The sequence below is a fragment of the Pseudoalteromonas lipolytica genome (assembly GCF_900116435.1).
Lineage (GTDB): Bacteria > Pseudomonadota > Gammaproteobacteria > Enterobacterales > Alteromonadaceae > Pseudoalteromonas > Pseudoalteromonas lipolytica.
The window spans coordinates 1-53,915 of record NZ_FPAZ01000023.1 but is presented as its reverse complement, the minus strand read 5'-3'; the positions used below and the strand labels follow the sequence as shown (position 1 = coordinate 53,915).

At 42.1% G+C, this 53,915-nt stretch carries 45 protein-coding genes, 1 tRNA gene and 1 pseudogene; 14 read left to right on the top strand and 33 right to left on the bottom strand.

The window, feature by feature from the left end; translation table 11 throughout:
* Positions 1 to 35: 35 nt before the first annotated feature.
* The 5 genes from BM378_RS18820 to BM378_RS18800 all read right to left on the bottom strand — a co-directional run bounded on the left by BM378_RS18820 (position 36) and on the right by BM378_RS18800 (position 4,883).
* Positions 36 to 983, bottom strand: a complete 948-nt coding sequence (locus BM378_RS18820; RefSeq protein ID WP_074989424.1) for an IS30 family transposase — start codon at positions 981 to 983, stop codon at positions 36 to 38.
* Positions 984 to 1,072: 89 nt separating this feature from the next.
* A complete protein-coding gene (locus BM378_RS18815; RefSeq protein ID WP_074989778.1) occupies positions 1,073 to 2,143 on the bottom strand; it encodes a site-specific DNA-methyltransferase in 1,071 nt (356 codons plus the stop codon).
* Between the two features lie 80 nt (positions 2,144 to 2,223).
* On the bottom strand, positions 2,224 to 3,147 hold the full coding sequence (locus BM378_RS18810) for a WYL domain-containing protein (protein ID WP_074989777.1): 924 nt from the start codon (positions 3,145 to 3,147) through the stop codon (positions 2,224 to 2,226).
* Positions 3,148 to 3,464: 317 nt separating this feature from the next.
* On the bottom strand, positions 3,465 to 3,764 hold the full coding sequence (locus BM378_RS18805; protein ID WP_074989776.1) for a hypothetical protein: 300 nt from the start codon (positions 3,762 to 3,764) through the stop codon (positions 3,465 to 3,467).
* Between the two features lie 213 nt (positions 3,765 to 3,977).
* The gene (locus BM378_RS18800; protein ID WP_074989775.1) at positions 3,978 to 4,883 is read right to left on the bottom strand and encodes a 3'-5' exonuclease; all 906 of its coding nucleotides are present in this window, start codon (positions 4,881 to 4,883) and stop codon (positions 3,978 to 3,980) included.
* 739 nt (positions 4,884 to 5,622) lie between these two features.
* Between BM378_RS18800 and BM378_RS18795 the strand changes: the two genes are divergently transcribed.
* Together BM378_RS18795 and BM378_RS18785 are read left to right on the top strand one after the other, a co-directional pair.
* On the top strand, positions 5,623 to 6,540 hold the full coding sequence (locus BM378_RS18795; RefSeq protein WP_218158198.1) for a sulfite exporter TauE/SafE family protein: 918 nt from the start codon (positions 5,623 to 5,625) through the stop codon (positions 6,538 to 6,540).
* 136 nt (positions 6,541 to 6,676) lie between these two features.
* Positions 6,677 to 7,851, top strand: a pseudogene (locus BM378_RS18785) (IS3 family transposase).
* 534 nt (positions 7,852 to 8,385) lie between these two features.
* On the opposite strand, the gene BM378_RS18780 reads toward BM378_RS18785, so the two are convergent.
* The 15 genes from BM378_RS18780 to mobI form a co-directional block, all read right to left on the bottom strand.
* Positions 8,386 to 9,750, bottom strand: coding sequence for a TrkH family potassium uptake protein (locus BM378_RS18780; RefSeq protein WP_074989773.1), 1,365 nt, complete (start codon positions 9,748 to 9,750; stop codon positions 8,386 to 8,388).
* A gap of 1 nt (position 9,751) precedes the next feature.
* Complete coding sequence (locus BM378_RS18775; protein WP_074989772.1) at positions 9,752 to 10,405, bottom strand: potassium channel family protein; 654 nt, start codon at positions 10,403 to 10,405, stop codon at positions 9,752 to 9,754.
* A gap of 20 nt (positions 10,406 to 10,425) precedes the next feature.
* Entirely contained in the window at positions 10,426 to 11,931 is a 1,506-nt protein-coding gene (locus BM378_RS18770; protein WP_227006837.1) for a TrkH family potassium uptake protein, read from the bottom strand.
* Positions 11,900 to 12,589, bottom strand: coding sequence for a response regulator (locus BM378_RS18765; protein WP_074989770.1), 690 nt, complete (start codon positions 12,587 to 12,589; stop codon positions 11,900 to 11,902). Before BM378_RS18765 ends, BM378_RS18770 begins: the two co-directional genes overlap by 32 nt.
* A complete protein-coding gene (locus BM378_RS18760; protein ID WP_074989769.1) occupies positions 12,586 to 13,626 on the bottom strand; it encodes a sensor histidine kinase in 1,041 nt (346 codons plus the stop codon). The genes BM378_RS18765 and BM378_RS18760 overlap by 4 nt, the downstream gene beginning before the upstream one ends.
* 495 nt (positions 13,627 to 14,121) lie before the next feature.
* Positions 14,122 to 15,138, bottom strand: coding sequence for an FAD:protein FMN transferase (locus tag BM378_RS18755; protein WP_074989768.1), 1,017 nt, complete (start codon positions 15,136 to 15,138; stop codon positions 14,122 to 14,124).
* On the bottom strand, positions 15,135 to 15,986 hold the full coding sequence (locus BM378_RS18750) for a mechanosensitive ion channel family protein (protein ID WP_074989767.1): 852 nt from the start codon (positions 15,984 to 15,986) through the stop codon (positions 15,135 to 15,137). The genes BM378_RS18755 and BM378_RS18750 overlap by 4 nt, the downstream gene beginning before the upstream one ends.
* Before the next feature lie 70 nt (positions 15,987 to 16,056).
* Positions 16,057 to 17,025, bottom strand: coding sequence for a calcium/sodium antiporter (locus BM378_RS18745; protein ID WP_074989766.1), 969 nt, complete (start codon positions 17,023 to 17,025; stop codon positions 16,057 to 16,059).
* A 431-nt stretch (positions 17,026 to 17,456) separates the two neighbouring features.
* Positions 17,457 to 18,134, bottom strand: a complete 678-nt coding sequence (locus tag BM378_RS18740; protein WP_074989765.1) for a response regulator — start codon at positions 18,132 to 18,134, stop codon at positions 17,457 to 17,459.
* 5 nt (positions 18,135 to 18,139) lie between these two features.
* Positions 18,140 to 20,809 carry a DUF4118 domain-containing protein gene (locus BM378_RS18735; protein ID WP_074989764.1) on the bottom strand — a complete coding sequence of 890 codons (2,670 nt, stop codon included), beginning with the start codon at positions 20,807 to 20,809 and terminating at the stop codon, positions 18,140 to 18,142.
* Positions 20,810 to 20,830: 21 nt separating this feature from the next.
* A complete protein-coding gene (locus BM378_RS18730) occupies positions 20,831 to 21,550 on the bottom strand; it encodes a TorF family putative porin (RefSeq protein ID WP_074989763.1) in 720 nt (239 codons plus the stop codon).
* Between the two features lie 97 nt (positions 21,551 to 21,647).
* Positions 21,648 to 22,241 carry a potassium-transporting ATPase subunit KdpC gene (gene kdpC / locus BM378_RS18725; RefSeq protein ID WP_074989762.1) on the bottom strand — a complete coding sequence of 198 codons (594 nt, stop codon included), beginning with the start codon at positions 22,239 to 22,241 and terminating at the stop codon, positions 21,648 to 21,650.
* Between the two features lie 2 nt (positions 22,242 to 22,243).
* Positions 22,244 to 24,244: a potassium-transporting ATPase subunit KdpB gene (kdpB, locus tag BM378_RS18720; protein ID WP_256213688.1), complete on the bottom strand. Its 2,001-nt coding sequence runs from the start codon at positions 24,242 to 24,244 to the stop codon at positions 22,244 to 22,246.
* A gap of 19 nt (positions 24,245 to 24,263) precedes the next feature.
* Positions 24,264 to 25,994, bottom strand: a complete 1,731-nt coding sequence (kdpA, locus tag BM378_RS18715; protein ID WP_227006838.1) for a potassium-transporting ATPase subunit KdpA — start codon at positions 25,992 to 25,994, stop codon at positions 24,264 to 24,266.
* A 197-nt stretch (positions 25,995 to 26,191) separates the two neighbouring features.
* Complete coding sequence (gene mobI / locus BM378_RS18710) at positions 26,192 to 26,638, bottom strand: conjugative transfer protein MobI(A/C) (RefSeq protein ID WP_074989760.1); 447 nt, start codon at positions 26,636 to 26,638, stop codon at positions 26,192 to 26,194.
* A 464-nt stretch (positions 26,639 to 27,102) separates the two neighbouring features.
* Between mobI and BM378_RS18705 the strand changes: the two genes are divergently transcribed.
* From BM378_RS18705 to BM378_RS18690, 4 genes are all read left to right on the top strand, one after another.
* Positions 27,103 to 28,077 (top strand): ParM/StbA family protein, encoded by a 975-nt coding sequence (locus tag BM378_RS18705; RefSeq protein ID WP_074989759.1) that lies wholly within the window; start codon positions 27,103 to 27,105, stop codon positions 28,075 to 28,077.
* Positions 28,078 to 28,202: 125 nt separating this feature from the next.
* Positions 28,203 to 28,349, top strand: coding sequence for a hypothetical protein (locus tag BM378_RS20485; protein ID WP_171040449.1), 147 nt, complete (start codon positions 28,203 to 28,205; stop codon positions 28,347 to 28,349).
* Between the two features lies 1 nt (position 28,350).
* On the top strand, positions 28,351 to 29,592 hold the full coding sequence (locus BM378_RS18700; protein WP_025441390.1) for a tyrosine-type recombinase/integrase: 1,242 nt from the start codon (positions 28,351 to 28,353) through the stop codon (positions 29,590 to 29,592).
* A gap of 1,123 nt (positions 29,593 to 30,715) precedes the next feature.
* Entirely contained in the window at positions 30,716 to 33,370 is a 2,655-nt protein-coding gene (locus tag BM378_RS18690; RefSeq protein ID WP_036970603.1) for a hybrid sensor histidine kinase/response regulator, read from the top strand.
* 3 nt (positions 33,371 to 33,373) lie between these two features.
* On the opposite strand, the gene rimI is transcribed toward BM378_RS18690, so the two are convergent.
* From rimI to guaB, 5 genes are all read right to left on the bottom strand, one after another.
* Positions 33,374 to 33,820 carry a ribosomal protein S18-alanine N-acetyltransferase gene (gene rimI / locus BM378_RS18685; RefSeq protein ID WP_065978446.1) on the bottom strand — a complete coding sequence of 149 codons (447 nt, stop codon included), beginning with the start codon at positions 33,818 to 33,820 and terminating at the stop codon, positions 33,374 to 33,376.
* Positions 33,807 to 34,109 (bottom strand): hypothetical protein, encoded by a 303-nt coding sequence (locus BM378_RS18680; protein ID WP_036970608.1) that lies wholly within the window; start codon positions 34,107 to 34,109, stop codon positions 33,807 to 33,809. Before BM378_RS18680 ends, rimI begins: the two co-directional genes overlap by 14 nt.
* Positions 34,110 to 34,177: 68 nt before the next feature.
* A tRNA-Trp gene (locus BM378_RS18675) sits at positions 34,178 to 34,254 on the bottom strand.
* A 146-nt stretch (positions 34,255 to 34,400) separates the two neighbouring features.
* Complete coding sequence (guaA, locus tag BM378_RS18670) at positions 34,401 to 35,978, bottom strand: glutamine-hydrolyzing GMP synthase (RefSeq protein WP_065978447.1); 1,578 nt, start codon at positions 35,976 to 35,978, stop codon at positions 34,401 to 34,403.
* Between the two features lie 101 nt (positions 35,979 to 36,079).
* Positions 36,080 to 37,549, bottom strand: a complete 1,470-nt coding sequence (guaB, locus tag BM378_RS18665) for an IMP dehydrogenase (protein WP_036970614.1) — start codon at positions 37,547 to 37,549, stop codon at positions 36,080 to 36,082.
* Positions 37,550 to 37,684: 135 nt separating this feature from the next.
* Between guaB and xseA the strand changes: the two genes are divergently transcribed.
* Entirely contained in the window at positions 37,685 to 39,019 is a 1,335-nt protein-coding gene (xseA, locus tag BM378_RS18660; RefSeq protein WP_036970617.1) for an exodeoxyribonuclease VII large subunit, read from the top strand.
* An 11-nt stretch (positions 39,020 to 39,030) separates the two neighbouring features.
* On the opposite strand, the gene BM378_RS18655 is transcribed toward xseA, so the two are convergent.
* The 3 genes from BM378_RS18655 to BM378_RS20480 all read right to left on the bottom strand — a co-directional run bounded on the left by BM378_RS18655 (position 39,031) and on the right by BM378_RS20480 (position 40,855).
* A complete protein-coding gene (locus tag BM378_RS18655) occupies positions 39,031 to 39,690 on the bottom strand; it encodes a hypothetical protein (RefSeq protein WP_074989758.1) in 660 nt (219 codons plus the stop codon).
* Between the two features lie 34 nt (positions 39,691 to 39,724).
* Entirely contained in the window at positions 39,725 to 40,549 is an 825-nt protein-coding gene (gene cysE, locus BM378_RS18650; protein ID WP_036970620.1) for a serine O-acetyltransferase, read from the bottom strand.
* A 129-nt stretch (positions 40,550 to 40,678) separates the two neighbouring features.
* The gene (locus BM378_RS20480; protein ID WP_162898024.1) at positions 40,679 to 40,855 is read right to left on the bottom strand and encodes a hypothetical protein; all 177 of its coding nucleotides are present in this window, start codon (positions 40,853 to 40,855) and stop codon (positions 40,679 to 40,681) included.
* A 35-nt stretch (positions 40,856 to 40,890) separates the two neighbouring features.
* Here BM378_RS20480 and BM378_RS18645 point away from each other — a divergent pair, with 35 nt between their 5' ends.
* From BM378_RS18645 to BM378_RS18635, 3 genes are all read left to right on the top strand, one after another.
* Positions 40,891 to 41,292 (top strand): hypothetical protein, encoded by a 402-nt coding sequence (locus tag BM378_RS18645; protein ID WP_176714541.1) that lies wholly within the window; start codon positions 40,891 to 40,893, stop codon positions 41,290 to 41,292.
* A 3-nt stretch (positions 41,293 to 41,295) separates the two neighbouring features.
* Positions 41,296 to 41,613: a helix-turn-helix transcriptional regulator gene (locus BM378_RS18640; protein ID WP_074989757.1), complete on the top strand. Its 318-nt coding sequence runs from the start codon at positions 41,296 to 41,298 to the stop codon at positions 41,611 to 41,613.
* Positions 41,614 to 42,018: 405 nt separating this feature from the next.
* Entirely contained in the window at positions 42,019 to 42,960 is a 942-nt protein-coding gene (locus BM378_RS18635; protein WP_051501821.1) for a sensor domain-containing diguanylate cyclase, read from the top strand.
* 19 nt (positions 42,961 to 42,979) lie between these two features.
* Here BM378_RS18635 and BM378_RS18630 read toward each other — a convergent pair whose 3' ends face one another.
* Positions 42,980 to 45,865 (bottom strand): M16 family metallopeptidase, encoded by a 2,886-nt coding sequence (locus BM378_RS18630; RefSeq protein WP_074989756.1) that lies wholly within the window; start codon positions 45,863 to 45,865, stop codon positions 42,980 to 42,982.
* A gap of 257 nt (positions 45,866 to 46,122) precedes the next feature.
* On the opposite strand from BM378_RS18630, the gene BM378_RS18625 reads away from it, so the two are divergent.
* Positions 46,123 to 47,079, top strand: a complete 957-nt coding sequence (locus BM378_RS18625) for a methylenetetrahydrofolate reductase (protein ID WP_036970627.1) — start codon at positions 46,123 to 46,125, stop codon at positions 47,077 to 47,079.
* A gap of 205 nt (positions 47,080 to 47,284) precedes the next feature.
* On the opposite strand, the gene BM378_RS18620 is transcribed toward BM378_RS18625, so the two are convergent.
* On the bottom strand, positions 47,285 to 48,520 hold the full coding sequence (locus tag BM378_RS18620) for a DEAD/DEAH box helicase (protein ID WP_036970629.1): 1,236 nt from the start codon (positions 48,518 to 48,520) through the stop codon (positions 47,285 to 47,287).
* 93 nt (positions 48,521 to 48,613) lie between these two features.
* Positions 48,614 to 49,315 carry a DUF3581 domain-containing protein gene (locus tag BM378_RS18615; RefSeq protein ID WP_036970634.1) on the bottom strand — a complete coding sequence of 234 codons (702 nt, stop codon included), beginning with the start codon at positions 49,313 to 49,315 and terminating at the stop codon, positions 48,614 to 48,616.
* 536 nt (positions 49,316 to 49,851) lie between these two features.
* On the opposite strand from BM378_RS18615, the gene BM378_RS18610 reads away from it, so the two are divergent.
* The 3 genes from BM378_RS18610 to BM378_RS18600 are packed head-to-tail and all read left to right on the top strand — an operon-like array spanning position 49,852 to position 52,129.
* Positions 49,852 to 50,253 (top strand): DUF3019 domain-containing protein, encoded by a 402-nt coding sequence (locus BM378_RS18610; protein ID WP_036970636.1) that lies wholly within the window; start codon positions 49,852 to 49,854, stop codon positions 50,251 to 50,253.
* Entirely contained in the window at positions 50,253 to 50,942 is a 690-nt protein-coding gene (locus tag BM378_RS18605; protein ID WP_074989755.1) for a response regulator transcription factor, read from the top strand. Before BM378_RS18610 ends, BM378_RS18605 begins: the two co-directional genes overlap by 1 nt.
* Positions 50,939 to 52,129, top strand: coding sequence for an ATP-binding protein (locus tag BM378_RS18600; protein WP_074989754.1), 1,191 nt, complete (start codon positions 50,939 to 50,941; stop codon positions 52,127 to 52,129). Before BM378_RS18605 ends, BM378_RS18600 begins: the two co-directional genes overlap by 4 nt.
* Here BM378_RS18600 and BM378_RS18595 read toward each other — a convergent pair.
* Both BM378_RS18595 and BM378_RS18590 read right to left on the bottom strand, forming a co-directional pair.
* Positions 52,113 to 52,955 (bottom strand): MipA/OmpV family protein, encoded by an 843-nt coding sequence (locus BM378_RS18595; protein ID WP_065978455.1) that lies wholly within the window; start codon positions 52,953 to 52,955, stop codon positions 52,113 to 52,115. The genes BM378_RS18600 and BM378_RS18595 overlap by 17 nt on opposite strands.
* 512 nt (positions 52,956 to 53,467) lie before the next feature.
* Positions 53,468 to 53,915 (bottom strand): Ig-like domain-containing protein (locus BM378_RS18590; protein WP_143104603.1); only part of this gene is annotated, 448 nt, incomplete at its 5' end.

The following is a 53,915-nucleotide window of genomic DNA, read 5'->3' as shown; positions in this document are numbered from 1 at the left end:
CGCGAATTCAAGTCCGAAGTGCACCACTCGCTAAATTAGGCTGCTTTGCGTAATTCATCGAATATTACCGCTGGTTGCCTAAACCCTAGACATTTTCTCGGCCTCGCATTGAGCGCCTTTTCTATGTGCGCAATTTGCTTATCTGTCACCGTTCGTAAATCAGTGCCTTTGCGAATATATTGACGCAACAAGCCATTAAAGTTCTCATTTAACCCTCTTTCCCATGATGAGTAGGGGTTAGCAAAGTAGATGTCGGTTTTTAGCTTGTCTGAAACATGCTCATGTTCACAAAACTCACTCCCGTTGTCTGCGGTTATCGTATGAACATGGCGTCGATAGCGCCACAGCATACCTATCATTGCTCTGCTCACTTGCGCTGCACTTTTTGCTGGCACTTTGCGTATCAGGTAAAACTTACTTGTACGCTCGACTAAACTAACGATTGCTCCCGTACCATGCTTGCCAAGTACTGTATCCGCTTCCCAATCACCAAATCGTGTCTTAGTGTCAACAATCGCAGGTCTATGTTCAATGCCAACACGATTTGGGATGATGACACGTTTGCTTCGGCTGCCTTTACGATAACGTCTGTGCCCTTGTCGCAGATGTTTGTATAGCTTGCCACCACTCAATTTATCTTTTTGAATATAGCCATAAATCCATTCATGACTCACAGGATGCCCGATAATTTTGCTTACACCCGCAACCTGCTCAGGGCTCCATTTTTGCTCCAATCCAAACTCAACGAACGCAATTGTAAGTGCTGGCATGGAATACTTGGCAGCTAGATGTTTTCGTTTACATGCCTTTGAATGTGCAACCTCAGGCAAGTAATGACTTCGAGTACTATTGCGCCTAACTTCACGACTTATAGTGCTGTGGCTCACTTTTAGCCTTTTCCCTATCTCTCGATAGCTAAAACCCTCGCGTAAGTAGGCCTCAATCTGGTATCTTTGCCCTTCGATCAACTGCTTGTAACTCATGGTATCTACTCTTGTTTTTTGGCGATTACAGAGTACCACCAACAGGCAGTTGATCTCTTCTCACCGTTTAACCATGAGTGGTGCACTTATTATCTGAATTCGGGCATACTGAATTGACATTTCTTTCCATCAATAATCGCTTCATATTTTTTATTGACTAATTGGCTTTTTATTCTGATCGTGTCATTGAAATTTTTTTCATATATTTTTTCACCAGAGAAACTTAATGACTTTTTAGCGTGCAGTTCTTTTAGTTTGCTTTCAGTATAAGTATTTTCAACTAAAACACCCTTATTATGAGAAAAATATTTTATATAGCCTTCTTTTAGCAAGGAGTCATCCCTTTCATCAATTGTCTCTTTTCTTGTTACAAGATCACCGTCCTTATCTCGGTAGTATACTGAATAGTTTTTATCTGAATCATTATTATCCACTGCATTATTAAAGGAGTTCTCCCCGACAATAACTCTCTTGCCACTGGCATGAACATATTTACCATCCTCATCCAAAACCATATCTGATGACTTTTTAGGTACATTTTCTAAAAAGTAAGATTGATTTTTATCTTTTGCGTAAATCACACAATACTCAGAACTTACAGAAATGAAAGATGAGTTTTTTCTTCCCTTTGGATTATTTTCTACAGAAAGAACACCAATAAAATTATACTCTCCAAAAACCTCATCACAGACTTTTCTAAGATTAGCCAACTCATTATCATCTATACTGATGAATATTACTCCATCAGTAGTCATTAAATTTCTAGATAACTTCAACCTAGGATAAATCATAGTAATCCAATCAGAGTGAAACCTTCCATTTGATTCAGAGTTAGAAACTAAACGATTCCCCTGCTCATCTTTTTGATTTGAGCTTACTAAAAAATCATTTGAATTCACTGAGAAATCGTCATCATAAATAAAATCATTGCCTGTATTGTATGGCGGAAGAAAAATGCAGTCTACTTTACCGGCATGAGTCGGCAGTAACGCCTTGAGGGCCTCAAGGTTGTCGCCATGGATGATGAGGTTATCATCCAATGATGCCGTATTGCCTTCCTGCGGTAACGATTTATCCGCAACCACTTTTAATTCGCGAAACGGCACACTCAGATGGTGTGAATATACAAACTGCTTACCTTTAAAATCCAACGTTGGCATCGGTGTTCCTTAAATTCTTATTTAATTCTGATGATTAATCTTTAGTCATAAAAAGCGGTTGTCTGGGTTGTGCTCATCATCTAAGTGACATAACCAGGCGCAATTGCGAGGTTTTGAACCCCATATAGCGCGGCACGATTGTTTAACGCAAGCTGACATTGGCTGGTTGATAAACACGCGGTCTCGGAACAATCGACATTCCATAGTCTGAGTAAGTACCCCGCAGTTGCTGCTCTGATCTCAACCCTCATCACACCACCCGTCATGCCATAATCCAGTTCAATCGCTTCACTGTGCTCTATGCGTGGGTGTGGCACTAACTCCAGTTCTACAAAGCGGTTCCATTGCCGGTCTTGGGTTTCAAGTTCGGCCTCAGACAGCGTGGAGTCTTCAAGCACAGCCACTGCTTTAATTCGGGTCAGTACAAAGTCACGGAACTCATTGTGCTTGCGGTCAAAACCACGAACGTGCCAACGCAGGCCATTGTCCACCAGCGTATGCGGTACAATTTCACGGGTTGTTTCACCGCTCGATAACGACACATAGGAGATGCTCAAGGCTTTGCCTTTGTGTATGGCCTCGGTGACTTTCGCCACTATCGATAGATTCGGTTTGTTAAGGTGATAAGGCGCTTCACAAGCCAGCGGTGGTTTTACCTTTCCAGTGAAGCCATCGCCGTAGCCTTGGCTAATGGTTGCCAGTGTTCTCACAACGTCGTAGTCGAACAAGGGCTCAAATGCTTCACCACGCTTATGCAATTTGAGCTTTTGGTCATACTCAATGTTGCTTGGCGCAAGCTCTCGGTATAGGGTGAAGTCTTTCGTTGCTTGTGCGGCGGCTATACTGAAGCGATCAACTAAATCCGCCCGTACCGCTTCGCCCTTAAATAATAAGGTGAAATCGATGTGGGCAATGCGATCCCTGGTTGCTTGTGGCAACTGCGCTATCTGCGAAAGCCTATCTGGCTTCGCCACTACGGTTTGTTTCAGACCATCATTTGTCATGCGTCTTGTTTATCCAATTCAACCAGATTCTTAAAACTCTGTTTATAAAGTACGGTCAGACATCGCTTAATCACATTGAATAGTGTCACTCAATGCTGCTCTTTATCCGCAATGACTTAGCAATCTCTACCGGTTGAAGCTGGACAGATGGCCATAAAACACTGAATAGGCTTCAACCTAATTAATTTTATTAGGTATCATCCTATCACAAATTATTTTGTAGGGAAGGCTAAGCGGCAACTTTTTGATCTAGATTGCAATTGCCGCTCAGGTATGGGCGTGAAGACATTGTTTCATGCCATTGCTGATAGCCGCTATCAATGCGCTACCCGAACCAATGGCACCACGATGTTGCCACGATGAGATACCCCTTTGTCCGACTCTGTAGACATCTGGGCTCGTTGCTCACTTTCCCGAATGCGCCTAGCAACTTCCGCCTGGGATGGTAGCAATGGCAACATCCCTTCAGCAATCGCGTCTGGAGCAGACTCTTGACCACAGGACATCAAGTGCTTCCATGGATCTTTAATAAAGCGCTCAAACGTGATGCCAAATTCAATGATGCGGGCAGAGACGAAGATTTCGCCCCAGTATTCAATGTAGGTGTCTTGGTACATGGAAAGATTCCTCTTGTTGGTTATATACCCTGCCTACTTGCAGCCGCAGCGGTGTTACCTGCATTCGCTCACCCCAATCACATAGAAGATCTATGCTCATGGGCATTCGCTCACTTGCCGCCTAGCTGCAACACCAAGTAGTTTGGGTATAACGTAAGTTCACTTTCCATTTTCCAGAGGTTTTCAAATATGCAAGGCTTACCTTGTAGAGAGCTACAAAGCTTTAAATCGATTACGGGCATCTTTGTAGTCATAGTGGGCATGTTCTGAGCCACGATGATACAAATCATCCAGGTAAGTTTGTTCCTGCGGCAACTCGTCTTCGCTGATTTCGCGCCACCAATGCTTGTTGGCACCTTTAACGCCGTCATGCCAACGGTAACCACGTTCTTTTAAATAGTCCTTTACGTCAAACGGCGCACCAAACGCACGAACTAACACAGTTCGCCTGTCTGCTTCAGACAACAAGTTTGCAACGGACTCGGGCAACAAATGGAACAACCAGGCCATCGCCAAACAATCGGTTGCGGCTCGGTGTCCTTCATAAAACCAAGCTAAGCGAAGCAGCAGGTACTCAAGTTTTCGACTTTCAAAACCCAGCGCCTTCCAATCTATGCCACTGGCTGAGCAGGCCCAAGATAGATGTCCTAATGTAGCAAACCGCTTTTCAAAGAAAGGACGATCAAACTGTGCATTGTGTGCAACCACCAGCGGATCATCGGATAACCAACTCGCTACCAGTGAATCATCAATGTGCTGGCCTTGCACCATATCATCGGTGATACCGGTTAACTCGGTGATCAGCTCGGGGATTGGCTTGCCGGGATCTTCATACAGGCTGATCACATCAACAATCGACACAATCCGCTTAGCTGATGGGCTGTAAAGCACCTTAACCATACCAAGCTCAATAATAGACTCGTCATCGGCAGACAGTCCGGTTGTCTCTGTATCGAGCAGCACCATCGGTTGTTCATCACCGACCACAGGAGAGAGTTCAAGTGGCCAGGACTGCGGCTCACGCGTTAATGGAATACGCTCCAGCAATCTAAAATCTTCTGGTCTTTCTGGGATATCCGCGAGGCGCTCTAGCGGAAATGGCGCAGGGGCTCTTGTCATTGATGGTTCCTCTTCAATTCTGTTGTTCGCTTTGGGTTATTTCACTGTGCCCTGTTCGTTTATAAACGAGTTTGTACAAAATGCACCTTGGATACCTCAGCGTTTTTTTAATCTTTCTACTGGGTGAACCCATGTATGAAGGCTTTGGATAAGCCTTTCAGAAAGCCTTAGCCAAACCGTTTAGGTAACCCTTACCGATACCCTTTACGTATGGCTTAGCCAACCCCTTTTCAAACGGTTGAAAAAGGCTTTAACTGAGTTCGACTGAGCATTTTAATGATGCTCCTGACTTCGCTTTAAGCCAGTAAATTCAATACGAAGCAGAATTTTACTAACTGTTTTGAAACCCTTTGCAAAGGGTTCAACAAGCTTTGTCTGACGGTTACTTGACCCATGCGTTAACCAGTAGCAGTAACAGGATCAGTAACAGTAACAAGAGCAGTAGGCAGAAGCAGTATTGTCCAAGCCTTGCAGGCTTTGACGAGGGCGAGCGATCCACACAGTCTGCAATATTTGAAACGCAGTAATTATCAAATAATGCCAACAACTATGATATGTTCTTGTTATTGAATTCTTATTGATGTACTAAATAAAATAAATGGGCCTAATATCGTCACAAAAAAAATATCTTTGGATCTGGTTTTTATGGCTAGGTTTGTTTTACAGCGTTTGGCTATGGTTAATTGTTGGAAAGGCGCAATGGGTAACCGCTATAGAGCACTGGCCTATGGCGCTAGCTATGGCAATAGGAAGCTATGCAGCAGGTTCAACACCAATGGGAGGTGGTACGGTTGGCTTCCCGGTGCTAGTGCTGTTATTTGAGCTGCCAGCTAGTCTTGGTCGCGATTTTAGCTTTGCGATTCAGGCCATTGGCATGACCAGCGCCAGTATTTTTATTCTCGCTCGTCGACAACCACTGGCAAATGCCATGTTAAGTGGCGCTATAGTTGGCTCTCTTGTTGGCACACCACTGGGTATTTTCTTTATCGCGCCTTACGTGCCTGAACTATGGATAAAACTTATTTTTGCGGTTGTGTGGGCAAGTTTTGGGCTGTTACATCTTTTCAGAATCAATGAAATTGCTGGTCATACTGGCATGACCGAATTTAATGAGAAATGGGATTTTAAATTTGGCATGTGGCTTGGGTTGCTCGCGGGCGCAACGATTACCTCTTCCACAGGCGTCGGTATTGATATGGTCCTTTACACTGCATTAGTGTTAGTGTGCAGAGCTGATCTAAAAATTGCCATTCCTACTTCTGTAGTGATTATGGCATTTAATTCTGTGTTAGGAGTGGCAACAAAAATATTTTCGGGGCAAGGGTTACAAGCAGGTGTTTATGAAAATTGGTTAGCCGCTGCCCCCGTTGTAGCCCTGGGTGCGCCATTAGGTGTATTTATTGTTGCCAAAATAGGTCGCAAGCCAACCTTGTTAGTCGTTGCTACATTGTGCGTCGGTCAGTTCATTTGGACGTTATTTTCTGAACAAAAACTACTCGGAATTCCAGGTATCTTAATATCAATATTAGCCGTCGCTATTTGTTTGGGCGGTTTTGAATTGTTGCGCCGTTGGGGTGGAAAGCTCGTAGGAGAAAGGCAAGCGTTACCTGCAAACCACACTGGGGAAAACACCACTGCTTCAAGTTTTGCAAAATAAAATTAGTTTGACGTAAAACTAACTAACCACAAGAAATTGGCCAGTGTTTATGGCCATCTTGGGCTGTAGTGGCAGAATAATTTGGCCACCTGATTAGAGGTGTTATGATTCAATCATAGCAAGATTAGGTGACAAAATGACAAAGAAAACTCGAAGAAATTTTAGTGCTGAATTTAAGCTGGAAGTTGCTCAGTTGGTTGTTGACCACCCATGAAGAAGCCGCCAAAGCGATGAACGTGGGGAATTCAACGGTTGGGAAATGGGTCAAACAATTGAAACAAGAACGCCAAGGTCAATCACCAAAAGCGTCGCCGATGACACCAGAGCAAATTGAAATTCGTGAGCTTAAAAAACGAATAGAGCGCATTGAATTAGAAAAGGATATTTTAAAAAAGGCTACGGCTCTGTTGACGTCGGACTCACTGAACAATTCGAAATAATTGAAAAACTCAATCTGAGCCAGCCATCTAAATACTCAGTGAAACGTCTTTGCGAAGTATTTGGCATTCACCGTAGCAGCTATAGATACTGGCAAGCTAAAAATAAGTCGGCCCCCAGGCAAACGGTTGAAAAAAAGCTGAAATCAAGCGAGTGCATACGCAAAGCAACGGCTCTGCTGGGGCCAGAACTCTTGCAACGATTATGACGGGAAATGGTTATCCATTAAATCGTTATTATGCAGGGAAGTTTATGAGCCAGTTGGGTTTAGTGAGTTGCCAAGTGCCAAAGCATCGTTATAAAAAGTCCGGCTCGGAACATATTGAAATACCAAACCATCTGGCTCGCCAGTTTTCACCGCAAACCCCTAATCAGGTCTGGTGTGGTGATGTGAGCTATATTTGGACAGGTAATCGGTGGTGTTATCTAGCAGTTGTTATCGATTTATTCAGTCGAAAAGTCATTGGCTGGGCCTTGTCGAATTCACCAAACAGCGCTTTGACCAAACAAGCGTTAACAATGGCTTATGAATTTAGAGGACAACCTCAAGGCGTGATGTTTCATTCGGATCAGGGTTGCCATTACACAAGCTTGGAATTCAGACAACAGCTTTGGCGTTATCAGATAAAACAAAGTTTAAGTCGACGCGGAAATTGTTGGGATAATGCCCCGATGGAGCGATTTTTCAGAAGTTTAAAAACAGAATGGGTGCCAAATATCGGCTACCGTAGCTTTAATGAAGCGAAAAGTGAAATCACGCGATATATTTACCGATATTACAATTCAGTCAGGCCGCATAAGCATAACAACGGTTTGACACCAAACGAGTCAGAGAATAACTTCTGGCATAACTATAAAACTGTGGCCAAATAACTTGACCACTACATAAATGACTATTTTCATCAAGTCTTACTTATTTTTTTATTTGTTACTTGGTAACAATAAATAATCGACTATGATGTTGTAGTATTTTTTAAAAGGAATTGGACAGTTGAATATTTAAATCTTGTTCTTTAATTGAGACTCTTGCAAAACCAACTTTCATGTGTACGAAACCTGTAACTTTCGTACATGAACTAAACATGCAGATATATTCCGTTTACCTATGAAATAAATATTTTTTACTTTCCACTATCAGATTTGAAAAATGACATTTCTTTACTATCGTGTTTTGAAATAAGAAAATTACTTAATAGGAGAATGAAGGGGGCTGTAACGAAAAAACCTAGATACTAAGTCAAAGATAGCTACGCATGATGAAAGGTTCGAAAGCCATTGCTACATCTAATTATGGCATGCCAAATCCCCCTGACAATAGCTAATAAGGCCCTTAGTCTTATCCATGTCATAGGGGTTATTAATTGAGACAGGTTTTGTCTCAATCATATATCAAACTATTTACGGTTCCTACCCGATAGCAAAACGAGACTCTGGCACTCGCGTAACTTTTGATCTTGGACTAGCCAAAAAATACGCCAGTGTCAAAGGCCCTAATCGACCTATAAACATCAACACGATTATAATGACTTTACCGATTTCTGAGAGCTCCGAAGTCAGGCCTCTAGACAAGCCAACCGTACCAAAAGCAGAAACAACCTCAAAAACTATATCAAGAAATTTACTGTTCTCTGTCAGCAGCAATAAAAATATTCCAAACCAAGTCACACCAATATAGACTATTGCAAGCGCTAATGCCTTGCTCACCGTCTCGGGAGGTATGGTACGCCCAAAGGATTCAACATTGTTATCTCTTCTCAAAAAACTATACGTTGCCAAAAAAAGGACAAAAAATGTAACTACTTTTATACCACTCGCCGTGCTTAATGAACCTCCACCAATAAACATTAATAATAACATTACGGTGGTAGAAGCATCCTCAAGTGATGCAATATCAAGTGTATTAAAACCTGCTGTTCTTGGCGTTACAGCCTGAAACCAAGACGCTAGCCATTGATCTTCGGTACTTAGCAAACCTAGTGTTTTAGGGTTGTTAAATTCAATTAAGTAAATAGCAATTAGTGCAATAATATTTAGCGTTAAGGTTCCTGCCAACATCAGCTTACTATAAGGGCTTAGCGCTTTCCATCGTTTCTTTTGCCAAATTTCGAGCCATACTGAAAAGCCAAGCCCTCCAGTTATAAAAAGTAACGTTATTGTAAAATTGACGATAGGGTCTGAAACATATGGCATTAAGCTATCAGAGCTTAACGCAAAACCAGCATTATTAAATGCCGAAATTGTATAGAAAATAGCGTGCCAAATACTATTTTTCCACCCCAAATCGGGTAACCAATGTATTGTTAAAATGATAATACCAATAGTCTCAACAAATAATGCAAACAACAGCACGGCTTTAGCAGTTTTGATTAAAGAATGTGTGTCGGTTTGATTAAATGCTTCTTTAGCTACTGTCTGCTGAAAAAAACCAATTTTTCCACCTAGAGCAATCAAAGTAACAACTGCAAACGTCATCAGCCCTAATCCACCAAGCTGTATCAATAAAGTGATTACTATCTGACCAAAGAGCGTAAAATCTGCTCCTGTATCTGCAACAACTAACCCTGTCACTGTTACTGCTGATGTAGCAGTAAATAAGCTATCCATCCATGATATTGGCGTTTCTGTTGAAATCGGTAACTTGAGTATGAGTGTGCCAATGAATATAAGAGTTAGAAAAGCCAACGATAAAACAATCGGCGGAGCAGCATGGATCTTACTCGCAGCTTTTGGCTTTCTTTCAATTCTTATTATTTTAGGATCCCATTTAACCATATCAAACTAACCTTGGAGCAAGACTTTTAAGTACAGCTCGGGTGCCACAGAGCAGCAAAATATCGCCTGAGTGCAAAATAAATTTATCATTTGGCTTTGGGAAAAGGTCCTGCTCTCTTTTTACTAATAAAGATTCAATTATATGTATTTTGTCATTCAAAAGTTCTCCAAGAGACATATTATCAATGCGCTCTATTACTTCTATTTCAACAACATAGTAACCATGTCCTATAGCAATATAATCGCTCACCATAGGATAGTTCAAAGCCTGAGCAACCCTTATTCCCATTTCTTCTTCTGGGTGAATAATTTTTGATACTCCTAACTTTGACAAAATTGTGTGATGTGCAGCATTATTCGCTTTAACCCATAGATGTTTAACACCTAAATTTTTTAGATGGAGAGTAGTAAGTAAACTAGCTTCCATATCCTCTCCAATCGCGACAAGAACAGCCTCACTTTCTGACAAAGAAAGCTCTTTCAATGCCCTCTCATCAGTGGAGTCACAAATAACTGTTTGTGTTAGCTCCTCTGCGTATTGAGTTGCAATCTTCTCTGAACAATCAACACCTGTAACTGAATGCCCCATATGTATTAATTCTAAACTAGCTGTAATCCCGAACCTGCCAAGACCTATAACAGTAAAATGTGCCATGAATACCTTTTCTCAAATAACTAATATCGCCAAAATGTGGGTGTAAGCATTGCTAAGATAGTGAAATACTCTAGACGACCTAGAATCATCGCCGCATTTAAAAGCCAAATACCCGTGTCTGATACAGGAATGAAGTTACTTCCAACTTCGCCAAATCCCGGCCCCAAAACATTAATACAAGCAGCAACAGCAGTAAATGCAGACCAGAAATCTAAACCCGTAGCCATTAGAAGTAGCGTAAAGAGAAGCGATGACCCCGCAGCAATAGTCATAAATGCCATAACTGCATGGCTTACACGCTCATCAATTGCGTTTCTTTGAAAACGTATAGGTAATATAGCTTTTGGGTGCAAACACTGTAAAAGCTCTCGCCTGATTACCTTAAAAGTTATAATATCTCGAATAATTTTGTTCCCTCCAGCCGTAGAACCTGCACAACCACCGAGATAAGCACAAAATACTAGAAAAAAACTAGTTTGAGCTGGCCAAGAACTTAAATCTGCTGCTCCAAACCCTGTACTAGTAATAAATGAAATCACGTGAAATATAGCAAAGCTAAAGCTTTCAAACACCCCATATCGATCTCCCATAATAAGGATAATTGCCAGAATTAAGGATAAGCCAGCCACTAGACAAATAAAAACTCGAGTTTCTTCATCTTTCCAATATAAAACAGGCGACTTAGAGTGCAATATTCTAAAATGTAGTGCAAAACTAATAGCCCCCAATAACATGAAAACATTTGATAGCCCAAGTAAAAGGTGGCTTTCATAAAACCACATGCTAGCATCATGAGTCGAAAAACCGCCTGTAGAAATGGTTGTAAAACTATGTGCGATTGCGTCATATGGCGTCATCCCACCAAAATAATATGAAAGAGCACAAAGTACTGTTAATAATACATATACAAACCACAAATAGTGAGCCGTATTGGCAATTCTTGGAGATAACTTTTCATCCTTAACTGGACCCGGTGTTTCGGCCTTAAGTAAGCGCATCCCGCCGACATTCAGCATTGGTAAAACTGCAACTACAAAAATAACGACACCTAACCCACCCATCCATTGCAAAAACTGACGGTACATTAAAAAAGATTTAGGTAACTCATCAAGACCAGTTAAAACTGTAGCCCCTGTTGTAGTTAATGCGCTTAATGACTCAAAAACTGCATCTGTGAAACTTATCTTAGTCACAAGCATTATAGGTAAACCACCAAGGATACCTGTAACAATCCAAGTTAAAGTTGCAAACATCAACGCATCTCTATAACTAAAATCATTCTGACCAGCTTTTTTAAACCTATATAAAAACATTAACGAAAGAATAATTAGTATGAGTGATGGGATCATAAAGGCTTTACCTACATTATCTCTAAAGAAGAAAAGAGATAATGCGCCAAAGCTAAGTTGAACTATTCCCATCCAAAGAACAGGTAATGACAACAAGCGAGTAATGTTTCGCAAACTAATCATAATTCTTTTAATAATCTCATAATTATTGCTCAGCGCAGGTAAAACGATACCCAAGACCAGGTTCTGTTATTATGTAACGAGGTGAATCTACATCATCTTGAATTTTTTTTCTTAATTGGCTTACTAAAATCCTTGAGTAATGAATATCATCTGTATGAAGTTCTCCCCAAATTGACTGTAGAAGAGTTTTATGAGTTATTAATACGTTAGGATTTCTTAGAAACAGGTGTAATAAACTAAATTCTTTTTTTGTAAGAAAAATAGTTTTTTTACTCAGCCATATTTTATGGTTTGTAACATCGAGAGTTATTTCTCCACAATGAAGTAATTTATCATTTGTTGAGATAGTAGATAAATCCCTTAACAATACCCTAATTCTAGCAATCAGTTCTTTGATCCCGAAAGGTTTACTCAAATAATCATTAGCACCTGATTGAAATAAACGAACTTTCTCGTCTTCCTCATCTCGAGCAGTTAAAACAAGAACAGGAACACGGCTCCAGACTCTAAACTGCTCTAAAAACCAACTACCATCTCTATCTGGGAGACCCAAGTCGAGAACAATCAATTGAGGACTCTGCTCACGGGCTAACTTTAAGCCATCTTGAGCATTTAAGGCTGAAATATAATCGAAACCCTCAGCTAATAATGATGCTTTCATAAAACGTTGGATTTGGATCTCATCATCTATTACTAATATTCGTTTTTTCAAGTTTTTTCCTTATTACAAAGAGGTAAAACCATACGAATTACACAACCATTACTATCCGGTAAAACAGATACAGTTCCATTATGTGCTTCAATGATACCCTTGGTGACAGTCAGCCCTATACCTGACCCACCTTGCCCTGTGTCTCCTTTACGACTTGAAAAAAATAATTGAAAAATTTTATCTTTGTATTCAGGAGCAATCCCACTACCCTCATCAATAACATCTATGTACAATGAATGACTATCTGATGAGACCTTCACGGAGACAATACTATCAGATGGAGAGTATTTCAGCGCATTATCGATAACATTATAAATAGACTGTTCAAGCAAGGTATAGCTCACATTAACATTTACATAATCATGGCATAGTTCTAAATTAATACGATCTGTGTTAAACCTTTCTACTGCGCTTTTTATTATAGGTATGACGCTTTGTTCAATAAAGTTTAGCTTTATCCCATGCTGTAACTTTACAGCCTGGAGTAAGTTTTCTATGTATCGATGCAAACGATGACTTTCTTCTAAAGCTCCTTGCAGTAATTCTTCTTTTGCACTTTTTGGAAGTCGCTCTTCATACTCTAGCATTGTACTTAGAGTGCCAATAATAGTTGATAGTGGAGTCCTTAAATCGTGGGAAACAGACATTAAAATACTTGCACGAAGCTCTGCTTTTTCGAGAGCCTCTCGTTGCTCTTTATAAAATGCAGACAAATAGCTTGTAATAATCGCAACTATTAAGAATATAAACAAATTCCCAATATCATTGACATCCGTCATATGAAACGAAAAGCGTGGAGACGTAAAAAAATAATTGAATGCAACTCCACTTAGGATACCTGCGAATATAGCTATTTTCTTATTTCCAGAAAGTGCTGTTACAAGAACAGCTAATTGAAGTATTAACAGTACTCCTTGTGTAGATAAGAACCAATTATCCAGAACGAACGAAATAAGACCAGCTATGCAAACTACCCCTGTACCGAAGAGATAAGGGTAGTCTTTTATGAGACTATTTACGCTTTTTAAGAAGTTCATTTCACATCACTGGAAAACAATTTATAGATATTTTACAAGCTTAATAAAAATATCTATCGTTGTACCGTAAAATTTGTGTAAAATTTAAAACTCATTACCACAATTCAACAGTTCAGTGACACTACTTCATTTGAATTATGCTTCTTTTCTAATCAGTCTGATAAACCAGTTGGTTAAGTGGATATATTCTCCGTCAAACTACTTATTTCTTAAAAGTTTGTCACGGTTTGAAACCTATACAAGCTAACTTAAGAAGGTATTTTTTCCTTGTAAAGCTATATTTTATAACTTACCAGTCAGCGTTAAATATCTTAGAGTATTATTAAAATGTGTAGTTGAAGTGACTCAAGCCCCAACAATTTTAATGAACCTCTTCAACTTGTAAAATTAAATTAAGTTTTAAAATACTATTTATCATTTGCAATTCAAAAAGCTATCACTTAAAAGATTACATTTTCAATTTACAGATAAATAGTAACTTAGCCAAAAAAGATGTTATTCGTTTTTTATTATCGCGCCCCACTTAATACTAGATGTTTCAGCTAATTTACCAGCTCGGTCCGATATGAATAAAGCAGCAATTTTATGTTTATTAGCTATCCTTAAAGCGTCATTCTCACCAAGACACAGTAAGGCTGTTGACCACGCATCTGCTTGTGTAGGATCATCATCAAGCACCGTGACTGATAATGTGGAATGAGTAACCGGTTTGCCTGTTCGTGCATCAAGAATATGACTATAGCGCTGTCCTTGTTCATCGAAGTAGTGGCGGTAAGTGCCCGACGTCATAATGGCAATTGAATCATCCTGCTTAATATCAATTACCTTGTGAACAGCCCTATCGCCAGGTAATGGGCGTTCTATCGCAATGCGCCAGAACGACTCATCGGGTTTATGTCCACGTGTTTGCAATTCACCACCTATTTCAACTAGGTAATCGGTTATTCCAGCGCTCTCAACTACCTTAGCAATACGAGACACACTATAACCTTGTGCTATCGAGGATAGATCAACACTTAATTCTGGCTGTTTTTTTAATAGGCTAGTTTGTGTGGGTGAGGCAATATAACTTAGGCCAATTTTTTTTATGACATTTTGAATGTCTGTTTCAGAGGGAGCATTAAATACATCTTTGCTAAACCCCCACAAATCAAAGAGCGGCTTAACGGTCAAATCATAGCAGCCATTGGTTGCCTGACTCACTTGCCGAGCAATGTTAACCAAGTTGACAATTTCTTTTCCCACTTCAATAGCTTGAGGATTTTGATTGCGGTTAAACTGCTCAATGATAGAGTCTTGGCGGTAATTCGACATCATTTTATCAATTCGCAGGAACTCAGCTTCTATCTCTTCCTGTAATCTTTCGGTATCAATTGCGGAGTCGCTCCACACTGAAACATGCCAAGTGGTGCCTTGTGCAGCGCCACTTAACATTTGTACCTCAACAGGCTTAGAACAAGCCACCAAGCCAAGCATTAAGCTGGCCAACAGCACAAAGGTTAATCGCTTCATGACTTATCCTTTACGGTAGATAAACGTTGCTCAGAAACAACGTGCAATGTGCGTTGTGGAAAAGGAATCGTCAGGCCAGCAGCTTCAATGGCTTCTTTTACTTGTTTATTCAAATCCCAATAAGCAGACCAATAGTTTTCATTGGTTGCCCATGCTCTAAGCTGAATATTTACCGCACTATCGGCCATGGATGCAACCATTACCTGAGGCGCTGGATCAGTCATCAATCTTGATTCATTTGCTGCTACCGCCTGCAATATTTTAAACCCGTCATCTATCGAGTCTGAATAGGAAATACCCACAACAATATCCATCCGTCGTTTACCATTGCGAGTAAAGTTTTTAATGTTATTTCCCCACAAAACGCTATTCGGTGAAGCAATATACAACCCATCAATGGTTTCAAGCACTGTAGTGAATAAACTGATTTCTTTTACTGTACCTTGAGTTGAACCAAAGTCGATAAAATCGCCAGTTTTAAAAGGTCGTAATATCAATAGCATGATCCCAGCAGCGATGTTGCTGAGTGTATCTTTAAGCGCAAGACCAACTGCCAAACCTGCCGCACCAACTAAAGCGATAAGGCTGGCAGTATTTACACCAAAGATGTCTAAAATAAATACACCGCCGATGACATATACCGCGTAGCTGGCTACGGTTGAAAATATTGGTATCAGGGTCGCGTCGACTTTATTCAACTTAGAGTTAGTGTTTTGAATCGCTTTGCGTACTGCTCTTGCTATCAATGAGCTAGCCACCAAAATAACTATCGCTAAAATTAAATTATAACCGAGTGCTATTATTGTCTCAGAATGACTTTGCCAAAATTGAATAAGTGAATCTTTCATATATATCTCTTTCTTTGTATGCATTTGAAGCGAGTTCAAATGCAAATTTCTTGATTTTTAAATGTCGTTATCAAATAACAGACGAAACTAACCAGACATTGTAAGCACAAAATGCGACCAACAAGCCCGCACCTTCAAATCGGTTAATCCGTCCAGCGCCACGAAAGCCATACGCCATGAATAGTAAAGCAAGTGTCAAACCCATCATAACCAACCAGTCGCGGGACATAACCTCGCCAGACAAGCTTGTAATAGGAGATATAACGCCTGCTATACCCGTTACTGCCAGTAAGTTAAACATGTTCGACCCCACCACGTTGCCAATAGCGATATCATGTTCACCTTTTCTAACCGCGATGATGGATGCTGCTAATTCAGGTAGCGACGTTCCCAATGCGACAATTGTTAAACCGATAATTAAATCACTTACACCGAGTGCCTCTGCAATACTCGCCGCTCCCCAGACAAGTACTCGCGAACTCACTATCAGTAATACCAGGCCAATCACCAGCCAAAAAACTGCCTTTTTTATCGGCATGGCGTGCTCTGTCAGCTCTTGGTCCATTTCGCCTTCTAATATGTCTCCTTTGCCTTTCATGGCAGAGTAAATACTCCAGCCAATCAACGTAAAAAAACCTACCAAAAGAAGGATTGATTCAACACGAGTTAACGCGCCATCCCAAAGGAAATAACCCAGCGCTAAACTTATCAGTAATAATAATGGGATTTCTTTTCTGACTATTTTTGATTGCACTAAAATTGGCGTTATAATGGCGGTAATACCCAGTATCAATCCGGTATTAACAATATTTGAACCCAGCGCATTACCAAGGGCCAAATCAGGATTGCCATCAATGGCCGCCATGGCAGAGACCACCATTTCAGGTGCAGAAGTACCAAAACCAACAATGACCATTCCAATTAGCAGTGACGGCATGCCAGCATATTTGGCAGTCGCGGCTGCACCTTCAACGAAGCGGTCAGCGCTCCAAACCAATAAAATAAAGCCACCTAGAATGGCTAAAGAAGCAACTAACATGATATAAACCTCCCGTTTATCAAATGGCTATTGTTACCACAGGAGATGTTGTTTATAAGTTGCTTAATGGATTTTTCGAATGAAAGTTTACAATTATTCTCACTGGCATAAGGTGCCAATCGGTTGTTCTCAATAACGATAGTTAGCTGTGACATGAATATATCCTTGGGGTGGTTCGGACAAAGGCAAACGAGACTCTCCACCCCGAGAGCGCCATTTGCCTTAAGTCTTGTCAATCCAATTTGGACATAACCGCCACGAACTGCTGTTCGGGGACTGTTGACGATTATCTCAGTAAAACTGAGAGACTACTCCCCTAAGGTTAGAGATATATTGTATGACCATTTATACTTATTTACAACTTAGTAATAAGCATTGAATCTGCACGCAGTATGTTGGCTCATCTTTGACTTATTATAGAACACACAACTTTACACCATTAGTCGGTAACCGATACCCGCTTCGGTGATCAAATAACGTGGCGTGGTTGGATCATCGCCTATTTTATGGCGAATATGACTGACTACAATACGTAGATAATGGGTATTTTGTGCATGACTTGGCCCCCAAATATGTTCTAACAGCTGTTTTTGGGTAATAACGCATTGTCGATGTTGAGCAAGTTTTGCAAGCACCGCATATTCTTTTGGGGTCAGTTCTACTAATTTGTCATTACAGGTCACTAAACGCCGTGCTAAATCAATTTTTAAATGACCATCATCAAGTACAGAGGCGGTTTTATCTGGAAATCGGTCTCGCAGCTGTGCCCTCACCCGAGCTAATAACTCTTCCACGCTAAACGGTTTAGTAACATAATCTTGCGCGCCAATATCAAGGGCTTTTATTTTATCGAGATCCGCACTGCGCACTGATAACACAATCACCGGCACACTCGAAAAACTACGAATTTCGGCTAATAGCTCTAAGCCATCTCCATCAGGCAAACCTAAATCCAAAATAATTAAATCCGGTTGCTGGCGAACAGCCGCTGCCAACCCGGTACTCACTGATTCAGCCTCACAGACCTCATAACCAACACTTTTCAGTGCAATTCGCAACATTTTACGGATCTGAAATTCGTCATCTACAACTAAAATATGTGCCGACACGCAGGTTAACCTCTTGCTGGTATGTCTTGGGGATCGGGTAAGGGCAGTTCAATAATAAAACGCGAACCACTGCCAGAGCGGGCTGTATCAGCCTTAACCTTACCGCCATGAGCCGCAATCATACCACGGCAAATGGCTAAGCCCATACCGGTATTGTGTCGTTTACTATCACCATCGGCGACCACGTAAAACATATCAAATACTTTTTCTTGTAATTCTTCTGCAATGCCAGGACCGTGATCTTCGATTTCAATGCGACACAGTCGGCCATCCTGATTAGCAGTAATAGTCACCGGCTCATCAATTGGGCTGTATTTTGCTGCGTTTTCCAAAATATTAAAAATGCCTTGCTCTAATAAAGCCGCATGAGCATACAGCAAAGGCAAGTGTTTTTGCTCTTGATAGTCCACTTCAATATCAGGAAATAAATATTTTAAGCGCAGCTTTGCACTGCCAATAATGTCAGCAACAGGCACCCAATCGCGCTCTAATTTTAAGGTACCATGACCTAAGCGAGTCATATCGAGTAAGTTTTCAATGTAACGATCAAGACGTCGGCTTTCATGTATGATGGTTTCAAGTAAATCTACTCTGTCTTGCGCTGATAGCTGTTTATCGAGTACTTTTAAGCTTTCTGCCGAGCCCATCATGGCAGACAAAGGTGAACGTAAATCATGGGACACTGAAGCTAATAATGCCGAGCGAAGCTGTTCCATTTCCGCTTTGCGGGTCGATGCTTCAAGCTCATTATTAAGATGAATACGTTGCCACACATTAACCATTTGCTGTACAAAGGTACGGATCAAATTGTTATCTTGCTCTGTGATCACCTCTTGCTCTTTGGCAAACTTAAGCAATAGTACTGCAATCGATTTATTATCAGCTTGTATTGGAAATGCCGTCCAATCACTGGCATTTAAGGTATCGCTAAAACGACCAGCCATTTGATTGTGGGCATAACACCAATCAACCATAGCTTGATCAAGTGACTGTAAAGGCAAACCTAAACGAGGACTGATATGTTGCTGATGATGCTCAAAAACCACTACATGAGCTGGACAGCCCAGTGCTTGCTGTAACTGCCCTGCCAAGGTTAGGCACAATTCATCGGCTTGATTGATCACCGTTAATTGCTGAGCAAAATCACGTTGCAGCTCAGTATAACGATTCACCTCTTTTAATAATAAGAACTGTTGGCGAATACGCGATGCCGCAGGCCCACACACAACACCAATCACAAATAAAAACAGTAAGGTGGCAATATCATCATTTTTATTAACGAAAAAGGTGTAATACGGATCGGTAAGAAAAAAGTTAAAACTTAAGAATGACAATAAAGCAGTAAAAATAGCAGGCCGCGCGCCGTATTTTAAGCCACAAAATACCACAGCTAATACATACACCAGTACTAAGTTATCACTTTGCAACCAACTTGATAATGCAAGTGCAACCGCGCTGGCTACAGCAACCAAAAGTGAACCAAACAAATAGCCCATTTTTTGGCCAAATGCCAGTGACGGAGCGGCTTCTGTTACGTACTTGTGCTGGCGTTTACTGGCTTGCCAAACCGACACTTCTATCGGTAAATCGCTATTGATTAATTGTTGATATAAGGGTTTACGCCATGGTTGCAAGCGCCGCTTAGTGCCCGCGCCCACTAACACGGTATTGATCCTATGTTCACTAATATAGGGTAAAATTGTTTGTAAACTAGAAGGGCCACGTAATGTATCTGTTTCTGCTCCCAGCTCTTTTGCCAGCGCAAAAGCCGATTGCAATCGTTTTTGTTCAAGCTGATTATGTATTTTTCCAGTATCCACCCACACCACAATCCAAGGCGTGTTGCGTTTTTCAGCCATTTGTCGGCCAATACGAATAAGGTGTTCATGATCACGGCGATTCGAGATCAACACCAACACCTTATCTTGAATTAAATAATCGTTACTGCGCGCTTTTGCTTCTTGTTCATTTCTTAGTTGATCGTCAACATGCCCGATCACCCGCTTCATCGCAATTTCACGTAGTGCGGTTAACGTTTCTAATTGAAAAAACTGCTGTATCGCTTGTTCGGCATAGTCACCAAGATACACTTGCCCTTGGGCTAAGCGGTCCAATAAATGATTAGGTGCTAAATCGACGAATACCAGTTGCTGAGCGCGATCTATAAACTGATCGGGGACGGTTTCTTTAACCCTAACACCACTGATCTGTAATACCAAATCGTTGAGACTGGCAATATGCTGCACATTCATGGTGGTATACACATCAATGCCCGCTTCCAGCAATTCTGCGATATCTTGATAGCGCCTTTTATGGCGACTACCGGGAATATTAGTATGAGCGAGTTCATCAACCAAAATCAGTTGCGGTTTGGCTGCCAATGCAGCATCGAGATCAAATTCACTCAGTTGTTGATCGTGATAACTAATTTCACGTCGAGGTAAAATATCAAAGCCTTCGAGTAAACGTTGCGTCTCGGCTCTGCCGTGGGTTTCAATCAAACCTATTTTTACCGACGCTCCTTGTTGCATATATTCTCTGGCCGCATTAAGCATGGCACAGGTTTTTCCAACGCCAGGGGCGGCACCAATAAAAATTTTTAGTTGCCCACCTTGATGTTGTTGCAAGCTTTTTAGTAGCGCATCGGCTTTTTGGTTACGAGGATCAACGGCCACGGCAGTTCCTTTTCAGTGGAATTAAAAACTTTTTGCTACACTTAATAGCAAACGGTTATCGCATATATCAGCGCAGGCATCACTGGCAATTGAATTGCCAACATAGCCAACTAACCAAGTTAGCCCTAGTTGCTCAGTTGACAGCGTCAGCGCCCAATCAGTATACCCTGAGCCATCCATCACTGGCGAGCCTAAAAAGGTTTTAAACTCTTGATCATTATCGAATTGATTGTATCCTAAATGCCAATTTAGCTGTAGCTCACTAGTTAATGTTTGTTGCCAATCAAGCGATAAATACCAAAATTTGCCCACATCGTTACCAAAATAACTATCACTCAGCGCTAAACCAAGTTGCCAATCTTGGTAGTTTAACTTAGCGTAACCTTCCATGTAGTTATAGCCTGTCATGTCATTATCACCTTCTGGATATCGATACTGTACTAGCCCCATATCTAAAGCCCAGTTTTCATCTAAAGCCCAATTACGACCCAGTGATAAATCCAGTTCCATACTGCCTTCACCAAAACGAATATTTGACCCCCACGCACTGGCGTACCAACCATCCTGATGATTAATACTCACGCTACCTTGAATTGCAGGCCCCTGCTCAGTTTGCGAAATACCACGAAAATAATAATCAGATACCAAGGTTACAGAGCCTTCACTACTGAAAGGGGCCGCCACGACACCAGCACTAGTCATTACGGTTGCAGCCGTTACTAAAGAAAGTATAAAACGCATTATTGTTTTCCTATAAAAAAGCGGGAGAGAAACAGCTCTGTACTAAGACGAGAGCGGCAGTCGATTGTCCCGCATCACAATCGACTAACTAGTTAATTTATAGAGGGTAATTTTTATCAAGAGCTAAATTTAACAGCAGCACATTAACCCGAGGCTGACCAAAAATTCCCCATTGTGCAGACTCGTTATATTGCGCAACCAATTGCGATACTTGTTCCGTACTGATCCCCCGAGCTTGCGCTACCCGCTCCACCTGTAACGCCGCAGCGGCTGGGCTAATGTGTGGATCCACTCCCGACCCAGAGCTGGCCAGCAAATCTACCGGTAACTGCTCAGGCTCAAGTTGATAGGTCGAAGCCAGTGCAGCGCTTTGCTGCGCCACTCTATCGCGTAACTCAGGGTTTGATGGCGCTAAATTACTGCCCCCCGTTGCCATAGGATCATTATCAGCGCTGCTTGGTCGGCCATGAAAATACACGGTACTCGTAAATGGCTGAGAGATTAACGCCGATCCCATCGCTTTACCTTCAACCATCACTAAACTGCCTGTTGCTTGAGTGGGAAATAACATACCGCCAAGGCCTGTTATAATCGCCGCATAAAAGCCGCCGCAAATTACCAACATACTAACAGCCAAGCCGATTGCAGGACGCCACGGTGCCTGTCCAGAACTATGATGTAATCTATTCATGGTTAAAATACTCCGTTAAGTAGTAGGTCAATCACTTTAATGGCGATAAACGGCAGCGCAATCCCGCCCAGACCAAAGATCAACATATTGTTGCGTAGCAGCTTTTCTGCGCTGATAGGCTTAATTTTCACACCTTTTAATGCCAGTGGAATTAGGGCTGGAATAATCACTGCATTAAATATCAGTGCCGACAGCACAGCCATTTTCGGATCGGGTAACTGCATAATGTTTAACGCATTGATGCTTGGCATTGCACTGGCGAACACCGCAGGTACAATCACAAAGTATTTTGCTACATCGTTTGCTAATGAGAAGGTGGTTAATGCGCCACGGGTGATCAACATTTGTTTACCCACCGCAACAACAGCAAGTAATTTAGTGGGATCGGAATCTAAATCCACCATGTTACCCGCCTCTTTCGCAGCTTGCGTGCCTGAATTCATGGCTAAACCCACATCTGCTTGCGCCAGTGCAGGCGCATCATTCGTGCCATCGCCCACCATCGCTACGAGTCGACCTTGTGCTTGCTCTTTGCGGATCAGCTCAAGTTTATCTTCAGGTTTTGCCTCAGCCACAAAGTCATCCACCCCTGCCGCAGCCGCAATTGCACCAGCCGTGATAGGGTTATCACCGGTGATCATGACAGTACGTACGCCCAATGCTCTTAACTCAGCAAAGCGCTCGGCAACACCAGGTTTGATCACATCAGAGAGTTGAATAACCCCTAAAATTCCTTTCTCGCTGGCAACCACCAAAGGGGTCGCACCTTGTTGTGCAACGCGCGTGACGATTGAATCTAAACTACTTGGCACTGTGAGGTCACGTTGTTGCGCCCAATTTTTTACCGCATCAGTTGCCCCTTTTACCCAACATTCACCGCTTGCTAGTTGTATTGACGAAAGACGCGTTTGTGCACTGAATGGGGTAAACTCATCTTGCTCAGTTAACGTTGGAATGCTGTATTCACCTTGCTCAGCAAGCTGAACAATTGATTTTCCCTCTGGAGTGGGATCTTGCAATGAACTCCAAAGTGCACCAGCAACTAATTCACTTTCAGCAACCCCTGAGACCGGAAAAAACGCTGTTGCTTGGCGATCACCAAAGGTAATCGTGCCTGTTTTATCAAGTAGTAAGGTGTCAATATCACCGGCAACTTCAACGGCTTTACCTGACTTTGCAATAACATTTTCACCCAAAGCACGGTTCATACCCGCAATCCCAATCGCCGGTAACAAGCCTGCAATAGTGGTCGGAATTAAACACACCACCAGTGCAATTAACATTAACCAATCCAGCTCAATACCGACAAACCCCGCCATTGCCGGTAAAGTGGCAACAGCAATTAAAAACACTAAAGTTAGGGCAGCCAACAGCACCGTTAAGGCCAGTTCATTAGGTGTTTTTTGACGGTTAGTGCCTTCAACTAGGCTGATCATTTTATCAAGAAAGCTGTGTCCTGATTCTGCGGTTACTTGCACTGTAATTGTGCCACTTAGCACTTTAGTACCGGCAATAACACCTGAATGATCTGTACCCGCTTCGCGAAGTACCGGCGCTGATTCACCGGTTAATGCCGATTCGTTGATAGTTGCCACGCCAGTGACAATTTCACCGTCGGCTGGGATCAACTCACCACTGTGAACCAAAACTATATCACCGGCTTTTAATTGACTTGCAGAAATCTGGCTTTGCGTTTTACCGTCAACCCGTAAAGCAGTTAAGTCTCGACGCGTTGCTTTTAAACTACTCGCTTGGTCGCGTCCGCGTGCTTCGGCAATGGCCTCCGCAAAATTGGCAAACCATAGAGTAAAAAACAGCACTAAACTACTAGCCAAAGCAAACGCAATATTGTCACCGGCAACAAACTGTTGCACCGTCATAACCATAGCTAACAGGGTGGCCACCCACACGACTAGCATAACGGGGTTTTTAACCGCCAGTTTAGGATGAAGTTTGGCAAAAGCCTGCCAACTGGCTTGTGTTAATTTTGATGTATTATTCATTTTATTCACCTGCATACTGCTATTGCGCTAGCACCACAGCGGCTTGCTGTGATATCTCAAGAGCTTCACCAATCGGACCCAATACCATAGACGGTAGGAATGACAGGAAGTTAATAATCAGGATCACTGTAATTAAAGTGACAGCGAACGTGACGTTATACAGTGGTAAAGTACCGGCACTGGTAGGCACTTGACGCTTTTTCGCTAACGAACCAGCAATTAATAGTGGAATAACCAAAGGTACATAACGGCCTAAAATTAGTACCACCACACAACTTAGATTCCACCATGTGGTGTCATCCCCCAGTCCTTCAAAACCAGAACCATTGTTTGCAAAGGCAGAGGTGTACTCATAAAACACTTGGGCAACGCCATGTAAGCCTGGGTTGCTATTGCCTGTTAATGCAGGAAATGCCACTGTGATAGCAGTAAAGGTTAAGATCACTGCACTTGGCAGCACTAATAGCACGCCTAACCAACTGAGCTCACGCTTTTCCAACTTACGACCAAAAATTTCAGGGGTGCGGCCAATCATCAAGCCGGCAATAAATACCGCTAACCACACATAAACCAGAAAGTTCACAAAACCACATCCAATACCGCCCCAAATACCATTGATCAACATCCCCGAGCGGGTAACAAGCCCAGCAATCGGATTAAGTGAATCATGCATAGCATTCACAGAGCCGTTAGAGGTTTGAGTCGTAAATGTGGCCCAGAGCGCCGATAAGTCAGTCCCAAGGCGAACTTCTTTACCTTCCATATTTCCGGCCTCTTGAGCTAACCCAGCAAAGGCGGCATTAGGCTGCTGCTCGCTGTAAACAGCGGCACCAATAAAGGCCAAGCTAAGCAATCCCATGACCGCAAGCGATAACAAGGTAAATTTTTGTCGGCGCAATAGGCCACCGGCCATAAACACCACTGCCATCGGCACCAATACCAAGGCAATGGTTTGAATCGCGTTACTGACTGGGGTTGGGTTTTCTAAAGGATTACTACTGTTAGGGCCAAACCAGCCGCCGCCGTTAGTGCCTAATTGCTTGATTGAGACCATAGCCGCAACCGGCCCTAGTGGGATCGTTTGTTCGCTCAACGTTTGTTGTTGTTCAACCACGTCCACCGTTGGACTCGCCTGATAACTTGAAGGCACACCTTGACTGGTTAGCGCAAGTGCAACAATCGCAGCCAGTGGCAGCATCAGTCTCAGCACTGCACGCACGGTATCTTGATAGTAATTACCTAAGTTACGCTCTTCACCTTCTTTTGCAGTTGTTGCATTACGGCCTCCTAACATGCCGCGTAATACCGCAACACAGACCGCCAATGCCATTGCCGGAGTAACAAACTGCAAGGTAAGAATGACAAAACCTTGGCTTAAATAACTCAGCTGAGCCTGCCCAGAATAGTGCTGTTGATTTGTATTGGTTAAAAACGAAACCGCCGTATGCAGCGCCAAGTCCCAATCTAATGCCTCAATATCATTAGGGTTAAGGGGCAATATATGCTGAAATTGCAACAGTAAATAGGCGATAATGCCGAGCACTAAATTACTTAACAAAAACGCGATACCGTAACTTTTCCATGTCATGCCATGACGTGGGTTAATACCCAGTAGTTTAAATATGCCATTTTCTATTGGCAAAAAAACCTTATCACTCCAGTGTGATCCCGCAGAGAATATACCGGTCATGTAACGACCCAATGGCCATGCTAACAGCACAGCTAATGTAAATATTAGTAGCACTTCCATCAGTGATTCCTTAAAACTTTTCAGGTGCCAACATGGCAACAATCAAAATGGCGCTTAACACGCCAAGTATTAATAACAATAACCAGCCCATAACGTTCCTTAGTGAGAAAACCGAATCAGTACAGTAGGTTGGAGCGGTGTAAAGTTTCTAGATTGATACCTGATGAAGGCGTAAAGATTTCGTAAAAATTAAAGCCCTAGCAATAAGCATTCACCCTTCGACGCAGCATGTTGAGCTTATCAACCTGGCGTCGAATATCACTGAAGAATTCTTCTTTCTCCATGGCTAGCGCTAACTCCCATTCTTTGGCCAAACCTTGGCAGTCTAAAAATGCGTATCTCAGCTTCGTCTTTGAAATACGCAGCCCCTTGCTAAAGACCACGCGCTTGCCTCGTTGACCGTGAAAACTGTTGATGTACCACTCTATGCCAAAGCCATACTTAAAGTCTCTGATACGGACACCAAGCAGACCCCAGTCTTTAAAGGGCTCATTCTCTCGAACCTTGTAATGGGTAACCCAAAAGTCATCAACTTCAGCTCGTGCCAGCGCTTTTAGCCTGTCCGTTTCTTGCTGAAGTAAATCTGATACCTCTGCTTTCCATTGTTCATTGACGATTTCTACCAAACCAATTTCCCCATCCAATTAACCCCAAAAGCCAAAACCACTATCCGTTTGGCTTTTGGATCGAAACGCCAAACGTAAAACTGCCGTAACAATCACTGTTTGGCGTCTCGATATAAATCAACTCGCGCAATCCCATACCTGACAAGGGATACAGGCCGATTTCACTTAAAAACGCCTAAAAAGACGTATCGCCATGAAGATATAAACCGTTTGGCGAGTTCAGGCCAGAATGCAAACGACGTTTGGCGTCTCGATTTTTTTGGCTCAGTCATCCGCCGCCAAACAGAGCCTATTCTCATACTTTTGCGAAAATGCAATAGGCAGATAGATGAAAGGATTTGTCACCTTTCTGCCCACCGCCAGTGCACCGAATCCTGATAATGACATTTGAGTGAACCGCCAGAGCACTTGGAATAGCCCAAGCATGGCCAGTGCGGTTGATTGAAAACCGTTAGAGCACTTTGAGTGCACAGGAGATAAGTATGTTTGTACTAGGCGTAGATATCGGTTACTCAAACCTGAAGTTGGCAATTGGCCAATCAGGCAGTGAACCGAAAACCATTATTCTACCTGCGGGTGCCGGTCCTGCGGATCGTATGCCAGAGCGTATCGATGGAGGCGATGATGACACTTGTTTGTATGTGTCTGTCGATAATGAGCGTTGGGCCGCTGGTGTTCCTGCTGGACGCCTTCAAGGCTGGGAACGAGAGCTTCACCCGGAATATCCCACCACAAAAACCTATAGGGCGCTTTTTCATGCCGCCTTGTTAATGGCTGAAACAGAGTCCATCGATTTGGTTGTCACTGGATTACCGGTTTCCCAGTTTCATGAACCACAACGTAAGTCTGACCTTGTGCAGCGTTTAAAAGGTGTCCATCAAGTGACGCCTAAGCGCAGCATCACCGTTCATGACGTCAAAGTGCTGCCGCAGCCTGCCGGTGCCTATATGGATCTGGTTCAAACAGGTGGAGATTTGGACTTGATCGAAGAAGGTCGCGTCGTCGTCATAGATCCCGGCTTTTTTTCTGTTGACTGGGTTGCCCTTGAGGCCGGAGAAATTCGCTACAGCTCTTCAGGAACCAGCCTTCAGGCAATGTCCGTGCTACTGGAAACCATTGATAAGCTGATTTCACAAGATCACGGTGCCAAAGTAGGAATGGATCGACTTGAAAAAGCCATGAGAACAGGCGACTTGCAGGTCCTGCTATTTGGAGAAAAAGTCGATATTTCACCTTATCTGAATGCTGCCATGAAAAAGGTAGCGCCTGTCGCTCTTACAGCCATGCGCCAATCTATGCGCGACGAAAGCATTAATGCGGACTTGGTATTGATCGCCGGAGGTGGAGCCATGGCTTATAAGGAAGCGGCCAAGGAGATTTTTTCACGAAGCAAGATCATCGTGCCGGAACAGTCTGTTTTGGCGAACGTCCGAGGCTTCTGGTTTTATGGGGCGTGATCATGAGAGTTGTCGTCAACATTCCCCCAGGGAGCCACCCAGAACTACTCAAAGAATTGGAAAAGACGCCACCACGGGAACGCGCTGAGCGTCTGCGGATGCTGGCCACCTTTGGGTTAATTCACATGAGCCAACCCAATCTATCCACGACATCTGCACCGGTGGATGGCCATGCACCAGAAGTTGAAATTACTTCTGTGAGTACAGCGCCAGAACCCAAAGCAGAATCACGTAAACAATCTTTAAAATCAAAACTAGGGCTGGGCTTATAACATGGCGTTATCAGTTAGCTGGCTCGATGCCAGGTTAAATAAAGAAGCAAAAGAAACCGTAGTAAAAGCCGACCGAGATGGGCTAAGTGCTCGGGTATCGCCCAAGGGCAAAATTGTTTTTCAGTTTCGTTATCGGTTTGATGGCAAGCAACAGCGGGTAGACATAGGTACTTACCCACTTATGAAGCTTGCTGAAGCTAGGAATGAGCTGGATAGGTTAAGGGCGGTACTTGATCAGGGCAGAAACCCCAAGCTCTATCTACAGCAGGAACGGGCCAAGTATTCTGCCAACCAAAGCTTCGAATCGATTTTTCGAGACTGGATAGACTCTGCCGGTAAGCAAGGGCTAAAGGAGAAAACGTGGCACTACCAAAAGCGAAGCAGTGAAATATATTTGCTGCCCCGACTTGGCAAGTACCCATTAACTGACATCAATGAATTGTCCTTAAGAAACTGTCTTCGTGAGGTTTCGGAATCGTCTCCGTCAAACACAGAACGCCTAGTGTCTGTACTGCATAAGTTCTATGACTGGCTGATTGATGAACAGATCTTGGAAATTAACGCTGCCGCTGGGATCACAGCGAAGAAGGTTGGCGGTAAGAAAGGCAAACGAACTCGGGTGCTAAATGACAACGAGATCAGGATACTTTGGCGCTATTTGCATGAGTCAAAAATCACTGAGAAGAATCGCATCTACATAAAATTGCTTCTGCTATTGGGCGGTCGCAAGGGCGAACTCATTCAAGCTGAAAAGCATCACTTTGACTTGCAATCTGCAATGTGGACAGTGCCTATAGAGATCCGTAAACAAGGAGAGAAAATAGGAGCGCCGATCATGCGGCCATTGATTAAGCCAGCTATTGAGCTGATTGAACTGGCGATGCAGATGAGCAAATCAACCTACTTGTTTCCCGCGAACGGACAAGAAGAGCTTGCCACAAATGGCTTTGATACCACTATTCCTAATAATGTGAAAATCTGGGCTCGCAGATCGCTTGGTATTGAGATGGAACATTGGTCTATGCATGATCTTCGCAGAACGATGCGAACGCGAATGTCTGCCATCACGACGCAAGAAGTTGCCGAGTTGATGATTGGCCACAGCAAAAAAGGGTTGGATGCTATCTACAACCAATATCAGTACCTGGATGAAATGCGTCATGCTTACGACGTTTGGTATCAACAGCTAGAGACCATCATCGAGCCGACAGGCTTTCCGTTCAACTGGCGTTTCGGACAGTAAAAGAAAGAGGCTCAGTCCTCTTTCTTCTCATACTCCTCCAAATCTTCAATGTGCCACAGCTTGTTTCGTGTATTTCGGTTAATACGAGGTTGCGGCAAGCTGCCATCTTTTATTCTTCGCCAGAGCGTCGTATAGCTAATGTGGTAACGAGCCATCACTTCGTAAGACGTTAGAAAAGGGGTTACCTGGTGCGCTACTGCTGTCATCTACATTCTCCTGAAAATCAATGTAAAACTATCATCGCCTGATTCATCACTTGTTGATGGTCAGAAAGATGCATGATTTGTTCAGAAGATCAGCCTTATCAAAACACAAATGTTGCTATTAGGTACTTTTCAGCTCAAACCTATGAATAACAAGGGCTACAAGGCGGTTTGTGTCATGAATAGCAATCAACATGCCTAACGAGAAAAATTTGTACACACTGTTTGTACACTCGCAACGATGACACACCAAAAAACACAATGACGAACCCTTTAAATTCATAAGCTTATAAACAAAAAACTAGAGATGATCGCATTTATTCCGCTTTTGTAATGTCGAAACCAAAGTATCAAAAGCAGGAGGTACTTTCTTCATCAAACCCAGTAACCACAAGGCCTACAGCCAGATTTGTGTCATGGAATTTTCGCCAAAGGCCTTTAAAACGGAATTTGTACTCAAGTTTGTACACACTTTCCGAGGTTACGCTTGAACATCATTGAAAAGCAAATAAACGAGAAAAAGACAAAAAGCCTTTAAATTCAGTACGTAGAGATGTGATTGTGGTGTGCAATGAAAGGTGATTTTAAGCGTTGAAAGGCTGGGCGGCATCAGGGTGCGAGATAATCGCAAAGGTGCGTCGTTTATTAATTTCGGTAGTTAAATTAGACATGTAAGCTGCTTTTAGTCATAACAAAGCACACCTAGCGGCTCTAAAAACGAGAGGCCTCGGTGCGCACTGAAAAATAAAATAGAATTGCGGGCATTATACCCTGTTTGTCTTAGCCAAAAAAGCAGCGATTGTAAGTAATTATTCCCCCTTGATAAGCAATTTTCGTTGTTCACTTTTTTGCTAAGCTTGTGTAATCAAGTTGTAACGCATACTATTGACAAATTGCACGGAGGGATATCAATTTAGGTCATGAAAACCAGTAAGCTCAGTATTCGATTATTATGGTATATCACGCCATTAGTGATCTTACCTTTGTTGTTTTTAGGTGGCTTTACGTTAACCAATGTGACCAATTCAACAAAAAAACAAGCAGAGCTTATTGTGAGTCGCTTTGTTGAGCAGCAACAGCATAAAATTTTCAACTATATTGACTCATTTCATTCCATCACTCGCCTTTTATCAACCTCTCCGGTACTTGCCGATTTTTTAGCACGCGAGCCTAATTCGAAAAATCAGTATATAGAACACCTCGGCGAGTTAATGAATGTATTTGCCAGTTACTCAGAAGCGTACCCTGATATTGTCAGCATTAACTATGTTGACTCGCAAGGTAAAAGTGATGCGTTTTATTCGAGCCAATTAACTCCTGCACCTAAAAGTTACCCGTTTTTTGATCAAGTTCTACAGTCTAATTTACGTCAACAACAATTTATGATCCCCAAAGAAGACGGCTCAACCAGTCTTTATTTTGTGCACCCTATTTACAATATCGACTATTACTTAAAACGACCCCAAGAGTTAGGCTTTATCGTTGTTCATGTTGAGCCATCAATTTTGAACACCAGTATTTTAGAAGCCCCTTTTAATAACACCTTAAACCTATTTTTGACCAGTAAAGGGCAAATACTCTTTAGCTCCGACTACGATTTACGGGGCAACTATTTAAGTGAGTATGAATTAGAACAAATTAAAGGCTTGGCCGATTATGGCAAGCTGTCTAGCATTGAATTGTCGAGTATCGATAAAGAAGAGCGTATTATTTATGCGGTACAAATGACCGATGGCGATTATTATGTATCGACCACGCCCAAAGATTTACTTTACCAATCTGGTAAAGCCATTAGTTTAATCACCGCGCTGATTGTGATCATCTCGGTTATTTCGTTACCCATTTTAATTTATATTGTGGTACGCAATTTACTACTCACCCCTGTTGAGTTATTGGGTGCGGCCAGCCATCGCGTTGGAGATGGTGACTTATCGGTGTATTTACCCGCCCACACCAATGATGAAGTCGGTGTATTATTTAACGACTTTAACCACATGGTGAACCAGATTCGTCATTATCAAGATGAGTTAAAAGAGTATAAACACCACCTAGAAGATAAAGTTGAAAGCCGTACAAAAGCACTTGAAGCAATGAACAACAAGCTTGAAATAGCCATTGCACAAGCTGAACAAGCGAATCAACTTAAAAGTCGTTTTTTAGCGAATATGAGTCATGAAATTCGCACGCCTCTTACTGCCATTATGGGGTTTACCGAACAGCTACTACACAATAAAGATGCCGTGAATGACGACCAGCATTTAAGCACTATTTTAAGAAACTCAAAACACCTGCTTGAGCTCATTAATAACATTCTCGACTTATCAAAGATTGAAGCTGAGAAGCTTGCTGTAGAGTGTGGGCCATGCTCAGTCGTCCAATTAATTCATGATCTTGATTCGATTATTCGTCCACTGGCAAACGAAAAACGATTAGAGTTTACAATTAACTACAGCCTGCCAATTCCTAAAAGTATTAACAGTGATACGACCCGTTTAAAGCAAATATTAATCAACATAGCTAGTAATGCAGTGAAATTTACCGAACAAGGGCATATCTCCATTGATATTCGCTACAACAGTGCAAAACAATATCTAGAATTTGCGATTCAAGATACAGGTATTGGTATGTCAGAGCGCGAAGTTGAACGGGTGTTTAAACCGTTTGAACAAGCCGATGCCACAACAACTCGCCGCTTTGGCGGTACTGGGTTAGGACTTTGTATTTCGAAAAACTTGGCTCAGCTATTAGGAGGGGATGTTTACCTTAAGAGCGAGCCCGGTATAGGCAGCTGTTTTACAGTGCAAATTGCGTGTCACCTAAAACCAGAGCAACAACAAAATGACGCCTTTATTCATAACTTAGAGCAATTGTCACCCAGTAAAGATCTACAGCTTTCTTTTGCCTCAAATAGTTTTGATGCAAATATATTGGTCGCCGAAGATAACCCTGATAACCAATTGCTTATCAAACTGTTATTACAGACCTGGGGACTTGAGCCAGACATCGCGAAAAACGGCGCAGAAGCCGTTGAAATGGCACTCGTCAATGACTACCAACTCATTATTATGGACATGCAAATGCCTGTTATGGGTGGTTTAGAGGCGACGCAAATGCTGCGCCATGCAGCCTACGATGGCCCAATCATCGCGCTTACGGCAAATGTAATGAAAACCGATGTTGACACCTATCTCGAAGCAGGCTGCGATGAAGCACTTGCAAAACCGATTGATAAAAATGCCCTTGAGCAAGTGCTGGTTAGTTATTTAAATATTGAAAAAGACAGTCAAAACAAGTGGGAAAATTTACTCAAGAGTGAGAAGTTCCAGCAAATTAACGACAACTACCGTTCTAAATTACCTGACTACCTCAACCAAGTCGTGCAGTTGTACCGAACTAAAGAGTGGGAAGCATTACGCTCGCTGGCACACAGTCTAAAAGGCAGTGCGGGTTGCTTTAGCTTTGAGGAAATCCATGAGACTGCGGGGCAACTCGAAACGGCACTACGCAGTAACCAAGCCCAGCAAATAGAACAAAGTTACGAAATGCTTATCAGTGCGTTAAAAAAGGCTTCTTAAACGCTAGAAGCGTAAAGTTAAGCCCATTAAAATGGCATCTTCGTTACCTGTTGCTGTCGGATAATAATTTTTTCGCACCGACATATGAGAAAAACCTGCACGCTCATATAGTGCAATGGCACGCGTGTTTGACTCTCGCACTTCTAAAAATAGATTCTCAGCGTGCTGTTGCTCACCATGATGAATAAAAGCATCTAAAAGCTGCTTTGCAATGCCCTGCCCCTGATGACTTGGCGCCACACAAATATCCATTAACGTGTAGTCAGGCCCAGCTTGCTCACCAATGTAAAAACCAAGCATCTCATCACCTTTAAAAGCGGCAAGATTAAAGTAACGTCCAGCTAAACACGACAACATGGTTTTTTCGGTCCATGGGTGACTGTGACAGGCATTTTCGATTGTCATTAGCTGAGTTATATAATTTGCATCAACAGGCTTAAAGCTTATCAAGTTGTTCACCAATTAAAGACCACAATTGTTTTTTTTGCTCACTGTTAAGTTTCTCACTTGGTAAGGCTAAACAGCCATCCTGCCAGCTTATATTTGGCGCTTTGACAACGTGTGTAATCACCAAAGGAGCACATGCTTTTTCAAGATCATGATGAAACTGTAACGAGAGTGTAAGCGGCGTTTGCTCAGACATTGGCGCATGTTCTACTTGAACATCAGGCACTGTTCGATAGTGTTGGTTTAACTCTAAAGATTGTACAGAAAATATCGCAGCGTAACTTGGATTCATAACAACTCAATCATGATTAAGAGCAAGTAATATAGGGAGATTTGCGATTAAAGTAAAGCGGGAAGAAATGGCAGGGGCGGAGAGATTCGAACTCCCAACCGTCGGTTTTGGAGACCGCTGTTCTACCAATTGGAACTACGCCCCTGCAATGACGATGAATTATATAGAGCTTTTTATAAAGGTAAAGTAAAAAAACACAGTTTGTGGTTCAACTGCTTTCAAAATAAACAAAACGGCGAATTAGCAAGCTAATCCGCCGTTTTTTATACGGTAGTTACAGAAATAAAAGGATTATTCCCACTCGATAGTTGCAGGTGGCTTACCTGAAATATCGTAAACAACGCGTGAGATACCATCAATTTCATTAATGATACGGTTAGACACCACCCCCAAGAACTCATAAGGTAAGTGTGACCAACGTGCTGTCATAAAGTCGATTGTTTCTACACAACGCAGTGATACAACCCAATCATACTTACGCGCATCACCCATTACACCGACTGATTTAACAGGTAGGAATACCGTAAACGCTTGGCTTACTTTGTGGTAAAGCTCAGCTTTGTGTAGCTCTTCGATAAAGATAGCGTCTGCACGGCGAAGTAAATCACAGTATTCTTTCTTGATTTCGCCCAGTACACGTACACCTAAACCTGGCCCTGGGAATGGGTGACGGTAAAGCATGTCGTACGGTAAACCTAACTCAAGACCGATTTTACGTACTTCGTCTTTGAATAGCTCACGTAAAGGCTCAACAAGACCCATTTCCATGTCGTCTGGTAAACCACCTACGTTGTGGTGAGACTTGATTACGTGTGCTTTACCTGTTGCTGATGCAGCAGATTCGATCACGTCTGGGTAGATAGTACCTTGACCTAACCAACGTGCATTCTTCAGTTTCTTCGCTTCTGAATCAAATACTTTGATAAATGTATGACCAATTGCTTTACGCTTGTCTTCTGGGTCTGATTTACCGGCAAGATCTGCAAGGAATTGATCTTCAGCATCTACTTTGATGATGTTTAGGCCAAACTTGTTACCAAACATATCCATGACTTGTTGGCCTTCGTTTAAACGAAGTAAACCGTTATCAACAAATACACAAGTCAGCTTGTCGCCAATCGCACGGTGAATAAGCATCGCAACAACCGATGAATCAACACCACCTGAAAGACCTAAGATAACTTCATCGTCACCGACTGTTTCTTTAATTCGCTCAATCGCATCGTCGATGATTTTTGCAGGTGTCCAAAGCTTTTCACAGCCACAGATATCAATCGCAAAACGCTCAAGAAGACGAAGACCTTGGTGAGTATGTGTCACTTCTGGGTGGAATTGTACGCCGTAAAAACGCTTTTCTTCCCATGACATAGCAGCATGTGGACACGTTGATGTTTTAGCAGTCGTTTTGAAAGTATCAGGTACTTCCATTACTTTATCGCCGTGGCTCATCCATACATCAAGTACGCCTGCGCCGCCATCTGTAATGTGATCTTCAATAGCATCGAATAACGCACAGTTGCCTACTTTTTCAACTTGCGCATAACCAAACTCTTTCTTATCTGAGCTGTGTACACTTCCGCCAAGTTGCATTGCCATTGTTTGCATGCCGTAACAAATACCAAGTACAGGCACGCCTGCATTAAATACATACTCTGGAGCACGTGGGCTGTTATCAAGCGTTGTTGACTCAGGGCCACCCGACAAGATAATACCTTGTGGGTTAAACTCGCGGATTTGCTCTTCTGTTACATCCCAAGCCCACAGCTCACAGTAAACACCAATTTCACGTATACGACGTGCGATTAATTGCGTGTATTGCGAACCAAAATCTAAAATGAGAATTCGTGAATCGTGAATGTCTTTGCTCATGGAGTATCTCGTTAGTCAGGAACTGCTCTCCCACAGGGGAGATGAAAAATAAATAAGGGCTAGCATATGCTAGCCCATGTAATTTCAATACGTTACGGTTATTAACCTAAACGGTAGTTTGGCGCTTCTTTGGTGATTTGCACATCGTGAACATGTGATTCACCCATACCAGCCGACGTTACACGGACAAACTGAGGTTTAGTATTTAACTCTTCAATTGTCGCACAGCCAGTTAAGCCCATTGCACTGCGAAGACCACCCACTTGTTGGTGAATGATTGTCGCAATAGGTCCTTTATAAGCAACACGGCCTTCGATACCTTCAGGAACAAGCTTGTCTGCTTCGTTCGATTTCTGGAAGTAACGGTCTGATGAACCTTCTTTTTGGTTCATCGCACCAAGGCTACCCATACCACGGTATGACTTGTAGTAACGGCCTTGATATAGCTCAACTTCACCTGGTGCTTCTTCTGTACCCGCGAGCATTGAACCCACCATGACACATGATGCACCCGCAACCAGTGCTTTTACGATATCGCCAGAGAAACGAATACCACCGTCAGCAATAACAGGAATGTCACGGCCTTTTAAGCCTTCAACTGCATCTGAAATAGCGGTGATTTGTGGTACACCACATCCTGTAACGATACGTGTAGTACAGATAGAGCCTGGGCCAATGCCCACTTTAACGGCATCAACACCTGCATCAGCAAGGGCAATTGCACCTTCAGCTGTCGCAACGTTACCCGCTACGATTTGTAAATCTGGGTATGTTTGACGAGTTTGTGCAACACGGTCGATAACACCTTGTGAGTGACCATGTGAAGTATCGATAAGTAATACGTCAACACCCGCTTCAACAAGGGCAGCGATACGCTCATCAGTACCTGGGCCAACACCTACAGCAGCGCCTACACGTAAACGACCTTGTTCGTCTTTACATGCGTGAGGTTTGTCTTGTGCTTTTTGATAATCTTTTACAGTGATCATGCCTTTCAGTTTAAATGCATCATCAACTACAAGAATTTTTTCGATACGGTGCTCGTGCATGAGACCTAAAATTTCATCGCGGTCTGCACCTTCTTTTACAGTCACTAACGATTCTTTTTTCGTCATCACTGTAGAAACAGGCTGCTCAAGTTTAGTTTCAAAACGCATATCACGGCTTGTAACAATACCTACAAGGTTATTGTCAGCGTCGGTTACAGGGAAACCTGAAAAACCTTTTTCTTCTGAAAGCGCGATAGCATCAGCAATTGTTAGATCCGCAGTCACAGTAACAGGGAAAGAAACAATACCTGCCTCGTACGTTTTTACTTTACGTACGTTTTTAGCTTGCTCTTCGATTGTCATGTTTTTGTGGATAAAACCTAAACCGCCTTCTTGCGCTAGCGCAATCGCCAAGCGAGCTTCTGTTACAGTATCCATAGATGCTGAAACTAGCGGCAAGTTAAGTTTGATACCACGCGTTAAGCGAGTTGAAATATTTGCCGTGTGTGGCAAAACAGTAGAATGACCTGGTACTAAAAGTACGTCGTCAAAGGTAAGAGCTTCTTTAGCAATTCTAAGCATTTTGGCAACTTCTCACATGTGGATCTGAGTATAAGGAATTGCGGCCAAATTTTATCAGCGTTATGCGCATGAGTAAATAAAATTCCGCATTTATTTATGATAAAGTAGACGCAGTTTATTTTATTGGGGTTTTAAATGGCTTTAACGCACTCAACACAGCCTATTTATACGGTCTCGCGCCTAAATAAGGAAATTCGCCATGTTTTAGAGCAAGGCTTTTCATCACTTGTGTTAACGGGCGAGATTTCTAATTTTATTGCCCCGGCTTCAGGCCATTGGTATTTCACTTTAAAAGACGACAGAGCTCAAGTGAAAGCGGCTATGTGGCGAGGCAATAACCGTGGACAGACTTTTCGCCCAACAAATGGCGCGCAAGTCACAGTGCGTGCTCGGGTTTCATTGTACGAACCGCGCGGTGATTATCAACTCATTGTTGAGCATATGGCACCGGCTGGTGAAGGGTTACTAAAACAAGAATTCGATGCACTGAAAATGCGCCTTGCCGCTGAAGGCCTTTTTAGTTCTGCACATAAAAAGCCCCTCCCCACTACGATAAACCGCGTTGGTGTCATTACCTCTGCGACTGGGGCTGCCATCCGCGATATTTTAACCGTTTTAAAGCGTCGCGCACCGCAGCTTGAAGTTGTGATTTACCCTGCCATGGTGCAAGGGGCTGATGCCCACAGCCAACTTATTGAAAAAATTAATATTGCTAACCAGCGACATGAAGTTGATGTATTAATACTCGGTCGTGGCGGTGGCTCATTAGAAGATCTATGGTGCTTTAACAATGAACAACTCGCCCGCGCTATATTTGCCAGTGAATTACCTATTGTCAGCGCAGTTGGGCATGAGGTCGACACCACAATCAGTGATTATGTAGCCGATATACGTGCCGCTACACCTTCTGCCGCTGCCGAGCTTGTTAGCCCTAACACGCAGGAGCTACACAATAAAGTCAGTCAGTTAGTGAAGCATTTACACCATGCATTTAAACATACACTGTCTGTTAAACGCAGCACTGCAACACAGTTTGAACATCGTTTGCAGCTGTGTCATCCGCGTAACCAGTTAAACCAGCAAACTCAAAAATTAGATGAGTTAACCCTCGCATTGCACAGCGCTATTAACGGTAAAATTCAGCATTATGAGCGCGTTCTTGCAAACTTAACACCGCGTTTAATGCAGCGTTCACCTGAAAAGCAGCTGGCCAGAAGCGAACATCAATTAGTGCAATTACATGGCCGTTTAACGCAAGCTATGCAACAACAGCTCTCAATCTCTCGTAACACCCTTTCACTGCAAGCAAGCCGTTTAGACTCGGTGAGTCCGCTAAGCGTGCTAGCACGTGGCTACAGCATCACTAAAAATGAGCACGGTCACGTTGTGAAGTCAGTGGCTGATATCAAATCAGGGGAATTATTGATAACTGAACTAGCGGACGGCCAATTAAAATCAAACGTGATCTAGCTGTGCGTTATTTACTGTTCAGTACTAACAATGATGCTCAGAGTATCGTCGCTTGATGTGGAAGAAGAGTATTTAAACTGCTTCCACCAGCCTTGCTCCATCAACTTATCGCTGATATTTCGCCAATAATGTGCAGGAAGTGAATCAACCCCTTCAGGCTGTTGCAATTTAAATTCACAGACGGAGGTTTTACAGTTGGCAACAGTCATATCTGGCTGTACAGGTAAATCGGCCATGATAAGAAAGTCTGCCATGGCCGTTTCTGTTTGATACGCCCATGCTTCATCACGCGCCTGCTCTTCTAATAAACTGTACAATGCCTCGGTACGCGAATTAATCTGTTGCGGTGAGACAACCGCCGCTTTGTAACTGGCTATAATTGTTTGTTGATTTGCCACTTGCTGCTGTAACTCTTCAATTTGTTGCACAAGCTCAGTTGCCGTAGCGGATTCTATAGGCGCCTTGTTGAGTGGCTCATTTTGAGCGCTCATGGTTTCAGGTTTTTTAATGCTCACAGATGAAGTTTCATGCGGTTCATAACCAGCAACACTCGGCGCTGCTGGCTCAATGTCAGACGTTGTTGTAGCAGAAAAAGATTGATAGAACGACATCGCAGCAGCGCCACATAAAAAAGACGCTGCAACGACTAACCCTAAAGATAATTTAGACACTTCCGTTGCCCTTTAAATAACAATGTAATTGAAATTACAACATAGCACTCGTATGCGATTCATTGCTAGGGGTGGCTGCACTATCATCTAAAAAGTTTTGATTCATGCTTTCTGCGGGGCATGGGCAGTTTGGTTTACCGACTACTTTAGCTGGCACCCCAACCACCGTTGTATGGGCAGGAACAGGACTCAATACCACAGAGTTTGCGCCAATACGCGCACCCTCACCGACTTCTATATTACCAAGTACTTTTGCACCCGCGCCAATTAGAACGCCTGCGCGAATTTTAGGATGGCGATCGCCTTGCTCATTACCCGTACCGCCTAATGTCACAGACTGTAGAATCGATACGTTATCTTCGATAACCGCGGTTTCACCAATTACAATCCCAGTTGCATGGTCAAACATAATACCATGACCGACTTTACAAGCAGGATGGATATCAACGCCAAATACTTCTGAGGTTCTACTTTGAATAAAGCGAGCAAGCTCTTTTCTGTTTTGCAGCCATAAACAATGTGCGAGTCGGTGTGCTTGTATTGCATGGAAGCCCTTTAAGTTAAGTATCACAGTTAAATAACTATCGGCTGCGGGGTCACGATCTTTAACAGCTTTTATGTCATGGGCCACATGCGTTAGCATTAAGTCACATTTTACAAAGGCTTGGTCAAATAATTCACGAATAGTAAATGCTGACACGACGGCATCTGCCAGCTTATTAGCAACAATAAAACTCAGCGCCGACCCCAAACACTCATGATTTAACACACACGAGTAAACATGACTTGCTAATAATGGTTCGCGAGTAACGACTTCGTTTGCTTCTTCGCGAAGCTGTTGCCAAATTTCATGACGCATATTTTTGCCTTTCTGGTTGTACCTAACTGCTATGCCTTAAGTTTAACGGATTTGTAGCAAGATGTACTAACCCGTTGTTTATTTGTTCTGGTTATATCTAATAACCAGAGTGTCATCGCTACTTTTTTGTTATCTAACGGTTATTTTAGTGCAAGCCAATACGACAGTGACCGATACAACATCAATCGAACCACTTAAAATAATTCGCTTATATTTCAATAACAAAACCAATATGACATCTTGGCTGTCATATGCCAAAATAGGGACTGGCGTATCGCTGACGGCGTAAAAAACAAAAATAATCATTAAATTTACATCATCAACTTAACAAGGAAACGATGATGAAAAACGACGTACTAAACTCACATAAACTAGGTTATAAACTTTACTTTCAAGATGGTGATAACCAAATCGCATGCTTTGGTCACATCATGAGCGGCAAAGAAGAAATATATGTAAACGATGAATTGGTTAGTGAGAAGCGCAGCTTCGGCTTTAAAAGTCGTCACGACTTTAACTACCAAGATAATGCGTATGCAGTCGAATTTAAGATGCAAAATATGCTAACAGGCAAGCTTGAATGTTCGTTTTTTAAAGCTGGCAAATTGGTAAAGCAAAGCACGCAAACCGCACTGACTGATAACCCAAAACAAGTTGCTATGGTTACCTTAGGTTGCTTTATTGGGGGGGCTATTTTTGGTTTTGCCTTTATCACACTTATCGAGCCGTTTATTGGGAAGTAAGTGATGCAATTAAACCCTAATACAATTAAAACATTAAGGCTTAAGTTCGACTGGACACAACAGCAGTTGGCCGACGCCTGTGATGTAAGCCTACGAACCATTCAACGCGTTGAAAAAGAAGGTGCGGCATCAAAAGAAACCACCATGAGCCTATGTGCGGTATTTGAAGTACGCCAAGGTGAGCTTATCAAACTAGACGATGAACCAGCCGTTGAAAGCGAAGCAAAAGCAGTATCGAAGCAAAACTTGGCCGCAATTGTTGCAGCTTCATCGTGTGTTAGTTTTGCACTGGGTATGGCAACAGTATTTGTTATTTTTTAGGAGTGAACGATGAAAAAAGAACAGCGTGGTCACGCAGTACTCATCGCCTTTGTTGCAGCAACCTTGTTGTTAGCTATCGGCGTGGAAGTTGGCGCATTGTTATAACAAATAGATTGACTGTCAGAGTTGAGCCTCGGTGTGATTCTGGCAGAAAGCTAAATAGCAAAACCTTAAAACCGACACAACAGCCTCTCTATTACGTAAAACCGGTTACTTAAAAAATATGAGTAACCTGTTTTACTGTTATTTGAAGTATCGACTTATTCCCTGTTGTAACACCTTCACAATGCAGTAAAATGAACTGCGCAATAAATTAAGTGCTTCGGATTATTTTTTACATCAACAACAGTGAAAACTCAGCATTTATTGCTAATCTTAATTGAGTAGTCATGGTCAGGAACCAATGTGGTTGAATCAAAAGAATTTTTGAAATTAATACTTGATACCATCTCAGAGCATATCGTTGTTATCAATGAGCTGGGCGATATCATATTTGTTAATCGCAGTTGGCAAACGTTTGGCGATGAGAATAACTGTGACTGTGATATTCAATGGCAGAAACAAAATTACTTAGCTATCTGCAAGTCAGCCGCAATACAAGGCGATGATTTTGGAATAAAAGCCTTAGCAGGTCTCAATAAAGTCATCAATAATCAAGAACCTGAATTTTACTTAGAGTACCCTTGTCATAGCGACATCGAAAAACGCTGGTTTATGATGCGTGCTGTGCCACTGGAGTATAATGCGCAGCGTTTCGTGGTGATTAGTCATTTAAACATCACTGAACGAAAACTTGCAGAACAACAAGTTCAAGAGTTAGCGCATATTGATGGTCTGACACAAATTGCTAATCGACGTCATTTTGATGACTTTTATGAGCAAGAGTGGAGCCGCTGCATGCGACTCAAACTTCCCATATCGCTGGCGATGATTGATTTAGATAACTTCAAACTTCTCAATGATAACTTTGGCCATGTCGTTGGTGACACTTGCCTAAAAGAAGTCGCAAAAATACTGCCCGACTACGCGCGTAGACCTGGCGATTTATGTGCAAGATACGGTGGCGAAGAATTTATATTAGTGTTGGGAAATACTCACTGTTTACAGGCTCAAATGCTATTAACGCGTTTTATGGCCGAGCTTACAGCATTAAAGCTCCCCGAACTGGCTGGCCACCCTTTAACAGTCAGTATTGGTTTGGCAACACTTGTGCCAAACGTCGCTGATAATGCCATGCAATTGATCGAAATGGCCGATAATGCACTTTATCAAGCGAAGGATACTGGCCGCAACAAACTTGTTGTTGCTGATCACTACCCGCAAACAAATAAAGAAGAGTGCCCCTAAAGGAGCACTCTATTGTGTGTTATTGAAACACCTTTTCTACATCAACGACTGATATATTTTTCGCTGGAATAGCGAGCTTATAATCAGCAATCACGTTGTCTTCCGCGACAAGTTCTGCTGGTTTTTCTGCGTTATAAACCATAGGCGATGTTTGCTCTGACGCTAAGCGCTTTTGCATGTCTTTACCGTCACCTGTAATAAACACATAGTGAATATTGTCGGTTTGCAGATTCTCGCGAATAACACGGTTCACATCCTCAAGTGTTAGCTTTTCAAGCTTGCCACGTACATAGTCAACAAAGCTCTCTGTATTATAAAACTCACTATCTAGCGCGTAGCCTAGTTGGCGGTCTTGGCTTGCCACCATTTGTGGCACAAAGTTAATTAAGAAGTTGCGCGTTGCTTCAAAATCTTCTTTGCTGATGCCGTTTTTAATAAGCTTATCTAACTCGAATAACGCGGTACGGGTTGCAAAGTGCGCATCGTTATTAGAGCGCAATGGACGCAGCCATACTTGGAAAATTTGCTCAGAGCGGCCTAAGTTCGCATCAGGCTTAGTTTGGAACATACCACGTGGGAAGTATTCAACGTACGCATAGTCACCGTAGTTCATACCACGGGTTTGACGAATACGCTGATACAAGAAGCTATTTGAACTTCTGTGCTCGCCAAAGTATGAACGCACTAGCCATAATGCAGTCCAATCTTCACTACTACGAATCGTCTCTATTGGGAAACCAAACGACACGGCTGTTGATTGCGCCGACTTTTCAACAATGGTGGCATGGTGACCACTCAGTGCTGGCGCATCGGGAATTACTAAACGGCTTTCTTTGCCTTCTGGCAGCGATGTTAAATCTTTTAGCATCGCCGATTTTACATCGCTTGGAATCGCACCAATTAAACCTACGGTTAGTTTTGATTGTGTGAATTGCTTGCCGTAAAACGCTTTTACATCATCAAGCGTCAATGCTTCCAGATCAGATAAGTCACCATAGTTATAGCTTTCGTATGGGTGGCCTTTATACAGTTGATGATAAAGCACTTCTTTACCGAGCTCTTCATCGTTTGATGCTTTAAGCCCCGCTTTAATGCTATCGATAAGCTCTTTTTTCAGGCGTTTGAAGTCATCTTCTCTAAAACCTGGGTTGAGTAATTGTTCACTCACAAGCGCATACCACTGTGCCGCATTGTCTTTGTGTACACGACCGCGCAACGAAATCATCTCTTTATCGATTTGATACCCAAAGCTACCCGCGAGTGGGTATAACGCTTTTTGAATGTCTTTATAGCTCATCGTTTCTGAGCCACCTTTCGCAAGCATGGCTGCCGTTAATGCGGCGACGCCTTTTTTACCTGCTGGATCGGCCGCGGCACCGGTATTAAATAACCAGTTAACATCAACCAATGGTGAACTGTTGGTTTTATCGAGCACTTTAAAATGACGCTCTGTTGGCGCTTGTTCTGTACTTGCAACGGCTGCGTTTAGGTCAACTTCTTGCTCAAATCCTGCCACGTTATCTAAAGCCGACATCGTCACTGTAGTACGGCTTGAATCAACAAAGTATTTATTCGCTATCGCTTTAATGTCTTCTGGGGTGATGCTATCGGCAGTCGCATAGAGCTGATTGATTACCTCTGGATCACGCTCAAAATGCATGTAGCTTGCAAGTGTCGAGGCGATTGATTGCGATGAATCAAGCCCATTGATAAAGCTGTATTTTAAATTTGATTTTAAGTCTGCCAGTTTTTGGGCATCAACAAGCTCAGTGCGTGCTTGTACATATGTGCGGTTAATGGCATCACGTGCTTTTGCAAGATCGGCTTCGTTTTCTACTTTTACAAAGACATGCAATAACCCCGGATCTTTTGTATCAGGATTATAAGTGAACATTTGACTTGCGATTTGCTTATCAACCACCAATTCTTGATAAAGCGCTGAGTTATTTGAGAAATAAAGCTGTGAGATTAAATCAAGTGCGGCGCGATCTTTTTGCGTTGGATCCCACGCAGTGCCTTTATACGATACAAGCAACCAATGGCCTGGTAAACCGTCATTCTGCTCATGTATATATTTTGGCGCTTGTTGCTTTGGCTCTACTGGAATATCTGCTTGGTAATCACCTTTTTTCCAGTCACCCCAATGTTTTTTCACCATTGCCATGGTTTCTTGAGGGTCGACATCACCAACAATGACCAACGATACATATTCTGGTTTATAAAATTTTGCGAAAAACTCTTTCCCGTAAGCCATTTGATCTGGCATGGCTTCAATGTCTTCAAAAAAGCCCATCGTGGTGTGTTTATAAGTATGTTTCTCAAATGCTTCGTTACGCACTGCTGAAAGCAATTTACGAATTGGACTGGCATTATTTTTTAAGTACTCACCTTTCACTGTTAAGGCTTCTGTACGGAACTGTTCTTCGCTGTACGTGAGGTTTTGAAAGATATCAGCTTCAATTTCAAGCACTTTATCAAGGTGCTCTTTTGAGAAGTTTAAATGATAGTTGGTGTAATCATTAGTAGTATACGCGCGGTTATCAACACCCGAGTTTTTTAAAATATCTGAATACACGTCTTGTGGGAATTTTTCTGAGCCTTTAAACATCATGTGCTCAAAAAAGTGAGCAAAGCCCGTTTTGCCTTCTTCTACTTCGTTACGAGAACCTACCGACACGGGAATTTGTAATGAAACAACATCGGGGTAATCCGTTTTTACCACCATGACACGAAGACCATTTTCTAGTTCTTCTAAAACGTAATCTTGGCTAAATACACGGTTATCTTCTTGGCTGACAACCTGTTCTATTTCGACTTCTTTAACCATATTTGATTGTGAATTCGTCGCACACCCGCTAAGAGCAAGCGTTACAGCAACACTGGTCGCTAATAATCTAAATTTCATAATGATCCTTTAATTTTACTTGTTAGTTATTTTTCTCATAATCAGTTGTGTTTGATTATGCATGAAAGTACTGGAAAATATGAGGGTCAAGGGCACAATTAATGTAAACAGGTGTGTCAATTTAAGATAACACCCCACCACCAACTTGAATTAAATTCATGCTCATTGAAAAACTTTCAACAGAAAAATCTATCTAGACGTCTAAATGGCTGCTATATTATTTCCCATAGACGCAGGCACGAGCTGGAATGAGGATTATGGCTTTATCACTACAAGAGAAAATTGAAGACACCAATCAGGGTGTATACCTGATTGGTACCACACCGCCTAAATCAGGCACTGATAAAGCCATGCTTGAAACCATTGCACAAAAATTATTGGGTCGCCTTCATGAAATTGAATACGATGGTGTCATTATCTACGACATTCAAGATGAAAGCAGCCGTACAGAAAAGCCGCGTCCGTTTCCATTTAAAGAAACCGTAGACCCACGTGAGTACAGCCATTTGTTGCGTAGCCTGTCTCATTTAGATGTTATTACCTACAAAAGTGTTGCCCAGCGCAGTGAAGCTGAATTTACCGATTGGCTACACGAAACACGTAATGAGTTTGATTTAAAAAATCTAGTCTTGGTAGGCAGCCCATCTTCGCATGGTGATATCAAACTAAGTTTACCTGATGCTTATAACACCCTTGCTAAGCAAGACAATGATGTGTTTCTTGGCGGTGTGACTATTGCTGAACGCCATGCAAGCAAACGTAACGAGCATGACCGTCTATTAGAAAAAACAGAGCAAGGTTGTAAGTTTTTTATTTCACAAGCCGTCTACAACGCACAAGCAACCATTGATTTAATCACTAGCTATGCACGTAGCTGCAAAGCGTTAGGCATCGCACCTAAGCGTATAATTTTAACGTTTACACCCTGTGGTGGTGAGAAAACGTTAGATTTTATGGAGTGGCTGGGTATCTCTGTACCGGAGGCAACAAAATGGCGCATGCTTGATTCTGCAAATCCATTGAGTGAGTCAGTACGCATTTGCCGTGAAAATCTTGACCTCATATTACAAAGCTGCGCACATTTAGCGGTGCCACTTGGTTTAAATATTGAGAGCTTAACAAACCGTAAAGAAGAAATTGATGCGTCAATTAATCTTTACCGCTTACTTAAAGCAACCATGGAATTAAACCTAGCCGAAAAACAAATCGCTTAAATAATGTGCGCGTTTATACCAATACGTTTAATTAACAGCGATTTTAAAACAAGAAAACGTGGTCGCTAGCAAAGAAAATGCGGGTAAGCATAACAGTTCATTAAACGCTTTTGTTCACCAAGCTAATGTACACACGACTTATGCTATTAGCGTGTTGATTAGTGCTAATTTAGGCTCCCTTAAATTAGCACTGATACAGCTTAATCTATCGGCGCCTAGGATTTTTTTGCCCTAATATACGTTTTTTGTCACGAGAGCGTCGTGCCTTATTCGTGTTTTTTCGGACTTGTTTTGGCTCTTTTGTTAAATCAGGCTCGTACCCTGGCAGCCATTGTGGTGTTAAGCGTGTATCTAATAAAACATCAATTTCATCCAGTAACCATTGCTCATCAATACTCACCAATGACATGGCCAACCCAGTTTCACCCGCTCGTCCTGTCCGCCCTATACGGTGAACATAGTCCTCTGCAACATAGGGTAGTTCGTAGTTAATTACATACTTTAATGAGGCGATATCAAGGCCACGCGCCGCAACATCTGTAGCGACAAGTACTCGAGTGACACCCGTCTTAAAATTTTGCAGCGCTTTGTCTCGCGCCCCTTGGCTTTTATCGCCGTGAATAGACTCCGTTTTTAAGCCGTCCTTACACATTTCTTTTGCCAGACTATCGGCCGTTTGTTTAGTGCGGGTGAATATAAGTACTTGTTGCCAATTTTTCATGCCGATCATATGTGAAACGAGTTCGCGTTTACGATCCTCATCAACCGCATACACAATCTGCTCAACTTCAACAGCAGCCGAATTGCGTTTATCAACCTCAACTAACTTAGGATCATTCAACAACTGTTTACTTAGCTCAAAAATGCTGTCATCAAATGTGGCTGAAAAGAGTAAGGTTTGGCGCTGTTTTGGAACATGACGAAGAATACGCTTTATTTCATCAATGAACCCCATATCAAGCATGCGATCTGCTTCATCAAAAACAAGGGCACTAATGGCAGATAATTTAATGCTACCTTTAATCACATGATCAAGTAATCGTCCCGGTGTAGCCACCACAACTTGCGCACCTTTAATGGCTTTAATTTGTGGGCCAATACTGGCGCCGCCATAAGCAAGCGCGGCTTTAATAGGTGTATTAGCTGCATAACGCTCAACACTGGCAAATACTTGCTGTGCAAGCTCTCGCGTTGGTGTCAGGATTAAAACTTTTACAGCCTCGGGCAGCGGCTCTTCACGCAATAAGTTATCAAGCAGTGGTAATACAAAGGCAGCTGTTTTACCCGTGCCTGTTTGTGCACTTCCCATAACATCAACCCCGGCTAAAATAAGCGGGATAGTTTGGCTTTGAATAGCCGTTGGGGTGTGATAATTCTCTGCTTGCAATGCTGAAAGGAGTTCAGGCGCAAGGTTTAACTCTGAAAAGCTGGTTACTGACATGATAGGGTGCACAATTACTGTAAAACGTCTATTGTACGCGCAACACTAAAAACAAAAAAGGCGCTAAAGCGCCTTTTCTTACAAGCGTTGCCGTTATGCAGGTTTAAGTGTTTCTTTGCGTTGATTATAAAACGCAATCAAATCATCCACGGTTGCTTGGCAGTATTCACGAATACCTGACACCACCATGTGCTTTTCGCCTGACCCGACTTTTTCACCCTTTTCTAATAAATCGAAACGTAAGGTGATTTTTCCTCGCTTACCTGTATAAGTGAAATCAGGCTCCGCGAATTGCAGCGCTGGTGACGTAATATCAAGTCGGTCTAAATTAATGAGCATTGACTCATAGATAACCATAGGTCGTGCTGGATTGATCATTACATCTTGCTTACCCATTAATGGAATGATCACATGCGGGAAAGTGGTACCAGAAAACTCAACGTAGTTTTTAATTAAGCTATTGATCAAATCTGGACATTGACTGACCGCACCCTCACGTTTCACTTTAAGCATTACTTTATCGCCATCAGTGATATCAAATTCATCGGCGCCTTCTGGAAAAGAGAGCTTTGATGTCTCATCAACCATACCAGCAAAAGTGAATTCCATCTTTTCGCTGATCCCGTAACGGCTGAGTACAAGCGAAAAAAGTAAATCGCCAGGTACACAAAACTTTTTGGCATCTTTGTCGTGTAACGGATTAAAGTCATCTGCCACGGACTTAGCAAAACGACAGCCTTGCTCACGAGTAATAGAGACGTAATCAGCATGTTGCTGATAAAATGGACTTAACATAATTGTTCACTGCTTAAACTGCTTATAACCTGCCTATACTACCAGAAAAATTTATAGGAGAGGTCGAATCTGTTAAATATAAGTCACACGCTCAGCGAGAGTTTAGCTACAATTACTAAAATGTTGGTTTTTATATCTAAAATGAACTTTGTATCAATTTGTACGCAACAGTTAACAAATGAACAACAATAGTGAACACTAAAGCAGCGCCAGAGCGTAATGAAAAGTTATTAATTTTAACTAAATATAAATTCAGATTCTATTTTAAAACAAGGCGCTAACTTAGAAGTCGCGACAAAAACACAAATAGGTCTGAAAGCGCTGGCAGTTCTTAGTGCTATTTGTGGCGGGAACGGTAAATAAGGTATGATGAACACGTTTTTTATCGTGTAATTGCCACTCATAGGCTGCATAATCATAATTATAATAAGCGGCATAAAAATGAGCTCTCATATTGAGATAGGTACGTTACACCAACGTTCAATGGTTAATATTACTTTGAAAAAAAGACTTTTAGAAAACAGGGGCTTGGTTAAATGATAAACCGATTAAGCTGGTCATTACTGTTTTTATGTTTGTGCTTTTCAGCAAATTTGCTGGCCGATGAAAGTACAGACCAGCCTTTTTTTAAAGTATCACCCATTGTGTGTGTAACAGATACAAAACAAAAAGTATGTGAATTTAATATTCAAGTTCACTTTAGGTTAGCCCCATTTAAAGAACTTTGCTTAGAGGTAACACAACGCCCACAGTACACACAGTGCTATACACAAAACGGCTTAATTATTGAAAAATTTATAATAAAAACCGAGCACCCGCTGACTGTTAAACTAATAAATCCGATAAACAATGAAGTTGTTCAACAACAATTACTTTCAATAGCAAACTATGAAGCTAAAGATTATCGTATTAAACGGCGTTTTGGCTGGAGTTTATAATGCACCATATTTTTTTGATTGAAGATGATGTAAAGCTAGCTAGCTTAATTCAAACGTATTTATTGAAGCATGGCTACACAATTGATGTTTTTAATACAGCAAAGGCATATCGCCAAAGCGAAATTACCTTTATTCCATCACTTATTATCTGCGACATAATGCTCCCAGATGGTAATGGTTTTGAACTAATTTCGCAGCTGAAAGAAAAGTTCAGCTGTCCGGTGATCTTTTTAACCGCCTTAGATTCAGTGCAATCACAAATTAAAGGGTTAGATTTGGGCGCCTATGACTATCTTTTAAAACCAATCAAGCCTGAATTACTACTGGCCAAAATTAAAACCATAATTACCCACTCTGTTGGCCAAGATAACTTTTCTAAGCAAAACGATATTTTACGCATCGATAATAAAAAAAGAGATATCTTTTTCCATAACACAGCGCTTAACCTGAACGACAGTGAATTTGAAATTATTGCCTACCTTGCCAAAAACTCACCGCAACCCGTTTCACGTGAAGTCTTGTTCAAACATATTATCGGTCGTGAGTACGACGGACTTGACCGTGCTATCGATTTAAAAATCAGTCGACTCAGGAAAAAACTAAAAGAAACCATTAAATATCATAAAGAATCTTTAGATATCAAGTCTGTGCGAGGTAAAGGATACAGCTTGGATATTTCAGAAATATGAAGCAGCAGTTTTTTAAACTTTATTTAATCATCACCGTAAGTTTAATTGCCTTAGTGCTTGCATTTGGCCAACTCTATAATCAGTTTTTCTTAGAGCAAACCCCTAGTATTCAACTCAGTGTGGATGAATTAGCACTCATCGCTCAACATAAAGACACGCGTATTAACGCATTTAATCAAAATGAGTTAATTTTACCTGACTCTTTACAGGCATCATTCGACAGAGATGGCATTATCAGTGTCAATGAAAACGGCCAACAATTTGTTTATTTGAAGAGCGATAATGGTGCAATACAAAGAGTCGGCCCTATTACGCTTATTTCACAAAGTAAAAATGACTGGCTCGCTTTTTTTGCATTTTACATTTTGCTTGCAGCCATGATCTTAGCCTTTATTCGCCCTGTATTTCGTGATTTGGGGTTATTGCAACGTGCCGCATACCGTTTCAGTAAAAAGCCGCAACGTATTGAGCTGGATATCAAACCAAACTCCTCCATTGCGCCTTTAGCAAATACCTTTGCTCATATGTCTGATCGCATCACACAGTTTGTACAACTTCATAATGATTTATCACGCATTATTTCCCATGAGATTCGTACCCCACTCTCGCGAATGCGCTTTGCACTGTCTATTTCTGAATGTGAAACAGAAGAAAGTATTCAAATAGAACGCGATATCGATGAAATTGAATTACGCCTTGAACAATATTTGTCATTTGCACGATTAGAGCATCAACAAAGTGTCTTTAATCAAGAGAAAACCAACCTGACAAGGTTGATTGAGACTGAGATCCACAAATTTGAACTCTACAAAGAGCTTAAGTTTAGCGTTAAATTAGACGTAATAAATGCCTATTGCGAAGCAAGTTTTATGGCCATTGCCGTTCAAAACTTGCTGATTAATGCCACTAAGTACGCAAAACACACCATTTTAATACACAGCGCGGAAGAAAGTGATTTTTATACCATTAGTGTGACTGATGACGGGCCCGGACTGCCTATAAATGCTGACGCACTCATAGAGCCTTTTAAACAAGGTGAAGGGGATAAACTCGCAAGCGGCTATGGGTTAGGGCTCTACATTGTGCATCGCATTGCCAGCTGGCATGGTGGGGTCATATCACTTGCAAACAACACAGACACCGGTGGGGCTGAAATTGCAATACGCTGGCCTAAAAGTGGTAAGTAATTCCAGCAAAACCCGAAAAGTAACCATTTTTTTCGATCATGTGTGAACGTGCCAAATGGCTATCAAGCCACGTGTGTTTAAGCTTAAAGTCGATACTAAAACTGTCACTCAGTGGGTATACGTAACTCACTTTTAAGTGATAATTAACCGCACTCTCTAAATCATATTTAGGTAAGCGAACCACACTTTCTGATGGTAAAACGGTGTAGTAATAATCGATTAATTCTTCATTCTTATAGGTCGCGCCGGCCTCTATACCCGCGATACCCGAAAACAATTTAAATTCACGAGAGCCAGTCAAAAGTAATTCATAACCGTCATGTACATGCGTTACATCGTGAAAATATGCAGCACTTAACCACACAGAGTCGTACACGTTTACCGCTGAGGCTACCCCTGCCATATACGATAAATCACGTTCAATTGGGGTCAGGTTTATTGGTGAAGCTGAGGGTCTTGTTGGTCTATCAGTGCCTGTTCTAATAACACCCGTGGCATACAGTTTATCGATACCATCCAACTCAAAAAAGAAACCATCATCGTTAAAGCGGCCGAGTAAATCGACATAGAAATCTGGGGTTTCGATTAAGCTGTAACCAAGCGAAAAGTCGTCGAAGTACCAATCATCACCATAATAAGCCACGCTTGGTAAAACAGGAGACGTGACGTTATCCGCACCAAGAACAGGGTTCTCTATACCACCGTATCCTAGTGTAATACTGGCATGAATTGTCGACTTTTTTATCAACTGTGGTTGTTTTACATCTCCCTGCGCATAAGCGGTAGACGTCGTTAAACAACACAGTAAGCCAAGCAATTTTTTCATCAACTTAATTCACCTTAATAGCATTATTAATGATTATAATGATGCCTAAACACGATTAATAACCCACAGGTTTCCACCCTTCTGGGTGCGATCATAGCGTTTGCACACATTTTTGTATAATTTTTTCACTCAACAACTATGTTAATGCGGGGCTAATCCCTCGCTTACTTCAAACTAACACACTGAAAAAAATATGAAATACTCTGTACATTTTGCTACAGAGGATTTTCAATCGCTTTATTACTTTTAGTTATAAGGTAAAAACCCATCTTTCTAAGATGACTTATTTTCCCTTATAAAAGAGTAACATAAACACTCACCTTCCCTAAAAACCCCCTTTTACAATCTGGCTTTTGCCCCCATTTTTAATTAACTGCAAACGTTAATAAAACAGCCTGACTAAAAAGCGAAGTAAACATGACATATAGGCCACATCCTTTTATGTTGAGCAGAGTACACAAACGAAAAAAGGGCCCGAAGGCCCTTTGTCACATAACACACTTAGGGAGTGATTAGCTGCGCTTTGCTTTACGGCGTCTTAAGCCTGCAAAACCTGCCATTAGAAGTGTTAGCCATGCAAGTGAGCCGCTTGAGCTCGACTTCGCTTCTACTTCAGGTTGTACCGTCACTTCTTGCGCAGTAACAGTTACTGAAACACCTAACTCCATCGCGTCAACACCATCGCTTACTGTTACTGTAAATTGATGCTCTCCAACGCTTAAACCAGACACTTCTGTAACTGCTGATGTCGGGCTTGCTATTACACCAGGACCTTCCCATGAGAAAGTTAACTCATCATTATCTAAATCATGTGATGCCGATGCATCAAGGGTTAGTACGCCGCCTTCCGTCATTTGTTGAGCACTTGCTTCAACTGAAACGACGGGTGCGTCATTTAAACCTTCAACCGTCAACATAAACGTCGTGCTTGCAGCATCTGATGGGTTCTCAATGTCAGAA

Coding starts and splice junctions, on each gene's coding strand:
- BM378_RS18820 (WP_074989424.1), bottom strand. CDS start 983: ATGAGTTACAAGCAGTTGATCGAAGGGCAAAGATACCAGATTGAGGCC.
- BM378_RS18815 (WP_074989778.1), bottom strand. CDS start 2,143: ATGCCAACGTTGGATTTTAAAGGTAAGCAGTTTGTATATTCACACCAT.
- BM378_RS18810 (WP_074989777.1), bottom strand. CDS start 3,147: ATGACAAATGATGGTCTGAAACAAACCGTAGTGGCGAAGCCAGATAGG.
- BM378_RS18805 (WP_074989776.1), bottom strand. CDS start 3,764: ATGTACCAAGACACCTACATTGAATACTGGGGCGAAATCTTCGTCTCT.
- BM378_RS18800 (WP_074989775.1), bottom strand. CDS start 4,883: ATGACAAGAGCCCCTGCGCCATTTCCGCTAGAGCGCCTCGCGGATATC.
- BM378_RS18795 (WP_218158198.1), top strand. CDS start 5,623: ATGGCAATAGGAAGCTATGCAGCAGGTTCAACACCAATGGGAGGTGGT.
- BM378_RS18780 (WP_074989773.1), bottom strand. CDS start 9,750: ATGGTTAAATGGGATCCTAAAATAATAAGAATTGAAAGAAAGCCAAAA.
- BM378_RS18775 (WP_074989772.1), bottom strand. CDS start 10,405: ATGGCACATTTTACTGTTATAGGTCTTGGCAGGTTCGGGATTACAGCT.
- BM378_RS18760 (WP_074989769.1), bottom strand. CDS start 13,626: ATGAACTTCTTAAAAAGCGTAAATAGTCTCATAAAAGACTACCCTTAT.
- BM378_RS18755 (WP_074989768.1), bottom strand. CDS start 15,138: ATGAAGCGATTAACCTTTGTGCTGTTGGCCAGCTTAATGCTTGGCTTG.
- BM378_RS18750 (WP_074989767.1), bottom strand. CDS start 15,986: ATGAAAGATTCACTTATTCAATTTTGGCAAAGTCATTCTGAGACAATA.
- BM378_RS18745 (WP_074989766.1), bottom strand. CDS start 17,025: ATGTTAGTTGCTTCTTTAGCCATTCTAGGTGGCTTTATTTTATTGGTT.
- BM378_RS18730 (WP_074989763.1), bottom strand. CDS start 21,550: ATGCGTTTTATACTTTCTTTAGTAACGGCTGCAACCGTAATGACTAGT.
- kdpC (WP_074989762.1), bottom strand. CDS start 22,241: ATGAATAGATTACATCATAGTTCTGGACAGGCACCGTGGCGTCCTGCA.
- kdpB (WP_256213688.1), bottom strand. CDS start 24,244: ATGAATAATACATCAAAATTAACACAAGCCAGTTGGCAGGCTTTTGCC.
- kdpA (WP_227006838.1), bottom strand. CDS start 25,994: ATGGAAGTGCTACTAATATTTACATTAGCTGTGCTGTTAGCATGGCCA.
- BM378_RS18705 (WP_074989759.1), top strand. CDS start 27,103: ATGTTTGTACTAGGCGTAGATATCGGTTACTCAAACCTGAAGTTGGCA.
- BM378_RS20485 (WP_171040449.1), top strand. CDS start 28,203: ATGAGCCAACCCAATCTATCCACGACATCTGCACCGGTGGATGGCCAT.
- BM378_RS18700 (WP_025441390.1), top strand. CDS start 28,351: ATGGCGTTATCAGTTAGCTGGCTCGATGCCAGGTTAAATAAAGAAGCA.
- BM378_RS18690 (WP_036970603.1), top strand. CDS start 30,716: ATGAAAACCAGTAAGCTCAGTATTCGATTATTATGGTATATCACGCCA.
- BM378_RS18680 (WP_036970608.1), bottom strand. CDS start 34,109: ATGAATCCAAGTTACGCTGCGATATTTTCTGTACAATCTTTAGAGTTA.
- guaA (WP_065978447.1), bottom strand. CDS start 35,978: ATGAGCAAAGACATTCACGATTCACGAATTCTCATTTTAGATTTTGGT.
- guaB (WP_036970614.1), bottom strand. CDS start 37,549: ATGCTTAGAATTGCTAAAGAAGCTCTTACCTTTGACGACGTACTTTTA.
- xseA (WP_036970617.1), top strand. CDS start 37,685: ATGGCTTTAACGCACTCAACACAGCCTATTTATACGGTCTCGCGCCTA.
- cysE (WP_036970620.1), bottom strand. CDS start 40,549: ATGCGTCATGAAATTTGGCAACAGCTTCGCGAAGAAGCAAACGAAGTC.
- BM378_RS20480 (WP_162898024.1), bottom strand. CDS start 40,855: ATGATTATTTTTGTTTTTTACGCCGTCAGCGATACGCCAGTCCCTATT.
- BM378_RS18645 (WP_176714541.1), top strand. CDS start 40,891: ATGAAAAACGACGTACTAAACTCACATAAACTAGGTTATAAACTTTAC.
- BM378_RS18640 (WP_074989757.1), top strand. CDS start 41,296: ATGCAATTAAACCCTAATACAATTAAAACATTAAGGCTTAAGTTCGAC.
- BM378_RS18630 (WP_074989756.1), bottom strand. CDS start 45,865: ATGAAATTTAGATTATTAGCGACCAGTGTTGCTGTAACGCTTGCTCTT.
- BM378_RS18625 (WP_036970627.1), top strand. CDS start 46,123: ATGGCTTTATCACTACAAGAGAAAATTGAAGACACCAATCAGGGTGTA.
- BM378_RS18620 (WP_036970629.1), bottom strand. CDS start 48,520: ATGTCAGTAACCAGCTTTTCAGAGTTAAACCTTGCGCCTGAACTCCTT.
- BM378_RS18615 (WP_036970634.1), bottom strand. CDS start 49,315: ATGTTAAGTCCATTTTATCAGCAACATGCTGATTACGTCTCTATTACT.
- BM378_RS18610 (WP_036970636.1), top strand. CDS start 49,852: ATGATAAACCGATTAAGCTGGTCATTACTGTTTTTATGTTTGTGCTTT.
- BM378_RS18605 (WP_074989755.1), top strand. CDS start 50,253: ATGCACCATATTTTTTTGATTGAAGATGATGTAAAGCTAGCTAGCTTA.
- BM378_RS18600 (WP_074989754.1), top strand. CDS start 50,939: ATGAAGCAGCAGTTTTTTAAACTTTATTTAATCATCACCGTAAGTTTA.
- BM378_RS18595 (WP_065978455.1), bottom strand. CDS start 52,955: ATGAAAAAATTGCTTGGCTTACTGTGTTGTTTAACGACGTCTACCGCT.